Below are 57,671 nucleotides of genomic sequence, written 5' to 3' on the forward strand. Positions count from 1 at the left end.
GGTCGATTCGGGGCCGCCGTTCACCATGTAAATGCCGCGGGCAAAGCAATCACCCCAGTTCTTCAAATCACTTGCCGTATGGCCGACAACCGTTGCCTGGCCGGTCGTGCCCGACGAGGCGTGGATTCGTGCAACGTCGCGCTGCCCCACGGCGAACAACCCGAACGGATAGGCGTCGCGCATGTCCTGCTTGACCACGAACGGGAATTTCGCCAAATCGTCGAGCGATTTGAGGTCGCCCGGTTCGACGCCGGCCGCTTCGAAGGAGGCGCGGTAGAATTCGATGTTGTCGAAGGCGTGCTGGACCGACCACTGCATACGTGCAAGCTGAAGCTCGCGGAGCTGCTCGATCGGCATGGTCTCGATATCTGGCTGGTAATACACTGGTTCGTACCTTCTTTCGCTTCTATGCGTTCCCGTTGCTTTCGGCGCCGCCTTGTCCGGCGCTTGATTCACTCTGGTCGTTCTTTTCTTCCCCGGTTTGCTCCTTGACGGGCGGTCCCTCAATTTTTACTTCGTTTATCGGACTGTATGTCGAAGAGAAAAGATCCTCATGCAGTATTGTGCCATTTTTATCCTTGACCATGCGCACAATCGATATCTTTCGGCCGTCGGTCCCGACCGTTTTCACATAACTGGTACCCGGAGCGAGGTTCTCGTCGACTTTCGTCTTGGTTTTGAACTTCTCGCCTTCCTGCCATTCGCCGATGCTCGTTTCCACTTGGTATTCGGGATTGACGCCGTAGAGGGTCGCCGTCACGGTGGTATCGGTGTAGCTCATCGCAAGAAGCACATCCGAGGGACTGTCGTTCTTCCAGACGAGATCGAGGTCGGGGTAAGCTACTGCAGCATCACGCCCCGCCGGGTAGCTTGCAATGTAGAGGGAATGGTTGTGCCGGGTGACGACCGGAAACCCTGAATCGTACACGGCGTTGAACACGGTAGTTGCTACCTGGCAGATGCCACCGCCGATCGCATCGACGAACTCGTCGTCGAGAATGGCTCCCGCGCCCTGGAAACCTGCCTCCTCGTTATAGTCTCCCGACGTGTCGTTGAACGACCAGGTTCCTCCGTCTGCTTTGATGATTGAGTTGTTGAGCAGGTCGGCTCCAAGGTGGATGTTGTGCTGGCGCGAGGAGGGTTCGGCGGTGTATTCGGTCGTAAACGTGGCGATCGAGCTGATGACGCCGTTCTCGAGCGCCTCCGAAAGCGGCATGGTATCGGGCACCTTCTTCTCCCCCACCTCGATGATCGGCGCAGAGCCGGACTGCGCGGAATCGGAAGACGCATCGAACAACGCGCGTTCGAGGTCGCTGACCGCTTGGCCCGCAACGGGGATGGTCTCATCGGTTTCGGTATGCACGATCTGCTCGTCGCCCGCGATTTCGAACGTCACCTTGATAGCATCGCCGTCGAACGTCGATTTGAGGTGGTTGATCACGATGCCCTTGGCGATGCTCTGATCGAGGTAGGGCTCGAGCGCATACGCATTTTCTTCGCCGACAACACGCGTTTTCACCCATGATCCGATATCGCTTGCCGACGCTTCCCAAACAGTCCCTTTGTAGGAAAACGTTGCGCCCTCGGATATCGTTTTGTTCACGAGATCGCATACGCGCTGCGCCTCGTCACGCGATATCTGGATGGGGGCATACTCGGTGTGGGCCACAAAGACCGCCCGTTCACCCGCCTCGGATAAAAATGCATCGTTGAGCTCCGCTTCGAGCGCTTCTCTGTCGACCATGTTGCCGTCGCGCCCCTCGGTGATGCGCGCCACACCGTCGCTGACAAGAATATCGAAGTTCATGCGGACCTGCCCGATGGCGGCATCGATCTCCTCCGCAAGTCCGTCGATCGCCTGCCAGTCGAACGTTGCCGTTGGCTTAAGGTGCTCGCCGAACAGAAGCGCATCAATGCGCGCGACTACCCCGCCCTCCTCGCGTCCAACGGCCAACGCGCGGAAGGCCAGCCCCTCGGCATCGAAGGTAGCCGAAAGCGAAGCCGCATCGGCCGTCCAAAGCACCTTGTTCGCCTTCGCCTCGTCAACCGATTGCTGTTCGGCAAGCGCATTGTTCTCGGCTTTCGCGAGTGCAGCCTCGATGTCTTCGCTTGCTTCCTCGTTGGCGAATATAAGCACCTCTTTGTTGGCGAGACGGGGCGCATACGTCGACTCGAGCAGATCGCGCGCCTCTTCGACGGATTTACCGCTGAGATCGACCTCCCCTACCGTAACCCCGGGATACACCTTCCCCCAGTTCACAGCTAAATCGATACCGAAGGCCGTTCCGAAGAAAACGACGATTGCGACCGCGATGACGGCCGCTTTGCTTCGGGCGATAGTGTGGAACAGAAACCCGAAGAACCTGCCGAGTGCGGAAAACACCATGGCCGCTATGCCGCCGAGAGTCAAGAAGAACGTCTTGAGCGCACCCGCGAAGCCCGATGCGCCGGAATTCTTGTTCGGCTCTTTGGTCCAAAGCGTCGTTTGCCCGAGCGGGTTGTGCGATCCGGGCATCGCGCGGCGTGCGCCTTGCGTGCGCGAGGGCGCAGACCGCCGGCCCGATGGGCCCGCATCCCGCTTCGCCTTCGCAGACGACGCCCCGCGATGACGGGGTGCGGGATTAACGGATCCGCCAGGAGCCTTACGCCCGGCTTTACCGGAATTCGGTGTTCGCTTCTGAACCACAGGCTAGACCGCTTCGTCGTCTCGGGCAGCTTTCATCTTTTTGATGGCCGCAGATACGTAGTACACCGTGGTTGCCAGGCCGAGCACGAGGCCCGCGTACACGAACCAAATGCCCCACGATACCGCAGCCGCGTTCAGGCCGGGCAGCCATGCAACGTCGATGAGGCCCGCGCCGGGAATGAGCGGCCAGTTGAGCAGCAGGCCCGCGAATCCGACGAAGAGCAGTGTTGTCGCGACCTTGCCTGCGTAGATGACGGCGACCCTGATTTTGTACTTGCTGAGAAGAAACGCGCCCCCTGCGAGAAGCAGCAGATCGCGCGCCAGTACGACGACGATGATCCAGATCGGGAGCCTGCCTACCATAAGCAGGCCGAGCACGCCCGCGATCATGAGCAGCCGGTCCACTGCGGGATCGAGCAGCTGTCCGAGCTTCGATACCGTATGCGTTCGGCGCGCGATCTGGCCGTCGATCCAGTCGGTCCCCGCTGCGAGGGCGTAGATGAACGTCGCGAGGATGTCGTAGCCTTCCATGAGAAGCACGAAAAACACCGGGATCATGCACAGCCTGATTGCAGATATCACGTTCGGGACGGTGAATACCCTGTTAGAGACAGGCTCTCCAGAACCGTCTGCAATCTGCTTGTCCGTATCCTTCGCCATGCCTCTTCTTTCTCAAACGTAAAACCGGGCCCGCATTCCACGGGCCCGGTCCGATTACTGTTCGTATAACGTATCCGATGCATTCCGCTTATGGATGCTCGCGCTGGCTCGATGCCAACCGGCATTCATTCTAGCAGGTTTCTTCGGTTACTCGGTTTCCTTCGCAGTTTTTTCCGTTTCTGTTGCCGTAACTTTCGAAACGACGTCGACGTACTTCTCAGCAGCGGGCGGCGTGTACGACGGATCCATGGAAAGGCACGATTTCGGGCACTCGCGCACGCAGCTGCCGCACTGTACGCATCTGAAGCGGTTGATCGACCAGGTACCGGCCGGCTTGTCGACTTCGATCGCCCCGGTCGGGCATCGTTTCTGGCAGATTCCGCACAAGATGCACGCATCGATGTCGTTGACGATATGGCCTTTGAGTCCCGCAGGGGCGGGTTTCGTTTCCACCGGATACAGGATCGTCTCCGGCTTTTTGAACATCGAGCCGAACGTCATCTTTCCCAGTTTGAAGCTTCCCATGCTGCCCTACCTTTCCGTGCAGCTGATGCAAGGATCGATCGTAAGCACGATCATGTTCACATCAGCGAGGTCGCATCCTGCAAGCGCGGTCGTCATGCCCGCAAGGTTTTGGGAGGTGGGCGTTCTCATGCGCATGCGCTCGAGGTACTTCGTCCCGTTGCCGCGCGCATAGTAGTAGCACTCGCCGCGCGGCTGCTCGACGACGTTGGCGGCTTCCGCGCCCAAGACGGGCGAACCCTTCACGGGAACGTCGATGTCGCCTGCAGGGATCTTCGCGATCATCTCTTCGATGATGTCGATCGATTGGAGCACTTCGAGGGCGCGCACCTTCACGCGCGCGTAGCAATCGCCCTGCGTATCGAGGACCGGCTGGAAATCGGCGAGATCGCCGTAGCCGCCGTTTCCGATGCTGCGCACGTCGTTGTTGACGTTGGATGCGCGGGCGAACGGTCCGACCATGCACAGATCGCGCGCGTCCTGCTCGCTGATGTAGCCGACCCCGGCTGTGCGGTTCTTGACCGACGAATCCTTGAGAAACGCGTTGCATATCTGCGCATACTCGTCCTTGATGCCCTCGAGCGTCGATTTCATATGCTCGAACTGCGAGGCGTCGATGTCGCGCACCACGCCGCCCACTTTGACGACGGAGAATATGACGCGGCCGCCCGTAGTCTTCTCGAACACGTCGAGCACGCGCTCGCGCAGACGCCAGCAATGCATGAACAGGCTCTCGAAACCGAACGCGTCAGCGGCAAGCCCCATCCACAGCACATGGGAGTGGATACGGGAGAGTTCGTGCCAGATGACGCGCAGGTACTCGGCGCGCTTGGGGATCTCGATGCCCATGAGGCGCTCGACGGTTTCGGCGTAGCCCATGGAGTGGCCGAACGCGCAGATGCCGCAGATGCGCTCGGCAACGTAGATGAACTGGTTGTAGTCGCGCGTCTCGACGAGCTTCTCGAGGCCGCGGTGGATGAATCCGATCTGCGGGATCGCCTCGATGACCGTCTCATCCTCGACGACCAAATCGAGGTGGAGCGGCTCGGGCAGTACCGGGTGCTGGGGACCGAACGGGATGACGGTTGCCTTTCCCATGCTACTCACCTTCTTTCTGGTCGGCTGCGGCAGGCTCCGCAGCGGCTGAAGCTTCTTTCTTGGCCGCTTCGCGTGCGGCTTTGGCCTCCATGGCGGCTTTGACTTTCGCCGCTTTCTCGGGATCGAGGTTCGCGATCTTGTCGGCCTTGGCAGCCTCAGCCGCAGCCGCTACCTTCTTGGCCTTCGCCTCCATGGCGGCGCGTACCTTCGCGGCTTTTTCGGGATCCATGCCGGCGAGCTTTGCCTCCATGTCCTCGGCCTCGCCGCCCGAAGCGCCCTTTTCCTTTGCCGCTTTCGCCGCAGCCAGCTTGGCTGCCTTCTCGCGCGCCTCCTTCTGCGCAGGCGAGATGACCGTCATGGGTTCTGACATGGCCACGTGGTAGAACTTGCCGCCGAAGTCGATCGCGATGCCCTCGATCTCGGCACCGAACAGGTCGTGGACCTCGTTCTCGAACACGAACGCCTCGAGGTAGATATCGGTGATGGAAGGAACCTTCGTCCCCTTTTGGATGCCCTTGACGGTGTACATCTTCAGGTCGGAGCCGAGCATGTAGGCGTACTGCAAATCCAAGCCGTCGTCGGTGTTCACGGCGAGCATCTGCACGTAGCGGTAGCCGCGCTCCTTCATGTCGGCGGCTAGCTGCTTCACGTCGGCCAGCTCGAGGGGAAGGAACTCTGTCTGCAAAGCCATGTTAAGCTCCTTTCTTCTTCGCCTCGAGGGCCTTGGCCTTCTCGTCCAAGATGCCCAAGCCCTGCACCACGGCGTCGATGATCGCCTCGGGCCTCACCGCGCATCCTGGCGCGTACACATCGACCGGGATCGCCTGGTCGACGCCTCCGATAACGTTGTAGCAGTCGTGGAAGATGCCTGCCGAGCACGCGCAGATGCCGCAGGCGACAACTACCTTGGGCTCGACCATCTGGTTGTATATCTCCTGCACGACTTTGATGTTCTGCTCGTTCACACTACCGGTGACCAAGAAGATGTCGGCGTGCTTAGGATTGCCTGTGTTGATGATGCCGAAGCGCTCGACATCGAATCCGGGGCAGAGCGCCGCCAACACTTCGATGTCGCAGCCGTTGCAGCTCGATCCGTCGTAGTGGATGACCCACGGCGATTTTGTTGCGTAAGACATATGCATACCTCCTTTACAGATACGCGAGGACGGCTATGTTGATGCCGCCGGCGACGAGCGCCACGACCCATGCCGATTTGAGCATGGCCTGCCACTTGACGCGAGCGAAGTTGTTGTCGATCCAAATTTCCAAAAAGTAGATGACGATGACGGCGACGACGGCGAGCACGAGCGAGAGCGGGTTGCCCCACACGAAGAACAAGCCGGTCCATCCGAGGAACAGGATGTTCTCGCACCAGTGCATGATCTCGACCTTCGCAAGCGTCGGTCCGCTCATCTCGGTCGTGATGCCCTTGACAAGTTCCTGGTGGGCATGGTGCGAGTACGACAGGTCGAACGGCGACTTGCGCAGCTTGATCGTGAGGATGAACAGAAAACCCAAGAACACGAGCCAGATGTTCGTGATGATGGGAGCATCGAGCGTAAACACGCCTGCGGTGTCGAACGTGCCTGCGGCCATGAAGAACCCGACGGCCATGAAGAGCACCATGGGCTCGTACGCCATAACCTGCAGCGTCTCACGTCCGGCGCCGATTTCGGCATAGGGCGAGCGCGTGGAGTAGGCGGCCACGATGAAGAACAGAGCGGACAGCGTGATCACGAACACGCTCATGAGCAGGTTCCCGCCGCTGAAGAAGATACCGCCGGCGAGGATGGTGAACACGAGCGCGCATGTGATGTAGGCGCCCTCGGACGAGTTGACGCTTACGTTTTCCTTCGACAGGAGCTTGCGCACGTCGTAGTAGGGCTGGAGCAGCGGGGGTCCCACCCTGCCCTGCATGCGGGCGGATATCTTGCGGTCGAGACCGGCGAGCAGGCATCCGAGCACAGGGGCGATGACGGCGAAGGCTATGGTTGCGATGATAACGGCGATGATATTCATGTCAGCCTCCTTACAACAAGCCCGGTAGGCTGACAGCGGCGACGGCTGCAACCGCCAGAGCCGCGACGATCAGAAACGTGCACATGATCGTGCCGACCGGCGCGATGAGCTTTTCGCCGAAGATGGAATCGAGGTACATGTTGCGCGACGTGGCCTTCGTCTCCTGGGAGAGCGAGTTTTGGAACGTGCGCTCCTTGTTGTCGATGCTGACGCCCGAAAGGTACACGTCGACTTTGCGCGCCTTGCTCTTGCCGATGCCGGCGAACAGCACGATGACGATGAACACGACGGCGACGCTCGCAATCCAGAGGTTGTCGGCCGCAATGCCCATGGCGACGGTTCCGTAGACGCTGTAGATGTACGGTTCGACGATGGCCCATGAGATGGCGGGGATCGCGATGCAGCAGGCGATCACGAGCACGGCCATGAGCGCGATCGATACCCATTCCGAGCGGTGCACGGTCATTTCCACGTTCTCGGGTTCGGCGGCGATGCCAGAGAGCTTGCCGAGCCATTTGCCCCAGAACATGAACGTGGCTGCAGAACCGAACGCGAGCAGGATGATGAGCGCGATGTTGCCCGTGTCGACGAACGAAACGAGCGTGGCCCACTTGGCGATAAGCATGCCGAACGGCGCGATGAACATGCACATGATGCCGAGCATCATGAAGCGGGCGAGGCGCGGCATGCGCTCGAACATGAGGTCCATGTCCTCGATGTCGCGGCTGCCGATATGGTGCTCAGCCGTGCCAACGCAGAGGAACAGAAGCGATTTGGCGATCGCATGGAACAGGACGAGGAAGGTGGCGGCCCATACCGCTTCGGGGGTGCCAACGCCCGCGCAGGCCGTGATGAGGCCAAGGTTCGCGATCGTGGAGTACGCGAGCACGCGCTTGGCGTTGCTCTGCGAGATGGCCATGAACGAGCAGAGGGCGAACGTGATGCCGCCGACGAGCACGACCATGAGGCTCGGTATGGCGGTCATGAAGTTGCCTTGCGAGGATGCGGTTCCCGCGAAGAAGATGGGAGCGAGCTTGACGAGCATGAACACGCCCGCCTTCACCATCGTGGAGGAATGCAGAAGCGCGCTTGTGGGGGTCGGGGCGACCATGGCACCCAAAAGCCACGAATGGAACGGCATCTGCGCGGCTTTCGTGATGCCCGCGAACGCGAGGCAGGTAACCGGCAGGATGACGACGCCCGGATTCTGAATACCGAACACGATGAAATCGACGAACGAAAGCGTGCCTAAGCCGATGACCATGAAGTACAGGGCGGCGAGGAATCCCAGGCCACCGAGGATGTTCATGATGATCTGGCGGAAGGCGTTCTTGATCGCTTCGTCGGTCTTCGTGTAGCCGATGAGCAGAAACGAGCAGACCGTCGTGATTTCCCATGCGGCGAACAGCCACATCATGTTGTTGGAGAACACGATGCCGAACATGGCCGCGAGGAACAAAAACATGAGCGCGAAGAACGTCGGACGGCGGTCGGGCTCGTCTTCATGGTGCTTCTGGAAGTCTTCCATGTAGCCGATCGCATACACGCAGATGCCCGAGCCGACGATGCCGATGATGAGCGCCATCAGAAGCGACAATGAGTCGAGATAGAGCCCGTAGGCGACGGTTACATGGTGGGCGAACCCGAATTCGAGCACGAGCGTGCCGACTACCTGGATGACGGCGAGCACCGATGCAAGCACGTTTTTGTACTTGATACCGTAGGCGAGTATGACAACGGCTATCAGGATGCTAATGCCCGTGCAGACGTAGTCGATGATTGGCGAGGTGTACTCGAAGTACACGCCCCCCGCCCCAAGATAGGTTGCGACAAGCAGCACGGATGCGAGGCCGATTACGAGAGCCGAAACGCTGACAATCACTTTTCGCGCTTGATTGTTCTTGACGATAAGCAGTATCGCCGCAACAACCAGCGGGAAAAGGATTAAAAATCCAAGCATACCCACGTGGCTTCCCCCTTCGATGAAAAGTGCTTCCTTACAATAAAGGCGACTTACGCCGCCACCGCAACTCTAACAAAGAAGAAACCTCGGGCAATCACGATGCCCAAGACGTGGGGTTTTTAATCGGTCAACGGGATTTCGGCGGTAGCCTTTTCGTCTGGATCGGTCGATTATCGGAGGTGGACGGCGTTCGATCGGTCTTCCTAATAACCTAGAGTTATGCTAGGATATTGGTTTAGCTATTCTGGGATGAGATTATTTCAGTCAAGAAAGGATCTGCGATGGGAACCGTAAAGGCCGTATGCGTGAGCGATGTGAAGGGCGTGCAGAAAGAAAACGTCGGTTCGGCGATCGTCCAGGAGAACTTCGGTATCGTCGGCGACGCCCACGCCGGAGCCTGGCACCGACAGGTAAGCCTGCTGTCCTTCGAGAGCATCGAGGATTTCAAAGCGCGCGGGGCCGACGTGACTGACGGCTCGTTCGGCGAAAACCTCATCGTCGAGGGTATTGACGTGAAGACGCTGCCCGTCGGCTCGAAGCTTGCCTGCAACGACATCCTTTTGGAGATAACGCAGATCGGCAAACAATGTCACAGCCATTGCGCGATCTACCACACCATGGGCGACTGCATCATGCCCCGCGAAGGCGTATTCGCCAAAGTACTTGCAGGTGGAACCGTGCGCTCAGGCGATGCGATCGAAGTATGCGGGTAAGATAAACTTTCCCGTACCGCCTGCACCGCAATGGTGCCGCTCGATCCCGTGAAAAATCCCGTGAAAACAATGCTGCTGTCCTTTGGCCACCTCTCACAGCAGTCGCGTGGACATCTTGCAGAGCACCGCTTGTGTGACTTGAAGAGCAGCCCTTGGACTTGCAGAGCAGCCGCTTGGCCACCTTGAACAGCAGCCCTTGTGCGACTTGAAAAGCAGGCTTAGCCATCTTGAAGAAGTGTTCATCTCGTGTGGACCTGCGTCATTATCGCCGCGCTCCCCCGCTACACCGCAAAGGGGCGTAGACTCGTGTACGCGGCAAAGGGCCGCTTTTATCGGCAACGCGTTCAACATGGTTGCAAGCGTTACCAGCATTGCCCTGCGGGGTAGGAAGTTAGGTTTACATGTCAACAGGTACAGTCAAGTGGTTTAGCTCTGAAAAAGGTTACGGCTTCATCTCTCAGGAACAGGGCGAAGACCTCTTCGTTCATTTCAGCGAGATCCAGGGCGACGGCTTCAAAAATCTCGAAGAGCACGCGCAGGTCGAATTCGTGATCGCCAAGGGTTCCAACGGCAAGAACCAGGCAACCCAGGTTCGCACCATCTAAGCTCATTGAACATACTATAAAGAAAACGGCCCTTAAGGGCCGTTTTCTTTTGCCTATCTGTTCGGAAGGCACTGCCGAGAAGGGTTAAGCAGTGCGCCTTCCTGTGAACAGGTTGATGATCGCGATGAGGATGATCGATCCGATAAGCGCGACCACGAACGACCAGATGTTGAATCCAGTGAATCCGGTGGCGCCGAAGAAGCTCATGACGAACCCGCCTATCAAGGCCCCGATGATGCCCGTCACGATGTTCTTGACCAGTCCGCCGTCGCTCTTCATGATCATGTTGCCTACCCAGCCTGCGAGTCCGCCGATCACGATCCATACGATAATGCTCATGTTCTCGCTCCTTTCCGTTTGTCGGTTTGCTCAGTGCATACCTTATGGTAGTGCGGCGGCTGCAAGCGAATGAGCAGAAACGGCATTCGTACCTATCCCGTATGCGGCTCGTTTTCAGCTGAAAACCGAACGGCAATCGTCCCGTCATCATCGGGCGAGAAGCCCTTACGCCAGGTGTTCCGCACACCGGGCAGGGATAGCGGAAGCCGTACCACTGGACCGGTTATTCGAGACGTACGAACAAACCCCCTCGGTTAGCAACAATCGTGCCATATGGCACGATCTTGGAATCGGCTTTCAGAAGGTGCGAAAAGCCGTGAGCCTCTGACGTGGGGTTATCGAAAAAGCGAGCTTTCGGCTTACCTTCGCCCTGCCCTTTTCCGAGCAACAATCGTGCCATATGGCACGATCATCGGCATGCACCAGCGAACCGTGCACGAAAAAAGCCGCCCGAGAGCGTTTCTCGGGCGGCGGGAAAAATCCAGGTGGCGCAGCTGGGATCAGCTATTAGGCGCTGTGTTTGCGGCGAAGAGCTGCGGCACCTGCCAAGGCTACGACAGACATGCCAAGCGCACCTGCGAGAGGAGCTGCATCCAAGGGGTCGCCGGTCTCTGCAAGCTTGGCATCGTCGGCATCGCCACCGCCAATGCTCTTGGTTACGGTGAAGTCAAGAGAAGCCTCACGATCGCCCGTGTAAGCAAGCATGATCGTGTGCTTGCCTGAAGAAAGCGTATCCAAGTAGGCTGGTTTCAAAGTTATGATAGTGCTACCCGATTTCGCATCGTAGTTCTTCGGGTCAACAACCTTGCCGTCAACGAGCACCCGCAATAGATCCTCCAAGGGAAGCGAACACGTGAAGGTGAGAGCGCTGCCGCTGCCTACCTGATGGGTGCCGCTGCCATCGACCTTAATGTCATGCTTGGCAGAGTCGCTTTTATTGGCTTCGCCGGTCACCTTGATGGTGGCGTTGCCCGTGAAGCCGCTGACTAGGTACACGTAGGTGTTGTCGCCGTCCTTGCGCACGAACTTCCACTTCGCGCCGGTAACCTCGACGCTCGGCTCGGTGACGACTGTTTTATCGCCATCAAACACCACAGTGAGCAGGGACTCCGAGTCGGGGCCGAAGCCGTTGTCTGGATTCAGGTAGGCCTTGCCGCCCGTAAGGCCCGCGATGTCGAGTTTCGCGGTCCAGGCGTCCACGGCCTCGCCCTCGACCGTGACGACGGCGTCCTTCGTGAACTCAGAGATGGTGCCGATATAGGAGCCGTCCGGGAACTTCTGCAGCGCGTACTTGACGGTGGCACCATCCACGGTCATCGTCGGGGCGGCGTCGAAGCGCTTGTTCTTGTCCGGTTTGATGGTGACCTTCACGAGGTCGTCGGGCTGGATGTAGGCCTCCTTGTCGAGCTTGACGGTCGCGCCCTTGAGGTTATCGGTGCTGAGAGACGCGGTGTACGGGGCCGACGCAGTGCCGCCCGACACCGTGATGGTAACGTCGCCGGTAGGGTTCTTGTATTTGGCGAGATAGCAGTTGGCATCGGTTCCACTCACCCACATGGGAGCTATCTCTACGTCCTTCATCCCCGTTACGGTAATCTCCGGGGCATTCTCGAAGGGCTGGCCGTCGTCGGGGAAGATGTTGAGGGAGATCTCGCCCCCGAGTCTTACTGCGTCATTCGGGACAACATCCAGCTTGGCGCCGTGGAGGCCGCTCTTGTTGACCGTGATGTTGTACGTAGGCGCAACACCTGTAAGTTCGAGTCGCCATGATTCAGCGCCATCCTCGAAAAGGTTAGCCTTCCACCTGGTGTAGGTAACCTCATCTGCCTTGCTTTCTACAGTGTAAGGATAGCTAGCAGCTACGGTCTCGATTTCCTGTCCATTGTGATCTTGGTAGGTGACTTGGGTCAAAGGGCGATTGCCATTCACGAAAACGTCGCCCTCTACAACAGGCCGGTTGGCGATCCACGTGCCATTATCACCAGTTCCTGCCACTGGCCCGACTATATCGTAATTAGCTCCCCACGCCTTCGTTGCGGGGATCAGCGACAACACTAAAACCGCCGCTATGAACAGAGCACCCCCCCCCTTTGATCTTCTTAGTACGCGCCTTCGTCATGGTAACTCCTTCCTGTTGGCGAGTACCAGAAGCGGTTATCGTTGCCGCTACTGGTACTGCTCGCATTTGCTCAATATTTCACCAGACGCCATGGTAGCAAGCGCACTACACCAGCAGTACACCACGCAACCGCACGCTCGTTGCGAAAGGGTTTAGCGCTAACAAAAAAACCGCCCCGAACGGTTGTAAGGGCGGTTTTTCTCTCGAGCAAACTCATGCGGCTCGCGTATCCGCGCGCGTTGAGCAAGTAGCCAACAACGAAGCAGCAGACGGCTCCTAGCCGTTTTCCAAGTGATCGACGGTTATGCCACAGGCGGTGTCCCCTCGGCGTTTCCGAAGATCGCGTCGATTTGAACCAGGGCGCCGTACGGCAAAGCCGACGTGCCTACGACCCTGCGAGCGGGCGTGCCGTTCTGGAAGAACGTCCGGTACACGTCGTTCACCGCATCGAGGTCGCCGATGTTCGCAAGGAAGATGTTCACTTTGACCGCATCTTCCATGCGGTGGCCGACGCTTTCGATGATCGCCTTGATGTTTCTCAGACACTGCTCTGCCTGCTCTCCAACGCCACCCTCGACAAGCTCGCCGGTCTTCGGATCGAGGGGCAGCTGAGCCGAGACGTTGTTGTAGTGCGAGAAGGCTACCGATTGTGTTGCAAGCGGGTTTTTCGGCGCGTTGTCGGTGTTGTTCGCCTCGATGATCAGGCCGTGGCGGTCTTCTACGGCCTGCGGGGGCGTTCCGTCCCCGTGCGAGACGACCGCCTCGATCTGCACGAGCGCGTGCAGCGGCAGATCGGCTACCTCGACGACCGTGCGGGCAGGTACGTAGGCGACGGCGCGCGCGATACCCGAATCGGGGAAGAAGGTCGAATACACTTCGTCGACAGCTTCGAGATCGGAGATGTCCCGAACGAAGACGGTAACCTTGACGATATCGTCGAACGGTACGTCGATGCTGTTCAGAATCGCCTTCACGTTCTTCAAGCACTGAGCCGTCTGCTCTTTGATACCGCCTGGCACGATCTGCCCCGATTGCGGATCGATGGGCAGCTGAGCCGAAAGGTTGTTGTAATGGGAGAACGCTACCGTCTGCGAAGAGAGATCGCACAGCGGTGCCGCATCGGTGTTGTTGACGTACTTGACGAGATCGCCTGCCTGCGGCGCGTTCGGAATGGTGCCTTCCCCGTTGGAAACGAGGGCTTCGACCGCTACGGGCGCGTTCATGGGCAGGGCGGCAACGGCGACGACCGTACGGGCCGGTACATAGGTCGGGAAACATGCGCGGTATACATCGTCAACGACGTCGACGTCTTTGATGTCGGTTACGAACACGGTTATCCGCACGACGTCGGTCATGCGGTGGTCGATGCTTTCCACGATAGCCTGTATGTTCTCGAAGCACTGCTCGGCCTGCTCGCGAATGCCGCCCGCAACCAGAGCACCTGTGCTTGGATCCAAAGGCAATTGCATAGAAAGGTTGTTGTAGTGCGAGAAAGCCACGGTTTGCGAATACAAGGGGCTTACCGGCGCGTTCTCCGTGCTCCTTGCCAATACTACGTTGTCACCGCTCATGGTAGTGCCTCCTTCGAAATCGGTTGGCCGCCGCGTATCGGCGCACACGGCCCGTTTATCCGCATCGGACGTGCCAAAAAACTCGAACTGCTTCGCTGCCCGCACGTGCGGAAGGCTGCATTATCACTGATTTTGTTCAGGTGCACAATTCATTTCGGCAAAGTTTCTGACCAGCGGGAAAGAGCCTTTGCCGCCGCTCGCCGACGTTTTTGGAAGCCCTTCCGTTCTGCATGCAGAATTCTCCTGCCCCGATGACGTTTCATGCAGGATTTCTGTACCTACCGTTCACCGATTGGGTATCGAGGTCTTTCGTTGTCGGCACCTCGCACCGCTTGGATGGTACCATTGCGAAGGCAGGGTTTTGGGAGTGCTCGCACTGCGACCCGAAGGTCACATCTATAAACATGAACGGTCTTCGTTTTACTCCGATGGCGTATGATGCGAGCATATAAAAAGCCGTCCAAATGACGGCTTTCGAGTTTCTGGTCGGGTTGACAGGATTTGAACCTGCGACCCCTTGACCCCCAGTGCTGCATTTGAGCTGATAAGAAGGTGTTTCTAGGGTGATTACCATTTGCGGATACTAAAGTAAGCAAAAGTAAATTGAACAATATCGATGTGCATTTGCGGGTAATTTGCGGATGACATAGCAATCAGGTACTGCATGAAAGAGCGCGGTCATTCAATGATGCAACCGCTTTAGCTTGAAAGCAGTCTTTTCTTTTGTTGTGCGAATTCCTCCTGCGTCAAAACACCCGCATCCAGTAGATCCTTGAGTTTAGTCAGTTCGTCGGCAACGGATGCTTTGAGCGGTTGCCGATCATTGCATGAGAAAGAGTGCACATGTCTTCTTATTTCGTCCGCAATTCTTTCGTAATCAGCATTCATCTTCTTGTCCCCGAAATTGAAGCAATTTCGCGCTCCTACTATATCAGGGAGGCCAAGCGCGTGAAACAGGATATACCCATCGAAAGGAAACTTGTATGGTTTGAAGTCTATTGCAGTTATTTGGTGATATGGCAGAAACAGCGTTCCCATAGAGTCGCCTCCGAGCACCGTTAAGGCAATATTGACTCCATCTTGGGTACGAGTAATAGAAACTCCATCCTCGCTAACAACAAGTTCGCAAGAAACTCCTTGATATGTCCCTAGTATTGCTGGGTTCATTGAGTTCTCCTCATTCCTCATTTATTGATTCGGTATGAAGCGATAACTAAGAGCTTCATACCAGACGAATTCATTCAAGTCTTTAAACGACGGTGAAAGTGCCGGTATAAAGCAAACCGTCTTTATTCCAGTCTAGTGTTATGGATTTGTTTTCGTTGAAAGTCCCAGAGATAGACGTTGGTAAATTTGCAGCATCTTGGTTTGAATCAAGAGACACTTCAAAAGATCCTAAAGTTTTGTTGCTTTCGGTAATGGAAAATGTTCCAGTATAAGAACCTGTGGCTTCGGTCGTTTCTGGGTTATTGGCCATATCAAACATACGGCTAGTACCGCCCGTTGGTGATGAGGTATCTATGCTTTTAGCAGCCCAGGTGAAATTTATAGACACAGAACCACTTTTCTCGTCACCGTCTCCATGGCCGTCATTCTGCTCATTATTGAAATCCATGGCTGTGATCTGCATAAATCTCGAACCGTCCGAAAGCGTTTTATCTATTAGGGGTGACGTGTAATTGCTATCGCCACCTTCACTAGTGCGAACCCATCCATTGCCATTAAAAGAGTAGACTTGCCACCATAGGCCCTCATCCTTGCAAAGCCAGTCGCTTGGGTTATTTGCATCTACAAAATCCGTCCCATTCCAAACTTGCTCAACAACCGATGACGCAGAGTCGCTTACCTTGCATGTTTGGGTTTCCTCATCAAAATTGACTGTGGCATTGGGATAGATGTCAGATATCTTCACAAAGGATTTTTCGTTTTCCGTTATTGTTTCTATTGTCGTAATAGGAGAAATGGCTTTTGAGGATTTCTCACGGACAACATTCTCTGTGCATGTGTAGTTATTGCCGTCTCGTTTGAATGTCAATTTAAGGACGGCGTTAGTGCGAAAGCTGTCGTTTTTTACCGTTGCCTTGCACGTAAGGGACAATCCATTCTGTTCAACAAGCTCGTACTTTTCAACCACGTAGGGAGATTCTTCAACATTATCGTTTGATACTTTTTTGCCCAACACATCAACTACAGTGTTCTTCACGTCTTCTTCAGGCACCGTCTCTGCAGAACATCCAAATAGAAACAAAAAGCTAACCATCGTCACGCATGCAACGGCGGCTAAAACCGTGAATAGCTGTTTCCGTCCCACTATCATTAATTGCCTTCTTCCTCTTCTGTGCAGTCTCGTGCTCTTTTCTGTAGGGCGTCTGAAGCCTCGTCCATTCGAAGCCCATTCTGCGATTGGATACTGAGTATGAATTCTTCAATTTCTTCAAGTATTCGGGTACTGTCGATCTGATCGATCTCCGCCTTTAGCCTTTTCTGATAATCTCCCATTTTCATCTCCATATTGCGTATCGCATCAATATTCATAATCTTATTGTGCCTATGTCCCAACGTCAAGAAAAGAAATGGGAGCTGCAAGGTATTTGGCGTTGACCAAGGCACCAGTGGTGAAGTATTTTGATGTATGGAAGGAGTCATCGTGAACAAAGACAGCTGGACAGCGTTATTCAAAGAACTGGGTGTTTCTCAGCGGAAATTTGCCCAAAGCATCGCCATGGACGCTGCGTATATGTCGCGGGTGGTAAACGGAAAAGCAGCCCCCACCGAACGACTTTATTTGCTAGCAGAAAAGGTTTATGGAGTTAACGGCGATTGGTTACGCACGGGCAAAGGCGAAATGTTTCTGGATAGCTCATCCTCGGTCGGGAAGCGGCGTGTTAAAGCCCTCGCGGATGAATTGACCGATGAAGAGGCTCAGGCTGTGTTGGCGTTCGTTCGTTATCTTCGGGACGAGGAGATCACCTCAAACCCTGATTAAATAATCGAGTCAACTAGCGGCGGTGCGTGACTTTAGCCATTTACCGCCGCCGAACAACCTAAGTTTTAGGACGCGCATTAATAAGGTTTGCGCTATAGTCCTTTTGGATCGCTATTCGAACCTTCCGGCTCCACGAGAATAAGACCGAAGGCATCAGCTCCGTCCCTGGTAAACAGTTCCGGAGTGCTCTCTTCCGGTATGCCTTCAAGCATTAGCGCTGCTTTCGCTTGCGCAAAAGCCTTGCCGACCGAATAACCAAAGCCAAGCGTTGAGTACAGCTGCGCAGCAAAGACGCAAGCCGCATCATCGCCAATCGAAGTTTTCATACCTATTGAGGCCTCAATGCTCTCGGCAGCCCCTTTTGCCTGCACAGCCGAGAAGCAAGCGTTGAACACGACGAGTCGAATTTTGTCCGAGGCCGTTGCCATGGCCTGGGACATAGCTTTTTGGCTCACAAGTTTCGTCGTACCGTCGGGGTTCATAAGGGCAAGGTCGCCGTTCTCTGCCCCGTGTCCGCTGAAATGAACCACCGTGGGATCGGTTTCATTGATTGCTTGAAATATGTCGCTTGGTCTAACGGCCCATCTGGATTCAAATCTGATAGAGTCCCGATAGTCTGAGAGACGGATTCTCTTTTGTATCGACCTGGCCTCTTCATCAAGTCGAAGATGGCCCGCATCCGTTGGGCTTGCACCTATAAAAAGCACGGTAATCGTCGAGGGCAATGCCTTCATTTGCTCAACTTCCTCACGTAGCGCTGCATGCATTCTGCTCTGCTTCTCTAAAGAACTGTTAACTGACTGCATTTGACGTTCGGATTCCTGCTGGCGTTTTCTGTCCTCGTCGGCTTGCGCACGTTGGTAAGCTTTCTCGGCAGATGCTAAAGCTTTATCCGCTTTGCCGATTTTCGATTGGAGTTCCGCGCACTTTTTCTCAATAGCAGCGATAGACTTTTCCGCACGCTCAATATCCTTCAGCCGGGACTTGATTGTGCTTTCGCTTCTCGTTCTCTTAATTGTGGCATTGGCGGAAATAATCTTGCTGCGTAACGGAGTTTGCTTCGCCTGCTCCTTCGCTAGGTCTTGATTGAGCTTAGCTAGTTCTTCACGCTTCCTCGCAACCGCGTTTCTCTTCGTATCGAGCTGAGTCACGTTGACCTCCTAATAGAACATCCGTACTTATTAAAGTATAGGTGATTGTTGTATAGAGGAGGCTGCGAATTTTCCCATAATCCCACAATCATGTCCCTTTTTACAAATACGATCAAAAGTACACCTTAGAATTGCTCTCACGGGCTTAGAGAAGCGGTTCCATGCGCGCCCTAACCAGTGCATCCCGTCCTTACCATCGATCTCAACTCTTTGCCGTATGCAATCTTGACTAACCGTTTATCGAACTCTGTTACCAGCCCATATCGTTTTTGCGCAAAGGCAAATAAATCATCGGTATTAAGAAGCATATGAAAGGACTGCTTGTCATTCCTTTTCTGAGTCCAGATCCTTGTAGAGTAATCAGCGTCGGAATACCCAAGTAAACCAGCACGACGACTACCGCAAATTGAACATGGAACATCTGCGTACCAGCGGCGAGAGTCATTTTTGAGATTCACTCCATGTTCCAGGAAAGCCGCTCGAATCATATCGAACATATCGGTGTCCGGTAATTCATCGAACTGCGTACTGCAGCCAAAGGGTTGTGAGCGTACGCCGTCTGGCTTTTCGTTTTCCTCGTGCTTAGCATATGATCGAAAGCAGCTGCGGCTATTGTCTTTTGCCGGTTTAGTCGTATTGTAAAGAACACGATGTAGTTGATCAGTCGCCTCCGTTATCGAATGGACGTCAACAATGATCAGCGCAAGGGTATCGAAGTCCTTGTCGCAAGAGCCTTGTTGGATGCCTTGCTCGATACGGTTGAGTCGTGACGCAGATTCGCGAATCCAGAGGATTGCCGAATGGATGATGTTGTCTTGGTATCCGTCCGGCCCTTTCCTGTGTAGCCAATAGCTCAGTTTGTATGTTCGGAGGTATCGGGTGTAGCGTTCGGAAAAGTTCTCAATAATGCGTCCATCTAGCATATTGCTCCTTGAAAGTTTCACGGGTTTACCCGATATCTTACTGTTTGGACTTTCTGAGCGCATGATTGTTTGCCCATACAATACGAAAAGCCCAGCACTAAAAAGGCTGGGCCTTGTCGATTATTTAATCGGGCAGAGTGCTATTCGAGCCAACGTCGTTTCATCGCATCGACGGCAGTGGTCACAGGCTCTTCGGGAAAGCATGGTAAGCGCTCGTCAGACATTAGCGAAATCGTCGCCTTTCGAGCTTCTGGTTCAAGACGTACCAACAGCGTTTGAACTGGCTCCTCCAAGCTCTCCAACCACGACAGAGCTGCGGCAAGGGCCTCCTTGTAGGTGATGTGCCGCCTTGTGCTACCAAGGGCCTTCTCCCGAACCTTTGAGAAAGCAATGATTTCTGGTGCTCTCTCCCGTATATCGGATGACGTCCAGTCGCCTTTGCACGTCATCTCTACCCTCGTCAAAGGCGATAGAAGCTTTTCCTTTGCCTGTTTGTCGTACAGCCTGCTGAACCCCGGCTTCCCTCGACTTCCGAGAGCTTCCGATACCGCTCCGCAGCAGCGTACCCATTCATAGCTCTTGCGGTCTTTGCCCATCATTACCCGATCTCGTTCCATCGGAAAGTCGTGAGCGATGTCAAACCGTTGAATTCCAACCGACTTCGCTGCATCATGCAACATGCCGATGAGCGCTTGCAGCCCAGCATGCTCGCCTACCTTGTTCGGATTGAAGTCGACCCATATCGCGCTTTTCCACAACTCACCCGATGGCATCTCGTCCGATACTCCAAGCCAAAAAGACCCTTTGCCGACACGAGCTTTGAAAGAGGACTTTATCTTACCGCCCCAGTTGTTTCGATAGATCTTTGCCCAAGACCCATCTGCAAAGAACTTTGTAAGTAGGTGCTCGACGTACTGACTGCTGTCCCCGAAAGACATATCAACATCGTAGCGCAGCACGACGTTGTCTACACTCACCACGGAACCATCACTGCAATACACCGGATCGAAGTAGGGCAATAAACCTGTCGAATCCCGCCCATTGGAGGGAGCAGCTTCGGGTGTGCCTTCTATCGCTTCATGAAGACCGAGATACTCTATCGTCTCAGTGACTAACATGGTGTGCCCCCTCTTCTAAAAATTGGACGAAAAGCGTCTTGAAAACGAAGTATCTTCTCCCTATTTTGATAGCTGGAAGACGCTTCTGTCTGCACGCCGAACGAAGCGTCTGAGCCGACAAGTTAGTGATTTCTTGCAAGTCGGATATCGATAGCAAATCTCCGTACCCCTCCAGTGGAGCGCAATGAACAGGTGGTCGTTCGGAAGCGTAAATAATTCGACAAGTCTCTTGGGTAGAATTCCCCCATTCAGTAACGTTCATAACTGCTCTCCTCGACCTTGAACAAATCGTCCGGGTTACCTTCCCATCCGAGCGCCTCGGCGATTCGCTTCCCTCGGTACGGGAACGCGGGTTCAAGCCCTCGCTCCACTTTCGACATGCTGGTTTGGTTGATGCCAGCGGCGCGTGCAAGAGCGGCTTGGCTAAGACCCATCTTTCGACGTTCGACTACAACCCGTAGCACGGGCTTACTGCCAGTTCCTTCATCCATTTCGGGTGTCCTCTCTTTGATTTATACGTTCATGACCTGTTGACCTCGCGAAGTCATAGCGCTATTCTGGTCTTATTCGATGATTTAAAAAAGGGACAATTTTAAGGACACTATGGATAGCCAGATCAAACAACCAATTAATCCCAATCCAGAACGTGTTTCATTCGTCATAGTTGAAGGAACCGTGCAAGTTTTCTGGTATGAAGAACGAGGCTGGCGGAATTCTAAGGAGCGCACAATCGACCTTCACGGGTCTTGGAAGGCGATACTAAATACCACCACGTTGACTGCGGCAATAGATTTTGCACGTGCGTATGGGCCGCTGAGGTTGTGGGGGAGCCAACAAGCAGCTTTGCTTTTACCGAGCGAAAAGGAATCCGTACCAAGAAGCAGGGACGAGAAGTTGTCTGCACGACAGAGAACTTCTCAAGGCTACGTTGGGGAATTGATCATCAGGCAAGAGCTTGACTGCATTCTTAGTTCGCAACCCGCTAAACCTGAAGACCTAGCAAGGGCCTTCTACGGCCCGGCAGATTGCGGCCAGCCAGAAATCGAAGAGGCGGCACGCGTGTTGAAGCTCAATCCGATGCCAGACCCAAACGACGGAATTACCGTTCATGGATATTGCTCCTTGTCCATGTACCGTGACGCACGGTACATGATGGAGCTAGCCACATACTTGAAAGCCGTAAAAGATGATGAGCGAGAGCCGAAGGACACATTGAAGGAGGCTGGCTTCGTCTTCCTGTCACGCCTTGGTACATCAGCACAGATCGACCGCGATCTTCTGGCTGATATCGCACTGTCAGGGAAAGCCATAAAGGTATCGGATGTATCTTTCGCTTTCGATCCTTTGACTGGATATCAGAATCAAGGAACAGAATGCTTAAAAATCCTTGAGCTTAAGAGCAAGGAATACCAGCAGTTGCTTGCTGATTACCAAAAAGAGGTCGGCGGCGATCTTCTTTATCATTCAGGACGCTCTCATTGCATCATCTATGATCAAGATGCAGGGAAATACATGATCGGGCACGATTTAGACAAAACGCTCTCGAAGGATTCCTGCGTTTGCGCTAGTACACAGATGCTCGACACGCTCCTTAACATGCACCTTAGAGACATTGTAACCTTCGCCGAATCGGGAAAGCTCTCCATCGAAAGCAAGAGTTTACTTGGTGCTTTATGGTTTATCCATGCAGCTGCTATCGGAGGCCATCGAGTAGGCCTATGTGAAGTCTGCGGAACCCCCTATTACACGAAAAGCGACAAGCGCAGGCCGCGTCAATATTGCAGTCCTGCATGCAATAAAAAATCGCAGAGGATGAGAGCTTCGAAGTCAAAGCAAGAATTCGGAGATCGGGAGCAATAGGAGAGTAAATGGCAAAGGGAGACGGAAGCATCATCAGGCGTGGCCGCGATCAATACGAAGTTCAAATCAGCCTGGGATATGATCCGGTAGCAAAAAACTACCCCAAATTTTCGCGCATAGTACACGGAAGCAAAGCCGATGCGATGAAGGTTCGAGATCAGCTGAAAAGAGAGCGCGACCACGGTCTTTCTCTTGACAAGGCAAAGGTTACCACCGGGGAATATCTGATGGAATGGATTGGCAACCGCGAAGCCTCACGAGAGCTTGCGCAAGCTACAGTCGCCAATTACGAACGATATATTCGAGTATGGATAGTTCCTTACATCGGGAGTATCCCGTTAAAAGACCTTTCCTCCTACAGCATCAAATCTTGGCATCGCGAAGCGCGCAAGCAAAAGGCCAGCCCGCGTACGCTTCAAGCTGCTCACAAAGTACTAAAGCAGGCACTCAGGGATGCCTTGATCGATAATTTCATACTGTCGAATCCCTGTGATTCGGTCAAGACACCACGAGCAGATCAAGGGCAGCGGGGATATCTTGAACCTAACGAGCTAAAGCGAATGCTCATGGTGCTCGATTCGAAAGACGAATCCTCTTTCACCATCGCCGTTCGCCTTGGTATATCGACTGGCGCAAGAAGAGGAGAAATACTTGGTCTTTGCTGGAAACACGTTGATTTAGCTGACAAGAGCATTGAGATTCGGCAAAGCTTGGCTCAGGTAGATGGTGCCAAGAAGCTGGGAGAGAACGCGAAAGCCATCAAAGCGCCTAAAACAGCGAAAGGGAACCGACGCGTCTCTCTCGATGACGACGTTGTTCAACATCTAGGCAAATGGAAAGCGAAACAGGCGAGAGCATTGCTCAAACTCGGCATTGCGCAAAAACCAAGCACCCCGGTTTGCTGCTCCCTTTACGATGCCGAGACCAATGGGGAGCCTATATATGCCGGCGGCTTCCTCGATCCTCAAGGATTCAGCAGCAAGTTCTCTCGCTTCTGCGACGAATACTCATTTCGTTCTACAACAGGAAAGCGTCTCTGCTTCCACGAGCTGCGGCATACGCAGGCAACGTTGCTGCTCTCGAACGGTGAAGATGCGGGTTATAGGACAAAACGTGTGCCCCGAATCACCGTGTAATCGCTGATGCAAGAGTTGTTTTTGGTCGTGGAGTTGTCTCGGCGCAACTTCGAGGTCGGACGAAACGTGTGCCCCGAATCCGCTTGACAGCGCAGGTCGGAGCACTTAAGCCCCGCACTCGGGTCGCTTTTTGGTTCAATAGGGCGATGACTTCCCAAAGATGTCCTGTGTGCGGGGGCAATATGAAGCGCCATGGCAAGACCGCTGCCGGCTCCCAGAGGTGGCAGTGCATGTCCTGCAAGGCGACTAAAACGCGCAAGATAGACAGCGGCGCAAAGAAGCTCGACGCCTTTCTCGGGTGGCTCTTGTCTGCAAAGACCCAAGCCGGGATGCCGGGGCAGGGACGCAGCTTCAGAAGAGCGGCCGAAAGGTTCTGGAAGATATGGCCGATAGCCCCTGCGTGCGACGAGATCCACCACGTCGTATACGTAGACGGGATTTGGCTTGGCAGAAATGCCGTAGTGCTCATCGCCTGCACGAAAGACCACGTTATCGGATGGCATGCGGCAAGAAGCGAGAACTCAGGCGCATGGGCGGCCCTCATGGCCCGTATCGCTCCGCCCGATGTCGTAGCGACCGACGGGGGAAGCGGATTCGAGAAGGCGCGACGTGCGGTGTGGCCGCATACCCGCGTGCAGCGATGCACCTTCCATGCCTTTTGCCAGGTGAAACGGCAAACTACGACAAGACCGAAGCTTCAGGCGGGAGTCGAGCTCTACGGCGTCGCCAAGGGTCTTTTGCACGTTGCCGACGCCGACGGAGCCGCGGCATGGACGGCGGAGTTTGCCATGTGGTGCTCGCGGTGGGAGAGCTATCTCAAGCAGAAGACCATGGTTGAGGGGAGGATGCAGTACAGGCACGAAAGGCTCAGACGCGCCCGGAGAGGACTCGAGAAGCTTGTCCGTGCAAACGTCTTGTTCACCTACATCGATGAGAGCCTGCTCGAGCAAGGCGGCGTTCCTGCTACCACGAACCTGATCGAAGGCGGGGTGAATGCACAGCTGCGCGCGATGCTTCGATGCCACCGCGGCATGAAGATCGACAGACGTATCAAGGCCGTGTCGTGGTGGTGCCTCATGCATACCGAAAACCCGCCCTCGGCAGCGGCCATCTTGCAAGAGATGCCAACCGATGGCTCCATAGCCGATCTGTATCGCTCGCTTGAAGGATCAAACGACACCGAATCTGCAATCGCCCAATGGGGAACTGCTGTCGCATGGCACGAGCTTCATTCGAGTGGGGGTTATAAGATGGACTACGACTGATAAAGCTAGGGCACACGTTTTGTCCTATAAGCCGAAGATGCCACGAATGTAGCTGGGCGCTTGGGGCATGCCTCTCCGAGCATCACCACGGACATGTACGCCCATGCCATGCCGGAGAAGGACAGGGAATGCGCTAGCGTGATTGGAGAAATCACGAAGCGTGGCGAAGGAGAAAAAATCACCGCATTCGAGTCGCTTTCTGCCTGATTTGCGGGTGATTTGCGGATGATGCTCGTGAGAACTCTCAGAAAAACAAGCAGGTCATCGAACTAATTGTTCGATGACCTGCTGCAAGTTGCTGGTCGGGTTGACAGGATTTGAACCTGCGACCCCTTGACCCCCAGTCAAGTGCGCTACCAAACTGCGCCACAACCCGTTCATGCTTGCTTTCCGAATAAGCAGCAAAAGCAGCGTTGTTTATATTAGTGGTAATCGCATTCCGTTTCAAGGGTGCATTTTCGAAAATTGCTGAAAAGCAGCGGGTTTTCTTTCTTTTCTCATCACGCCATCGATGGCGAGCGCAAGGCACTTCGCGCTTCGAGCCCCGATGCACTGGCGCAGGACATTGCTTGCGACTTCAAGAAACCGCGCATAAAGCCGCATGGTCGGCCTGCCCGGTCTTAGAATGCTGAGCGCGCATCAATCCTCGAGCAGCCGCACCGCCCGATCGAGTACGATGTCGGCGATCTCGGTTTTAGCGAGTCGGGGCACGTCCTCAACCTCGTCGGCGCCGACGAGCCACACCTTGTTCTCCTCGGTGCCGAAACCGAGCTCTCCCGACACATCGTTCGCCACGATCATATCGGCATGCTTCCTCGCTAACTTCGCCTGGGCGTTTTCGAGCACGTCGTTCGTCTCGGCCGCAAACCCTACCACTACTTGAGATGTTTTCGCAGCGGCAAGCGTTGCAAGGACGTCGGGATTCTCGACAAGCTCGATGCTCGAAAGCGCCTCATCGGCTTCGCCCTTCTTAAGCTTGCGATCGGCAGGGTTCTTCGGCCTCATATCGCTGACCGCCGCGGCGAACACAGCGACATCGCAGATCTTGAACGCCTCCTCAGCTGCAGCGAGCATATCGCACGCGGTTCGCACGTCTACGACGTGCACCCCGAACGGCGCCTCGAGGGCAGTCGGTCCCGAAACAAGGGTGACCTCTGCTCCGCGACGGGCTGCGGCAGCGGCTATCGCGTAGCCGGTCTTGCCCGACGAATGGTTCGAGATGTAGCGAACGGGATCGATGGCCTCGACGGTGGGGCCTGCTGTCACGAGCACATGCCTTCCCGCAAGATCGCAACCGATACCGAGCACTTTAAGGGTTTCCGCAACGATGGCGTCCACGTCGGCCAGCCTGCCTTTACCCGTATCGCCGCAGGCAAGGTAGCCGTCGGCCGCTTCGACGAAATGCACGCCGCGCGTATGGAGCACGCCCATGTTCTTACGCGTCGCCGCATTCTCGTACATGTGCACGTTCATAGCGGGTGCGATGATCATCGGCGAGGTGAGGGCGAGCGCCGTGGTGGTAAGGAGATCGTCGGCGATGCCGCAGGCGAGTTTCGCGAGCACGTTCGCCGTACAGGGTGCGATGAGCATCGCATCGGCTTCCTGGGCAAGCGAAATATGGTGAATCGGATCGCCCGGTTCGTCGAACAACTTGACAGCAACCGGCTCGCGCGTGAGTGCACGGAACGTGGTGGGGCCTACGAACTCACAGGCATGCTCGGTCATGACCACCTTGACGCGTACGCCCGCCTTCTGCAGACCCCGCACGATCTCGGCCGATTTGTAGGCTGCAATGCAGCCCGTCACGCCCACAAGAACCGTCTTGCGGTTGCAGCCCGTCTCCTGCGCCGTTGCCTGTGTGCTATCCATCGATATGTTCCTTCACGTAGGGGCTCACCACGTCGAAGAGCACCTTCGCGTGCGCTTTGCTTCGGTCGAGGCACGGCACGTACACGAAATCGTCGTCGCCGACGGGTTTACCGGCTTCGCGCGCCTTCTCTTCGTAGAGGGGTCGAAGCTCCGATCCGACATCGTAGATGGTCTCGAGGCAATCCACCGCGAACCCCGCACACACGAAGAACACGCGGCCGACTCCCGCCTCAGCCCACCGGGCGAGCACCTCGGTCGTGTAGGGGGAAAGCCACTCGCGCCCCTTGTCGAAGCGACACTGGTAGCCGATGGTCCAACGCTTTCGATCGATGCCGAGCTCGCTTGCGATTTGCAGGCTCGATGCACCCGTTTGCAGCTCGTAGGTGTCCCCTGCCTCGATGTCTTTCAGGGGGATCGAATGAAACGAGAACAGAAGCAGGTCGTCGGAATCGGGCTCGAACCCAGCATGCCTGATCGAAGCGGCGAGTGCTTTTATATAGGTCGGGTTGTCGTGGTAGTTGTCGATGAAGTCGAACGTCCCCTTCCAGCCCGCCTTCTTCATGGCGCGCTCGATGCCGTCATGGACAGAACCGGTGGTGGAATGAGCACTTTGCGGATACAAGGGGAGCACGACCACGTGCGAGCAGCCGGCTTCCGCAAGCTCTTCGAGCGCCGAGTCGATGCTCGGCGAGCTGTAGCTCATCGCATGGCGCGCGACTACATCGTTGCCGAAGCCGGCTTCGTCGAACGCCGCTGCGAGTCCGTACGTGAGTTTTTCGTGGGCGATGGTAAAGGGAGATCCTTCATCAGTCCATATCTGCTCGTACTTCGCACCGCTCTTACGACCCCGTACGGGCAGGATGCACAGATGCACGATAAGCCACCAGCATGCCCGATTCATCGGCGCAATACGTTTATCCATGAGGAATTTCCCCAGATACTTGCGCACCGCCTTCGGTTTCGGGGAGGCGGGCGTTCCCGTGTTCACCAACAATACGCCGCATCGAGAGTGCGCCGGCATATACTCATCACCTTGCCTGTTCGGTACTTTGAAAAGAAACTGTCAATCAGGTTCACGAACAATCTAGTATACTCTAGCCTCATATCATGGCAAGAGGAGCGCAGCGTTGGGAAAGCAACCGAAAAAAACGGGTTCTCGCCAAATCACGGCGGACGATGAAACGGGTCTCGGGAGCGAACCCTCTGATTCGCTGCGCCCGGACGAACCCGTCGTTTCGGTGAGCACGCCCGAGAGCGCCGGCACCCCGGACAGACCCACCGCCTCGCCGAATTCCCACGAAGCCACCGCCTCGGGCGAGCTTGCTAGCCCCCCGAATCACCGTGAAGCCACCGGCGCTTCAGACGCCCCGAAGGAAAACCCGCTTCTGCAGTTCGCAACCGAACTCAAGGCGCAGATATTCCATAACGAAGGCTTTCTAAAAATCGATTATTTCACCATGTTCTGGCTGTTCGTTGCCGGTTCCACTATCGGACTCGGAGTTGAGACTGTCTACCATGCCATCGTGTTCGGTGGCTGGGAAAGCCGCGCGGGCCTTGTGTGGGGACCGTTCTCCCCCATTTACGGCTCGGGCGCGGTTTTGCTCACGCTGTTCCTCAACCGATACTACCATTCTCACAACCTCGTCATCTTCCTCGTATCGATGGTGGTCGGCTCGGCGCTCGAATACGTGACGAGCTGGGGTATGGAAACGTTCTGGGGTGCGATCGCGTGGGATTACACGGGTACATTCGGCAGCATCCAGGGAAGGACGAACTTCTTCTTCGGCATGATGTGGGGCGTACTCGGCCTCGTATGGGTGCGCATCATCATGCCTATCGTAAAGCGCGCGTTCTCGCATATCGATTCCAAGAGCACGCTCGCGCGCGTCCTCACCGTCATCATGTCGGTGTTCATGGCTGTGAACATCGTCTGCACGTGCCTTGCGCTTGACCGCGAAAGCCAGCGCATGGCGGGCATACCCGCAACAAACCCCATTCAGAAATTCTGCGACGACGTGTTCCCGAACAGCTACCTCCAAGAGCGCTTCCAGAACATGACCGTCACGGCGAAAAAATAAGCTTCCTTGCCCCCGTGCTCCCGTGCACCAAGGCACGGGATCCTGCGGTGCCAGCCATGCAGGGCCGCAGAGCAGCGGAGTCTCAGAGCCGCAAACGATCACACGCAGCCGTAAGCCTAAGCGCGGTTGAGCGCTTCGGCGAGCACCGTCTGCCCCGCTTCGGTTCTTCCCCGCGAACGATCGGCGATCGAGTCGAGCGCAGCCTGAAGATCGTCGGGCAAGCCGTCGACGAACCGAAGCGCCTCACCGGTAGCGGGATGCGTGAACGCAAGGCGGTACGAGTGGAGGAACTGGCGCGAAAGCCCGAGCTGGGCTGCCGGGGAGCCGCTTCCGTACGCCGGATCGCCCACGCACGCGTGCTTGATGTAGTTCATATGCACGCGGATTTGATGGGTTCTCCCCGTGAAGAGCTTGCAGTCCACGAGCGTGTACCCGTCGTCTTTCGGCCCGGCATCGAACCGCTCGAGCACGGTGAACGTCGTGATGGAATCGCGCGCCGATGCCGCATCGCTTACGGCCATGCGCGTGCGCTCGCGGTCGGCGCGGGCTATCGGGGCATCGATCATGCCTGTGTCGTGCGGGATCACGCCCTGCACGAGTGTGAGATAATGGCGATCGACCACGCGGTCGCGAATGTCGTCCATGAGCGCTTGGCCGACTTCGTCGGTCTTGGCGGCGAGCATGAGCCCGCTCGTATCGCGATCGAGCCGGTGCACGATGCCCAGGCGGTCGCGGTCGCCCTGCACGTTGCAGAGGTTTTCGGCTCCGCAATGGTAGATGAGCGCGTTGACGAGCGTTCCGTCGAAATGATCGGGAGAGGGATGACACACGAGCCCTACCTGCTTCGACAAGACCATGAGATAGTCGTCCTCGTAGCGTATATCGAGTTCGATGGGCTGGCCCACCAGATGCGTGCGCACCGCTTCTTCGACAACCTCGTACACGACCGTATCGCCCGCAGCCACGGTTGCCTTCTTCGCTACCGTTTCTCCGTTGACGAAGACGCGGCCTTCCTCGATGGCTTTGACGGCCGCCGATCTGCTCGGGTACAGCTCGCGAGCCGCCGCGAGCGCGTCGATGCGCATGCCGGCATCGGCAGCGCCGACGATATGGACGAGCGAACGCGTCATCGCGGACCGTTCGCTTCGGACGGGGCACTTGCCACAACCTCGACGCCGGCATCCGATTCGGCTTGATTCGGGTTTCTTTCGGCAGCCGGATCGGACACAGCGACCTCTTCGACAACCGGATCATCGAAAAAACCGTCGGCGACACTCTCGGAGGCCGCATCGCCTGACTCCGCAGCCTGCGCATCGTCTTTTCTCCATGCGTAGAGCATGCTTGCGATGAAGATCACGAACCCGCAGGTAACGCCGATATCGGCAACGTTGAACACCGGAAAGTCGATGAACGTGAAATCGATGAAATCGACCACGTAGCCGAGGGTGAAGCGGTCGATGGCGTTGCCGACTCCCCCGGCGAACACGACAGCGAGGCCGACGATCTGCCCCATGTTCATATGCTTTGCCCCGACCACCAGGTAGGCAAGCAAAAGCACGCACACGACGATCGACATGATGCCGAGCGCGAACGTCGAGTCGCCGAACATGCCCCATGCAGCACCCGTGTTGTGCACGAGCCTGAAGCGGAACAAACCCGCTATCGGCTCGGTGATCACATCGCCGGGGGCGAAGGAGCCGTTGAAAAAGCTCTTCGTCGCCATGTCGAGAGCGAGCCACAGGCCCGCAAGGCACCCGAACAGAACTACCGCACGCCCCCGCTTGCGCCCAAAGGCAGGTTTCGGGGATGCCGCGTCAGATCCTAAAGTCGTATCGTCCACGCGCTATTCCTTGTACCCGATAGCGTCGAGCGCATCCGCACAGCGCTCGCACACATCCGGATGGTTCGGGTTGCCGCCGAGTTCGCGGTAGTTCCAGCAGCGCGGGCACTTCTCGCCGCTCGCATGCCCGATCCGAACGCTGAGCTCATCGCCTTCGGAAAACGCGACCTGCGAGACGATGAACAGCTCTTCGAACACCTCGGGAGCAAACCGTTCGGTGTAGTCGAGCACCGAACGGGGGGCCGTGATCTCGATAGCCGCTTCTTGGCTCTTGTTGATTTCCTTGGCGCCGCGCGCCTCTTCGAGCGCTTTCATGACGACTTCGCGCACCCCGAGCACCACGCCGAACGCCTCGGAGATACTCTCAGAGCCGCCTTCCGGAACAACGGGGAGGAAATCTGAATCTTCGGGCCAGCCTGCAAGCTGCACGCTTTTCGGATGACCGCCCTCGTAGCGAAGCCCCTCGGGATAGGCCTCCCATACCTCGTCGGTTGTAAACGATAGGATGGGGGCGAGGATGCGTACGAGCACCTCAAGAATGTTCGCGAGCACGGTTTGGGCACCGCGGCGCAGAAGCGAATCGGAAGCCTCGGAATACAGGCGATCCTTGAGCGCGTCCATGTAGACGGCCGACAGGTCGCCGACGATGTACTCGTACACGGCACGGTACACCAAATGGTACTTGTAGGCATCGTAGGCCGCTTCGACGTCGTGCAGCAGATGCAGCACGCGCACAAGCGCCCATTGGTCGAGCGGAGAAAGATCGTCCCACGAGGAAACCGCATCGCATCGGAAGTCGAAATCGTCGAGGTTGCCGAGCAGGAACCGGAACGTGTTGCGGATACGGCGGTACGCCTCGCTCGTGCGCTCGAGAATCTCATCTCCGATGTTCACGTCCTGCGAGTAATCGACGCTCGAAACCCACAGGCGCAGCACGTCGGCACCGCTTTTCGCCATGACGTCAGCCGGATCGATGCCGTTGCCCGCAGACTTCGACATCTTCTTGCCCTCGGCGTCCATGGTAAAGCCGCAGTGCATGACCGACTTGTACGGGGCCACTCCGTACGCGCCCACGCTCGTAAGGATGGAAGACTGGAACCATCCGCGATGCTGATCGGAGCCTTCGAGGTACATGTCGGCCGGGAAGGTGAGTCCCTCGTCAGAGCGGTACTTGCACACGCTCGTGTGGCTCACGCCGCTCTCCCACCACACGTCGAGGATGTCCTTCTCGGGAACGAGCTCATGGGAACCGCACACCTCGCAGGCCACACCTTGAGGCAGGTACTCGCTCGGGTCCTTCGTGAACCACGCATCGGCACCCTCGGTACGGAAGAGCTCGATCACCGCATCGAAGGTTTCCTCGGTAGCCACAGTCGAGCCGCACTTCGCGCATTTGAATACCGGAATCGGCACGCCCCACGATCTCTGGCGCGAGATGCACCAGTCGGGGCGGTCGGCCACCATCGAACCGATACGGTTGACGGCCCATTCGGGAATCCATGTGACGTCGTTTTCGATGACGCGCATCGTGGTATCGCGCAGGTGCGTCTTATCCATCGAGACGAACCACTGGTCGGTCGCACGGAAAATGACGGGCTGGTGGCAGCGCCAGCAATGCGGGTAGCTGTGCGTGATCTTCTTCTCGGCCACAAGCGTACCCTGCTCGCGCAGCCATTCGATGATAACGGGGTTCGCCTCGTCGGTATCGAGGCCCGAGAACTGCCCGGCCTCGTCGGTGAAGCGTCCGTTGTCATCGACGGGCATGAGCAGCGGGATGTCGAATTCAAGCGACACGAGGTAGTCGTCCTGGCCATGGCCCGGAGCGGTGTGGACCGCTCCCGTGCCCGTGTCGAGCGTCACGTGGTCGCCGTAGATGACGGTTCCCTTGAGATCCTGGCGCACGGGGGCGGTATAGGTGAGCCCGTAGAGCTCGCGGCCCTTAAGCATGACGGGTTCACCATCGGCACCTTCAACAACAGTGTACGCTTCCCACCCGGCGGTTTCGGCGACCTGTTCGACAAGCTCTTTCGCCATGAGCAGGTAGCTTCCCTCAACCTCGACCATCACGTAATCGGCATCGGGAGCCAAGCTCACCGCGGTGTTCGCAGGCAGCGTCCAGGGCGTCGTCGTCCAGATGAGCACGAAGGCGTTGCCGTCGACACCGGCGGCTTCGAACACCCCCGGCACCGAATCGAGCTTGAACTTCACGTAGATCGACGGCGACGTCTCGTCGCTGTACTCGATCTCCGCCTCGGCGAGCGCGGTGTGGCAGCTCTTGCACCAATGGATGGGCTTGCGGCCGCGGTAGATCGCGCCGTCGAGGTACATCTTCTTGAATATCTCGACGTTGCCTGCCTCGTAGCCCGGCGTAAAGGTAAGGTACGGATGCTCCCAATCGGCGTTGACGCCGAGCCGTTTGAACCCGTCGCGCTGCACATCGACGTACTTCTCGGCCCATTCACGGCAAAGCCTGCGCAAGGTCGGCTGGTCGATGGCGGCCATCTTCTCGGGGCCGAGCGTGATCTCGACCATGTGCTCGATCGGCTGGCCGTGACAATCCCAACCGGGAATATAGGGCGTGTAGAATCCTCGCTGGGCATGACTTTTGATCACGAAGTCCTTGAGGATCTTGTTGAATGCGTGGCCGATGTGGATGGGACCGTTCGCATACGGGGGGCCGTCATGCAAAACGAAGGGCTTACCGTCCTTGTTCTTCTCAAGCACCTTCCAGTACAGCTTTTCGTCTTCCCATTTCGCAAGGCGCTTCGGCTCGTTCTCGGGCAGATTCGCGCGCATGGCGAAATCGGTCTTGGGCAGGTTCATCGTATTCTTGTAGCTGTTTCCCACGCCGTCTCCTCATATCTTTGGCTATCTATGGCTTCACGTAAGGCGTATCGCCCGGATAATCGCATCAAACTTGAACATTATAGGGTAATTTCCTCATTTCCCTGCACCCCAGCCGCACTTTTCAAAATTGTGACATACGAGGTTGGGCGATAATGTTTATACTGGCTCAGGACGCAATTAACGACAAACATGATTCGAGGTGACCTATGGGCTTTGAAATCGTTACCGATTCGAGCAGCAACCTTACCGAAGATATGATCGACGACTTCGGACTCCATATCCTTCCGCTCACGTTCATGGTGGACGGAGAGCAGTACCAAAGCTATCTTAAGGGCGAACATACCGATCTGAAGCAGTTCTACACCATGATGCGCGACGGCAAGGTTATCACGACTTCGCTGCCGAACCTCGCCGATTCCGAAAAGCTCTTCCGCGATCTGCTCGAAGACGGGCAAGATGTTTTGTATCTGGGCTTCTCCAGCGGGCTTTCCGGAACCTACGAGGCCATCGACCTCTTGCTCAAAGACCTCAAGAAAGAATTCCCCGAACGCACGATCCGCTCGATCGAAACGCTTGCCGCTTCGGGCGGCGAGGGATTGCTCGTCTACTATGCGGTTCAGAAGAAACGCGAGGGGGTCGGCATCGATGAAGTGGCCGAATGGGTGAAGGACAACCGCCTGAACCTCGCGCACTGGTTCACCGTGGACGACCTCATGTTCCTGTTCCGCGGCGGACGCGTGTCCAAAACGAGCGCGTGGGCGGGCACCATGCTCAACATCAAGCCAGTGCTCCACGTCGACGACGAGGGTCACCTGATCCCCATGGAGAAGGTTCGCGGCCGCAAGAAATCCCTGAACGCGCTGGTGGACCACATGCGCAAATCGGCTATTGCGCCTATATCCGAACAGGTGGTGTTCATAACGCACGGCGACTGCCTCGAAGACGCGGAATACATCGCCGGAAAAGTGCGCGAAGAATTCGGTGTGAGCGAAGTGCACATCAACTACGTCGATCCGGTCATCGGCGCCCATTCGGGACCCGGCACCCTCGCCCTGTTCTTCTTGGCGGATAAGCGGTAACGCCCGTTCTCGCAAAAATCGAAGCCCCCGGCCTACACGTTCACACGATGGCCGGGGGCTTTTTTCACAAGCGGGTTTTACGTGCCCTCAGCGGGCGCCGATGACGATCTCGCGCAACGCGGAAAGCAGCTTCTCGTTGTCTTCGCGCGAACGCACGCCCACGCAGAAGTATTTGCCGCCGACGATCCCCGGCATGCCCTCCAGCTTGCGTACGAGAAAGCCCGCGAGTTGGAGCCTCAGCACGAGCTCGGACGTGTTCGCAACCGCAAGGTTCATGGGTGCGGCGTAATCGAAAGCGCACATGACGAAGTTGGCCTCGGCAGGGAAAATCTGGATACCAGGAATGAGGTTGAGCATGCATTGCATCCACGGAATCTCGGTATCGAGGAACTCGCGCGTACGTTCGAGGTACTCGGTCGACTCGTTGTACACGTGCGCGCCCACCACCTCGGCGAACATGGACAGCCCCGTGTTATCGAAGAAGCGCTCGATTTGGGCGATCGTATCGGGATGGGCGATGCAGAAGCTGATCGGGATACCCGGCATCGCAAACGCCGAGCTGAGCGAGCGTATGATGATGAGGTTACGGTAGCGATCGATGAGAGGTATCATGCTCTCGCCGCCCAAGGTGAGCTCGATGAGGCTCTCGTCCACCACGACCCACGAACATGCCTCGAGGTAGTTCTCGAGCGTCTGCCGGGGAAGCAGACGGCTCGTAGGGTACGTGGGATTCGCAAGCACGGCCGCATCGAACGAAAGTCCCCTTTCGCGGGCCGTGTTCACATCGGGCACGACAAACGTATGGGGGCTTGCCAGCTCGACGACATCGTGGCCGGCATTGGCCACGGCGAGCATGAACTCGGGCGCTGCAGGCGACACGACTCCTACCGAACAGGGCTGGTAGGTCTGCGCGACCGACCTCACCATATCGCTTACCGACGTGCCGCAGAGAAAGGATTCGGGGGCGACGCCGTATTTGCGTGCGAGCGTAGCGCGAAACGTGTGGGCGCTGCGATCGGGCATATAGCTCAGCTCGCCGTCGACGAGCGCCGTGTGCATGGCGCGTATGAACGCTTTCGGCGTGCCGAGCGGATTGGCCGTTCCCGAGAAATCGAGCCAGTTCATCTCGGTCCTGAGCTCGTAAGGAAGCGAAAGCGGCTTTTCGGGCTGCACCGTTGCTGCGCTGCGAACGCTCGAGCGCGTATTGAACCCGAAGAGAGCCGACAACCTTCCACGTCCTTTCCGTATGCATCGTATTCTGAGACAGGGGAAACAATCCTAGCACAATTCGGGCACGTATAGCGCGACATGTTAGACTATCAGCACGATGGATCGCACTTACGGACATACCGAGCACGACGTACCCGCACAGCAGCACGGCCCTGCCTCTCAAGATGCGCGCTCAGAGAACACAATCGATACCCCAGAAGACGAGCCGACGGCTCTGCCCCCTTGGACCGGGCCCGCCATTCTGCTCGTGGACCTTGATGCGTTCTTCGCCTCGGTCGAACAGCTTGACCACCCCGGATGGCGCGGCAAACCCGTCATCGTCGGCGGCGATCCCGCAAAGCGCGGCGTGGTGTCCACCGCGTCGTACGAGGCGCGCCCGTACGGGGTGAGAAGCGCGATGCCGTCTTCGCAGGCTGCGCGCCTCTGTCCCGACGCCATATGGACGCACGGCCACTACGGCCGCTATCGCGAGATGTCCAAAACGATCATGGACATCTTGCTCGACGAGAGTCCCCGTATCCAACAAGTGAGCATCGACGAGGCGTTTCTCGACATCTCCCCCACCCCTCACGCCCCCGAGCACCCTATCCTCATCGCGCAGCGCATCCAGCGCAGAGTCGCCGAGCTCGGCGTCACCTGCTCGATCGGACTCGGCACCACGAAGACCATTGCAAAGATCGCCTCCGACATGGACAAGCCTCAAGGCCTCACCATCGTCTACCCCGGTCGCGAAAAGGATTTTCTCTCACCGCTTCCCATACGCACGATGAGCGGCATCGGGCCTGCGGCGGAGCGCGAGCTCATCGCGCACGGCATCCATACGCTCGGCGACTTGGCGAAGGCCGACGAATCGCTTATGCATCGCATCTTCGGAAAGAACGCGGAAATGATACTCGCGCGGGCCAACGGCGGCGATACGACGCCGGTTTCAGATGACGACCCGGTCAAATCGGTGTCGAACGAGATGTCATTCGCCGAAGACCTCTCGACCGATACCGAGGTGGACGGAGCTATCGCAACGATGGCCGCGAAAGTGGGCAGGCGGTTGCGCAAGAAGGGCATGCGCGGCCATACCGTGGGCCTTAAAATGAGGTTTTCGGACAGAAGCATCCGCAGCGTCCAGAAGCGGCTCGAGCGGGCTACCGACGATGATCTCGCGTTCACGCCGCTTCTGCGCCGCATGGCGCGCGAGATATGGGAACCGGGTATCCCGGTTCGCCTCATCGGGGTTGCCGTCACCGGGTTCGAAGACGACGAGCCGGAGCAGAAAACGTTGTTCGATGTGGCCGAAGAGGCTCCGAGCGGCGAAGACGTCAAACCTCTCATAGCAGACGACGCGAAACGCGGCGGCTTGCTCGAGGCGACCGACAGGGTGAAGGACCGCTTCGGCGAGAGTGCCGTACAGTTCGGACACGAGCTTTCCATGAAGAACCGTACGACGGGTTCGGGTTCCAAGAACGCATCTGACTACAAGTAGATCCCGCCGCCGATCAGGCCGGTCTCGAAGAAGGCGCGTGCACAAACGCGAATCCCGAGCCTACAGGCGCGCCTTGAGCCCGATCGACGCCTTGACGGCTGCCGATCGACGCTAGTTGAATTTGAATATCTTCTGAGCCATGCGGTAGCCCGTCAATCCGATCCTTCGCCCGAACTCGGTCGGCAGATTCGTGCCCATGTTGAGCACGCTGCGCCTCGTGCGCCGGTACAGCGCTTCGTTGCGGCGTTTGAGGTACATCCATATCTCCTCGCGCTTATCCTCCGACTCGTCGGTGTTCTGCATACGCAAGAAGATAGAGCAAATGCACATCATCATTGAAAGATAGTTCTCCATGTAGTGCTCAAGCTTCTTTTCGGCCACGTCGTCAGGAAGGCGCACCGAATCGATCATGATGCGCGTAACGCGCAGCTGCTGATCGATGCGGGACATCATGACGTTCTCGTTCACGCTCTGATCTTCGCGGCCGATGAAGTAACGGTACATGTCGACGTCGCGGTAGTAGATCGACTTCACGTGCGGCAGGGGCACGTACACGAAGATGTTGTCCACGTAGAAGGTGTGCTCGGGAAGCTTCAGATCGATGTCGCGCAAGAGCTCGGTTCGGTAGATCACGGAGTGCATGAGCAGATACTGGCTCTGCGAAAAGTGCCCGATTTCGCTCCAACCGAACTCGCGACCTTCCGGGAAAACGTTTCGGTAGTGCATGACGGTGCGCTTGGCTTCGTGCACTTTCTCATACACATAGTTGCCGATCACCATGTCGGTGGGGTCCGCGCGCTCGGTTTGCGTACGCAGATACGCCATGATCTCGCGCATGGCCGCCTCGTCGAGCCAGTCGTCGGAATCCACCACCTTGTAGTACAGTCCGCTCGCTTCGGCGAGCCCCGCGTTAACCGCCGATCCGTGCCCGCCGTTTTCTTTACGGATGGCTTTGATGATATCGGGGTGACGCGCCTGCCACGCTTCGGCCTTGGCCCCGGTGTCGTCCTTCGTCGAGCCGTCGTCGACGATGAGTATCTCTATATCGTCGCCGCACTTCAAAATCGACTCGATGCAGGCATCCATGTATTCAGCGGAGTTGTAGCAGGGTACGGCGAAGCTGATCGTCTTCATGCGCTGTCCCGACTATTCGGCGGCGACGAGCTCGTCGGCAAGCGCGAGAGCGCGGCCGATGATGACGTCCATGTTGTAGTAGCGGTACTCGGCGAGCCTGCCGAGCGGATGGAAGTTGCAAAGCCCGCTCGTCAGCTTGAGGTAGCGCTCGTAGTGGGCGTTGTTCTCATCGTTGATGATGGCATAGTACGGGATCTGCGTCTTCGGATCATCGTAGGGATGCGAGTACTCCTTCATGATGGTCGTCTTCGGGTGCTCTTGTCCCGTCAGGTACTTGAACTCGGTGATGCGGGTGTAGTCCTCCGTCACGGTAAAATTGACCGTACCGCAGGGCAGCACGTGCTCGGCATCGTGCGTTTCGTACGCGAAATCGAGACTACGGTACGGCAGCCTGCCGAAACGCGAGAGGAACAGCTCGTCGAGCGGTCCCGTATAGACGATGGGCCCCGTGAATTCGACGTCTTTGATGCAGATGGCGGTAAGCGGCGCGTCCTCTTCGTTGCTCTCGAACTCGAGATCGAAGATGCTTTCGGCTTCGGTCGAAAGGCAGATGTCGATGAGCTCGTGATCGAGCATGCTTTCGAACAGGGCGGTGTAACCATCCTGCGGCATGCCCTGGTACGCGTCTTGGAAGTATCGGTTGTCGCGCGAGACGAACACCGGAACGCGAGCCGTTACGCTCGGGTCCACTTCTTCGGGCGTGAGGCCCCACTGCTTTTGGGTGTAATACAGAAACACGTTCTTGTAGATGAAGTCCGCGATTTCCGAAAGCTCGGGATCGGCTTGCGCGCGCAGCTCATTGATGGTTACCTTGCGCTCGTCGCCGAACGTCTCGATGAGCTTATCGGTGAGATGCTGGGCCTTTTCTTCGCCGAACGCTATCTCCATGGAATTTTTGTTGAACGGAACGGGAAGGTAGGTGCCGTACCAGTCGGCGAGCACCTCGTGCTCGTAGGTGCGCCATGCGGTGAAGCGCTTGATGTAGTCGAACGCGCGCCGATCGTTCGTGTGGAAGATATGGGGCCCGTAGCGGTGCACGAGGATACCGGCCTCGTCGTACTCGTCGTACATGTTGCCCCCGATGTGCTCGCGCTTCTCGATGACCACCACGCGCATCCCTGCACGTTCGGCGAGCTCCCGTGCGACGACGGCGCCCGCAAAACCGCTCCCCACGACGATCGCATCGTAGTCGGCTATGTCGAGCTCCTTGAAACTGCGCACTTGTACACCCATGTGAACCCTTCCTGAGAAACCGTATAGAGATGCATCGCCCCGTCGCGTCGGTGCCCGGATGCGTGCAGCGGCTTATTTCCCGCATATTCTGCCGAGAAGCCATTTTACCGTGAGACCTTGCGCGTTGCCCCATTATCATATAATTTGGATAAATTCAGAAAGGACGGACTTACATTATGGGATCTTTCATCGACACTGTTCTCGCGAAAGCTGCGAGCGACAAGCAGACCATCGTGCTGCCCGAGGGCGACGACGAGCGAACCCTGAAAGCAGCTGAAGCGATTCTTGCCGATGATATCGCCGAACTCATCATCCTCGGCGACGCCGAAGCCATAAAAAGCAGCTCCTACGCGCTCGACGGTGCAACCATCATCGACCCGCGTACGGCAGACGAGCGCGAAGAGTTCGCCACCGCCCTCTTCGAACTGCGCCGCGCAAAGGGCATGACCGAGGATCAGGCACTCGAGCTCATGGACAACGTTTTGTACTTCGGCAACATGATGGTGAAACTCGGACGGGCAGACGGCATGGTGTGCGGGGCTTGCCATTCCACTTCCGACGTGCTGAGGGCATCGCTGCAGATCTTGAAAACCGCGCCCGGCGTGCGGCTCGTGAGTGCGTTTTTCATCATGATCGTGCCCGATTGCGAATACGGCGACAACGGCGTTTTTCTGTTCGCCGATTCGGGCCTTGAGATACAGCCCGATTCAGAGCGGCTTGCGAACATCGCCGTTAGCTCCGCCCAGTCGTGGAAGACCCTCATCGGAACCGAGCCCGTTGTGGCTATGCTTTCCCACTCCACTTACGGCTCAGCATCCGCCAACCCCGACCGCGACAAGGTGAAGGAAGCAACCGAGATCGCCCAGGAGCTCGCGCCCGGCGTGGCGATCGATGGAGAACTGCAGCTCGACGCCGCCATCGTGCCCTCCGTCGGAGCATCGAAAGCGCCCGACTCGCCCGTTGCGGGACGCGCCAACGTGCTCATCTTCCCCGACCTCGATGCGGGCAACATCGGCTACAAGCTCGTACAGCGTCTCGCGAAAGCAGAGGCATACGGACCGATCACTCAAGGACTGGCCGCTCCGGTGAACGATCTTTCCCGCGGTTGCTCGGCCGAAGACATCGTAGGCGTTATCGGCATAACCTGCGTGCAATCTCAAGCTAAGAAGGCGCAGGCGTAGGCTTTAGCCTCAAACGCCGGCGCACGCAAAGCGGCTCCTGTCGTATTTGACAGGAGCCGCGGTTTTTTTGCTGCGACGTGACCGGTTGCGGCGTATCGCGATCAGTGGCCCTACTCGTCTTCGACGAGCTGGCTTTTCGCGTACACGATGTCGTAGGTGTCGCGGGCGATCATGTACTCTTCGTTCGTGGGGATGATGATGATCTTAACGCGCGAATTGTCCGCCGAAATCTCGCGCTCGAAGCCGCGCTGGCGGTTCTTCTCCTCGTCAAGCACGATGCCGAGCGGCTGCAGACCCGTAAAGATCATGCGGCGCATCTTCTCGCAGTTCTCGCCCACACCCGCCGTGAGGACGATGGCGTCGACGCCGCCCATGACGGCGATGTACTGGCCGATGTACTTTTTGACCGAGTTCGAATACATATCGTAGGCGAGCTGCGCGCGCTCATGGCCGCTCTCCGAGGCCTCTTTCACGCTGCGCAGATCGTTGCTGATGCCCGAAATGCCCAAAAGGCCCGATTTCTTGTTCATAAGGTCGTTGACCTCGTCGGTCGAAAGACCCTCGTGATCCATGATGAACGGCACGATAGCCGGGTCGATGGCTCCGCAGCGGGTTCCCATCATAAGTCCATCAAGCGGCGTCAGGCCCATCGAGGTATCCACCGCAACGCCGTGGTCGATGGCGGAGGCGGAACAGCCGTTACCGAGATGGCAGGTGATCAGCTTGAGTTCGTCGAGCGGCTCGTCGAGCACGGCTGCCGCCCTCTCGGCGACATAGCGGTGCGACGTGCCGTGCGCGCCGTATTTGCGGATCGCATGTTTCTCGTACAGCTCATAGGGCAAGGGGTACATGTAGGCCTTCGGCGGCAACGTCTGGAAAAACGACGTGTCGAACACCGCGACCATCGGAACGCCCGGCATGAGCTCGCGGCAGGCGTTGATGCCCATGAGCGCCGCTTTATTGTGCAAAGGCGCAAGTTCGGCGAGCTCGTCGATCTTAGCGATAACGTCGTCGTCGATAAGCGCTGATTTGTCGAAGTACTTGCCGCCCTGCACGACGCGGTGTCCGATCGCATCGATTTCGTCGAGCGAATCGATCGCCTTCGTAGGCCCGTCGAGAAGCGCGTCGATGACGAGTGCCATCGCGGCGTTGTGATCCTTCAGTTCGGCATCGAGCACGTGCTCGTTTTCGTCGAGGCCGTGCTTGTGGAAAGCACCGCTCGATCCGACTCGCTCGCAAATGCCCTTCGCAAGGAGCTTATGCTGCTCAACGTTGACCAATTGGTACTTCAGCGACGATGATCCTGCGTTAACCACCAATACGTTCAAAACTCCGCCTCCTTGTGCTCGGTAAGGTGTTAATTTTAGGCGTTATACGGCGTTAAGCGAACGTGGATGGTCCAGGATGTCGGCAAGCGGCAGCGCGCTATAGAAACTACACACCTGCACGAGGGCAGGTGCAAGCCGTCGGTGCGCGGTCTGGCCGTAGTGTGTCGCTCCTTACGCGAGAGCGGGCGACCCCGTGTTCATGGGTGCGCCGCCGAGCACGTGAACGTGCAGATGGTGCACTGATTGCTGGGCGTCGTCTCCGGTGTTCACGATGACGCGGTAGCCCGAATCGGCGATGCCCTTGATCTCGGCCACCTTCTTAACCGTATTGAACACATACCCCAAAAGCTCGTCCGGGATACCGTCGCCAATGTTTGCGAAATGCTCTTTGGGGATGATGAGCGTATGCACGGGCATCTGGGGCGCCAGATCCTCGAACGCGAGCACGCGATCGTCTTCGTACACGACCGTTGCGGGAATCTCCCCTTTCGCTATCTTACAGAAAATGCAGTCGTCCATGCCGGTTCCTTTCGCCTGATCCCTTCGTTTGCCGCCGGTCCGAGTGACCGCGGCGCTTCCTGACACACCATCGCAACCGCCGGATCGATGATGCGGTTCGGTGCGGTCCATCCTACGACAACGTTGAATCGGTCGCCTCGTCGTCGATTCCCACCTCAAGCTCGCCCATAAGCACGTCGACTTTCTGCTGCGCCTCGTTCAGCCGCTTTTTCAGCGCCCCGAGAAGCGCAACGCCGCGCTCGTAGCTCTTCAGGCTGTCTTCGAGCTCGAGCGTGTTACCCTCGAGTACGCCCACGATGCCTTCGAGCTCCGCCATCGCCTCGCGAAACGTCATATCCTCAATCGATTTGAGCTTATCGTCCATCGCAGCCTCCAAACATAACGCTTTCCGTCGTTATCTTTTCTTTCCCGTTCACCGTACAGGCAAGCCCGCCGTCGGCAACTTCGATCCGAACCGATTCGCCGGTATCGACCGCATCGACGCTCTTGAGAACGGCACCACGCTCGTCTTTTGCGATCGCGTAGCCCCGCGAGAGGATCGTGAGCGGCGACAGGTCGTTCAGGCGCGCAGCGCCCATGGCCACCTGGTTTTCGAACCGGGGCAGCAGGCCGGCGCCAACAGCGCGGACGCGCTCTTCGAGGTGCGAAACCCTCACCGCGTCGCGCTCAATGTTCAAGGGAATCGCCCGTTCAAGACGGTCCTCGAACAAATCGATGCCCTGCGCTTCGACGGCGAACAGCATGTTCGGATCGGCGAACACGGGGCGCTCGGCCACGCGATCGAGCGCAAGGTGCGCCCGCTCTATCCTTCCGGCAAGCGCCCGATAGAGCGCATCGGTGCGCACCTTGAGGTCAGCGGCAAGGTTCGCGCAGGCGGAGCTTACCGTTTCGGCTGCTGCAGTGGGCGTAGACGCCCGCACGTCGGCCACCATGTCTACGATGCAGGTGTCGGGCTCGTGCCCGATGCCCGTAACGACCGGGACTGTAAGCGATGCGACCGCGCGCGCCAAGCCCTCGTCGTTGAACGGCATGAGATCCTCGAACGATCCGCCGCCGCGGACGAGCAGCACGACCTCGGCTCCCGCTTCACATACGGCCTGCAGAGCGGCGGCAAGCCCTGCCGGTGCGCGCTCGCCTTCGACTGTAACGCCTGCGAGCAGCACGGTCGCGAGCGGATGGCGCCGCCGAAGCGTTCTCAGCACGTCGTGCACCGCAGCCCCGCGCGGCGACGTGACGAGGCCTATGTGTTCGGGAAGGCGCGGCAGGGGTTTCTTGCGGTCGGCGCGCATGAGGCCCTCCGCTTCGAGCTTCTTGGCGAGGTTCGCCACTTTAAGGCGCAGGTTCCCCTCGCCTGCAAGCGAAAGCCCGAACACGTCGAAGTTCATGCGGCCCTTCGGCGCGTACAGGGTAAAGCGGCCGGTCAGCTCGACGAGCATACCTACGCGCAAATCGACCCCTGCACTCTGGTAGCGGTTCAGCCACATCATGCAGGGCATGCAGGCACCCGAGTCCTTGACCGTGAAGTACACGGCTTTGTACCCCGGTTTGTTGGAGACTTCGGAAACCTCGCCGATAAGCTTGATCGTGAACGACTCGAGCGACTTCTTCGCAAGCGCAAGCGCCGCCGATACGCTCAACGGCTCGTCGCTTTGCGCCCCGCTCCTTTCAACCATGCCCGCTTGCCTACTCGTTGCCGCGAAGCGAGAGCAGGTAGAGCAGCTGGAGGATCGAGGTGAGCGCCGCTGCCACGTACGTGAACGCGCAGGCGCGCAGCACCGAGAAGGCGCCTGTCTGCTCGCCTTGCGAGATGCCGGTCGAACCGAGGTAGGCCATGGCGCGGCGGCTCGCGTTGAACTCGACGGGCAGCGTGACTATCTGGAAGATGACCGCTGCGGCGTACATGATGATGGCGAGGTCGATGAGGCCCGCAAGGTTCATGAAGATACCGATCAACAGCAAAAACATCCATGCGTTCGATGCGAGGTTAACCACCGGCACAAGCGCGCTTCGAACCTTCATGGGCGAATACCCTTGGGCGAACTGCACGGCATGGCCCGCCTCGTGGCAAGCGGTTGCGATGGCGGTGATGCTCGTTCCGTTGTACTCGTCGGGACCGAGCGAGATCGAGTTGGTGCGCGGATCGAAATGGTCCTGCCCGGGCGCTCCCTGATGGACCGTCACGCCGCCTACACCGTGGGAGGCGAGCATGCGGCGCGCCATCTCGGCACCCGAGATGTTGAGGGCCGACGGAACCTTCTTGTACTTCTTCAGTTTCGAGTTAACGTAGTACGTCGCGAACCCGCCGATAGCGAGCGTGACGACGATTAATGCGATGTAGAGGGGGCTTATAACCATAGCTCTCTCAAGCTCCTTCGATATGCGTGCGGAACACCTCCGCACCTGCCTTCATGTGTCGTATCCATTATACGGGAATCGGTAATCTGTTCGAAAACCTCACAGGATTACTGTGAAGTTTCCGTAACCTTGAGCACACCTTTGTCGAGGCTGAGCGTGAGGTTGCCCGCAAGCAGTTCGAGCAGCTCCGCACCCACAAGCGCGCGCCTCCATCCGCGCAGAAGATCGATGCCCTCTGTGTAGCCGCGCGCCACCTTGGCCAGATCGTCGTGCGAGGCGAGCGTCGGGAACGCTACCCCGTTCTCCTTGGCTCTCAGGCGCACAAGCGCGCACATGAGATCGAGCTCCGCATCGACGTTTCTTTCGTTTCGGCTGTTCCGATCGGTTTCGGGCCAGGTTTCCTTCGGCGCATCGAGCCCCTTTGCAATGAGCGAGACGATGGTGCGCGCATCTTTCGTGCCGATCTTGTCGCCGATGCCGCGCACCATGAATAGCTCGTCGATCGTACGTGCCTCCCGTTTGCAGGCTTCGACGATCTGCTCGTCGGTAACGATCCACTTGCGGGGAAGATCGCGACGCTGCGCCTCGAGTTCGCGCCACGCCGCCACCTCGCGAGCGGCCGAGAGCTGCTTGCGCGAGAGCTGCGATACGCGCTTGAGCCTGCGATAGCGCTCACGCTCGTCCGTCTCGAAACGCTTTGGGTCTGAGAGGGCCTCGAAATCCTGATCGAGCCAATGGAGTCTTCCCTTCTCCTCAAGCGCCGCATGCATCGACGCGTATATCCTCGGCAGGTAGACCACATCATCGGCAGCGTATTCGAGCTGCGATTGCGAAAGCGGTCGGCGCGACCAATCGGTGAACGAATCGACCTTCTTAAGCTGCACGCCGCATTCCGCATACACGAGCGCAGCGTATCCGATCTGCTGGGTATGTCCGAGCAAGGCCGCTGCTATCTGCGTGTCGAAGATCGGTTTCGGCAGAATGCCGATCTCGCGGTAGAGTATCTCGAGATCCTGGCCGCCTGCATGGAACAGCTTCACAATCGACTCGTCTTCGAGCAGAGGTGCAAGCACGCTCAGATCGTCGATCGCGAACGGATCGACGATCACCGTCTCGGAATCGGTCGCTATCTGGAGCAGGCACAGCCGCGCATAATAAGTTTTCTCGCGGAGGAATTCGGTGTCGATGGCAAGTACGCTTGATTCTTTCGCACGCTTTGTAAACGATTCGAGTTCGTTTTGGTTTGCTATGTACAACGGACATCCTTCATGTTTTCTCATTCTTTATGATGTACTATCATAACAACAGAAAGGGAATCTGTGAAACTGCTTGTCATCAACAATCTTGCATCGGGCTTCGGCGAAGGCGCCATTTACGACTTCGTGCGCTCGTTCGCGGGCGATGGCGACGAGGTCTGCATCCGCTCGACCGACGGGACGACCGACCTCGCAAGCCTGCTTCGCGGTGCTTCTGATTACGACGCCGTCGTGGCAAGCGGCGGAGACGGAACAGTTGCAGCCGTGTGCTACGAGCTTCGGCATTCGGGTATCCCCGTCCTTCCCTTCCCCGCCGGGACCGCCAACATCCTTACGCTCAACCTCGCTTCGCCGATCGAACCCCATGCGCTTGCAAAACTCACGAAACACGGCCAGACACTCGATTTCGACCTCGGCGAGATAGAGGTTGCGGGCACGTCGTTCGGATTCGCCATCATGGCAGGTGCCGGCTACGATGCCGCCATCATGCACGACGCGAAGCCGAACAAGAGGCTTTTGGGGCCTATGGCCTACTTCTCGGCCGCCATCACCAACCCCCTGCCCGAGGTTTCAAAGTTCACGATCACCATCGACGGCGAAACCATCGAACGCGAGGGACTCGGAATCCTGCTCGTGAACTTCTCGAAAATCCAATTCGACATCTCGGTTACCCACGAAAACGAGCCCCGCGACGGCGAATTCGAAGTGGTCATCCTCAAGGCTGAAAACGCGTTCGGCCTCATCCCCGCGGTGGTTGCCGGCCTGCTCGACCGCGGAGGCGATTTCCCCGACCGCAGCGACGCCCTCGAAATCCACCGCGGCTCGAACATCGAGGTTTCGGCCGATCCGCCCATGCACGTGCAGTACGACGGCGAGGCGACCGAGCTGACGACGCCGTTTTCCGCACGCATCCTCAAAGGAGCCACTAAGCTCATCGTCTCCGACGAAGGCTACGAGCAGTTCTCGTAAGGCGATCGCCGCGCGCAAACGTTGGGCGGCTTAATCCCAATAGTGCGCTTTCGCGATATCGAGCCGTGCTCGCAATGCATGGTACGCCTGTAGTTGAGCAGGGGTTTGCGGTCGAAGCTTTTTTCCCATGCGACGGGCGATCTGCCGCGCGACCTTTCTCAGTTCTTCCGCATCGTTCATTTGAAGCTTTGTGACGCCAATGATCGTTACGCCTCTGAACACGAGGTCGTTTCGCCGCTTCGTATCGCTCGAGATGTTTTCGGATCCCGTATGGTGCTTGTCGCTGTCGTATTCGATGGCGAGCTTTTCTTCAGGCCAGTACAAGTCGCAATCGCGCCGGCTTCGTTTCGACATGGCCTGCGAACGGTTGTCGCGGTTGATCGAATAGTTGAGCCGAGGTTTCTTAAGTGCGAATCCACCCAAACTGCGCGACAGCGTAAGCAGCATGACAAGCGCAGTCTCACGCGGCGAAGCCGAACCATTAATGAGATACCGCAAAGCGCGAAGCGCCTTCTTTCGGCCGTGAGCGCCCTGCGCCCGTTCCAGAAACGCAGTCAGTTTCTCAACGGTGGTGAGCGGCCGACCGAGCTGAGAGGCGCGACCGCTTCCGGCGTCGATCGAATACCTGCCGCATAGTTCGAATCCGAACAGAATGAGACCGACGAGATCCAAATCGTTTGCCCGCTGAAGAAATACGAATTCTGGTGTGCTGACGAGAAACCCGTCTCCCGCTTCGACGAACGATCCCTCGGGAACCGGTCCCTTCCAAGAGCGGCTTACGATAGATGCGGTGGACGTCCGCGCGGACTCGCCGCCGACAAGCACGCAGAGCGGCAGCCTGCATCCACCTGGTCGTCGGCCGCCCTCAGAAAGCTGCGGTTTCTCGCGCGCCGCAAGAGAAGCGCGCGCTTTCCTCGTTGCAACTCGCCGCTGCTGCCATGTTCGCAGAAAAGCAGGGCCGACCGTGTTCCAGTACTCGCATGCCGACAGGTAGCCAACCAGTATGTAGGTAGCTCGCTTCTCCATGCCGACAGAATACCCCACATTGCACGATTATGCGCGATGTTTCCCGTTTCGCTGGTGTGTTTTTAAGGAAAGACGCTGCAAGGATCAAGCTTTCAGGAGCCATTTTGGCGGTGCCGAGCTATATAGGTGCAAAATCTGACGGTTTGGTAAATCGAACGGGATGCTTTTCGCAAACCGAAACAGTCAACCGGGTCGTTTCCCCAGATTGCGAATTGCGAAACGCCAGTGCAATCAATTCCGACGGCGGCTTAACCGTTGGCCCATTTACCAAACCGTCAAATTTTGCACCTACTTTGCCGACGAGCACCAAACCCCAAGGGAAAGGGCCGCTCGCGTTGGCGACCCTTCCGAATCGGCACGCGTACGGCGATTCGCTCTTGCCCGAGCGGCACGCGTAAACCATGCGTGCAATCTAGAGCCCAGCGAAGCGTCCTGAGCGGGGCGGGTATAAGTCCGGTTAGCTTTTCACTTCATTTCTCGAGGGTTCGGCAACGCGTCCCCTCGCTTTGCCCTCAGAACGCTATTCGCCGCGGGTCTTGTCATCCGCATCTGCAGATTCGTCTTCCCCGACAACGTCCTCGACTTCCACGGCTTCGGCCGGGATCTCGAGTGGGGCGCCAAACGCAGCATTTGCGTCAGACGAGGTTGCCATGAGCTCCTTGAACGATGCGGCGTCCTCGCCCGCCATCGGCATCATGACGTAGACGTTGTTGCCGATAATGACGGGCTGAATGCGATCGCGTGCAGGCTCTTTTTGAGCGCCGCCCGCAATCCCGGACTTTGCTGCAGCCTCGGCAGCGGCGCGTTCCTCGGCGATGCGTCCCTCCATTTCGGCGCGCACGGTTTCGATCTGGGCGGCCGTCTCGTTCTTCCAGCGATCCTTGCGCCAGCTGAGGAAGTTCTTGTTGTAGCGCATCTGGATGAGCTCGAGCACGATGCAAAACACCATGGCGAAATACACAATGAGCTTCTCAAGCGGCATATGCAGAAGCTCGATGCCGGTGTGAAAGCCCGCGCTGTCGATGACGAGCAGCCCGCCGATGGCGATGATGAACGTGAGCGCGAGCATTTTCATCTCGGGGTGGCCGTTGATGAAATTCGAGATGGGGTCGATGAAGATCATCATCATGAAGACGGCGAGCATGACGGCGATGATCATGATGATGAGGTGGTCTGCCATGCCGACGGCCGTGATGACCGAGTCGATAGAGAACACGAGGTCCATGACCATGATGGTTCCGACAGCTTGCGGCAGCGTGATCATATGGAGCGCTTTGTGCTCTTCGCAATGCTCGGCTTTGATTTCGGTGAGTTTGAGCATATCGCGCAGCTCGGCGATGCCCTTATATATAAGGTACACGCCACCGATGAGCAAAACGAGGTCGCGCACCGAGAACCCGTGGGAATACGCACCGAGGTCGAGCGTAAAGAGCGGTGTGGTCATATGGACAAGATACGAGGCGAAGCACAAAAAGATGATGCGCATGACAAGCGCGCCGGCCAGACCGAGTTTGCGGCCGATGTGCTGCTTTTCTTCGGGCAGGCGGTTCGTCGTGATCGAGATGAACACAAGGTTGTCGACGCCGAGGATGATTTCGAGGAAGATGAGCGTGATGAGGCTGATCCATGCCTCGGGCGTGGTAAAGATCGATAGATCCACAGGTTCTCCTTTTTCTCGTCTTGCCGCATCGGGTCGCACTCGGTCACAAAAAAGACTCATGGCACAGCTTCTCTACTGCGCCATGAGTCTCGTTATTTCAGACACGCCAGGTTTTACCCAGGATGTTGACGTGCCGCATAGGATGTATGCCAACTACTCCCTCACGGTGGGCTGTATCCTACCATGAGCTTATCTGCCGCGCAATGCTATAATGCCCGAAGTACAAAAAGGCCCCAGGAGATACGCCATGGCATTGCACGACCACAAGCCCGAATACGTCGACACCGACGACACCGTCCGCTACCTTGACGGAAGCTCCCTTTCGCGTCCGTTCGACCTACCCCGAAACCAATGGTTGATCGCGGCGGTGTTCTTGGTTGCGGCCATCGGCATCGGCGGTTATTTCGGCTTTCAGATCATCGACGAGGTGGTGAACGCCCCTGCCCGCGCCGCTGCGAGCCTCGAGGAAAACCTTAACCGCGACGTAGCCCTCGACCTCCCTTCACTGATCGAGCTTGTGAACTACAGTAACGAAGACATCCGCGCATCGTTCGACGAAGCGGGATATACGATATACGACAAGACCGATGAGGAAACAGCCGCCGCAGGAGTCGGATTCGATCTCATCAAGCTTCCGAGCGACGTGAGCCTCGAGGAAGCGGGTCTTCTGTACCTGCAAGGCGTTTCGAACCTCTCCGCCGCCGACGCAGCCAAGCTCCTCAACGGTTCGTGGGAGATAACGGTCGACCGCGCGAGTGGAACCGATTTCCGCGTCAGGTACGCCGACTTCGCCTCGGGCACCGTCGATGCGGCCATTCAAAACGCCATCATCGCCGAAGGGCTCAGCGACACGACGTTCGGCGACTCGGGCGTCGATGGATCGGGCAACACGTTTCAGGCGGGCACGGTCGCCATCGGCGACGCCACCTACACCTGGCAGGTTTCGGCATGTCCGCTTTCGGGCGTGTACGACAACGACGGCCTTCCCGAAAGCGCCGTGTACGTAGGCGTTCGCCTGTACCTCTGATCGATCGGCGGCAGACTCTCGCCGCGCCCGGGCGTGCGGCAATCATCGCAGGCCTCGTTTCGGACACGCAATAAAATTGTCGGGCTGAAAGCACGGTTTCGGCGCAAAAACCGTGCTTTCAGCCCGACAATGCGCCTACGCCGAGCAACAGCCGCAGCCGCCCGATGAAGACATGCGAGAGCCTTACTGTCTTTGCAGGTCAATTTTATTTCGATATCTGAATAGTAGAAATCCCTACCATCCAAGGGGTATTTCTCCTCAGAACGCCCGTAACTCCCCCGATTGCCGCTCTGCGCGTCTGGATGCACGATGTACCCAGACGAATTGGGGGCTCATGAGTATATCCGGGATCACAAAACTCTTACCGTACGCCGCAGCAGCCTTGCTCGGCGCACAGGCCGTCTCGTTCGCCGCTCGGCCGACAGATGATCTGCTGCGGCCTCCCGGGGCCCAAGACGAGAAGGACTTCGCATCGAAGTGCATCAAGTGCGGACGCTGCATCCAGGCATGCCCCTACGCGGCCCTTGTCCCCGCGGGTCCCAATACTGGCTCGGCCGTCGGTTCGCCGACGCTCGACGTACGCGAGCAGGCCTGCAGACTCTGCACCGACTTCCCCTGCATCGAAGCGTGTCCAACCGAAGCGCTTTGCGCCGTCGAGGCGATCGAAGACGTGAACATGGGATATGCCGTCATCGACGAGGAGCTCTGCATTGCGCTTGCGGGTATGCGCTGCGAGGTGTGCTATCGCGCCTGCCCGCTCATCGACCGTGCGATAACCATCGATTACCGACTGCGCGAAGGCGATTCTATTCATTCCATCTTCGCCCCCGTCATCGACCAGGAGGCGTGTGTCGGATGCGGGCTGTGCGTCGAGCGGTGCGTGGTAAGCGAGCCGGAGGTTGCCATCAAGATTGTGCGGCAAGACCCCGAACGCTCTTAGTGCATGCACTGCCTGCAAGACAGTGTAGCTATAGCAATGTAAAGGATTTGGGAGGAAACGGTATGGACATTTCCAGACGAAAGTTCGTGAAGGCGACCGCTGTCGCCCTCGCAACCGCAGCGGCCGGGGGATCGCTCTCCATGCTCGTAGCTTGTTCGGGCCAAGGAGCTACCGCTGAAGCTGGAGGCGAGACTCAGAAGTTCAGCTCGGTGTGCCGCTTCTGCGGGTGCGGGTGCGGCGTTATCTGCGAAGTCAACGAAAGTGGACGCCTCATCTCGGTCACGGGCGACCCCGACAACCAATCGAACAAAGGCCTCAACTGCGTCAAGGGATACTACCTTGCCAAGGTGCTCTACGGCGAAGACCGCCTGACCACCCCGCTTATCCGTGACGACGCCTCCACGAAGGGCACCGAGGGGGGCTTGCGGGAAGCAAGCTGGGACGAAGCGCTCGATCTCGTGGCGACGAAGCTCAAAGAAACCTGGAAGAACGACAAGTCGCGCCTTGCGTTTTGGGGATCGGGCCAGCAGCCCATCACCGAGGGATACGTGACGGCGAAGTTCTGGAAGGCGGGCCTGCTCTCCAACAACATCGACCCGAACGCGCGTTTGTGCATGGCGAGCGCCGTCGTCGGATTCATGAACGTGTTTCAGACCGACGAGCCCGCCGGCTGCTACACCGATCTCGACTACGCAGACGTGTTCGTCACCTGGGGCGCCAACATGGCAGAAGCCCATCCGGTGCTCTACTCGCGCCTGACGGCCCGCAAGCTTAACGATCCGGGCGTCAAGCACTACGATCTCGGAACATTGCGGACGCGCACCTCGGCGAGCGCGGATAAGACGCTCGTGTTCCATCCGGGAACCGATCTGGCCATCGCGAACTGCATCGCGAACTACCTTGTCGAAAACGAACTTTACGACGCCGACTTCGTTGAAGACCACCTGCAGTTCAAGGCCGGTACCGAAAACATCGGGAACGCCTACGAAGACACGTACGACGCAAGCGACGTGGGTCAGTCGGTCGATAAGGTGTGGAACATCGAATTCGCCGAATACGCGGAGATGCTCAAGCCCTACACGTTCGAATACACCTCCCAGCTCTCGGGCGTGCCCGCAGAAGACCTCAAAGAACTCGCCGAGGTGTTCGCCGACCCCGATAAGAACGTCATGTCGTTGTGGACCATGGGCGTGAACCAGCACAACCGCGGCACCTGGATGAATCACAATATCTACAACATACACCTCCTTTCGGGCAAGATCGCCCAGCCGGGGTGCGGCCCGTTCTCCCTCACGGGCCAGCCCACGGCCTGCGGTACGGCGCGCGAGGTCGGCACCTTCTCGCACCGCCTTCCCGCCGACCTCCTCGTCGCCAACCCGCAGCACCGCCGTTACTCCGAAGCCATCTGGGATCTGCCGGACGGCTACCTCGACGAGATACAGAAACCCGGGTTCCATACGGTCAAGATATTCCGCGAGCTGTCGAAGGGCAACATCGACTTTCTGTGGTCGGCCCACAACAACTGGGCCCAATCGATGCCGAACCTCACCCGCTTCCTCGGCCGCGGCGATCAGAAAGGCATATTCGACGCGTTCATCGTCGTAAACGAGGTCTATCCCACCCTCTCCACCCAATACGCCGACGTCGTGCTTCCTGCAGCCATGTGGGTCGAGCGCGAAGGCCAGTTCGGAAACGCCGAGCGCCGCACGGCCATCTTCGAGAAGGCCGTGGATCCTCCGGGAGATGCGAAATGGGATCTCTGGATCATCCTGCAGGTTGCAAGCCGCGTGCTCGAGGGCGAGAAGATCGGCTCCGAGGATGCCTTCGACAAGCTGTTCGGGTTCATCTGGGACAAATCGGCAGGCGACTTCACGGGCGATTCGCGCCAAACCAACATCGACATCTGGGAAGAGTACCGCGTGTTCTCGAACCCGTCGATGAATGAGAAGGCGAAAGCCATCAACGACAACGCCTCAGGCGAGTTCGACGGCAAGCTCAAGATGGAAGCCAAGCAGCTCGCGCCCTACGAGGAGTACCTGACAAACCACGGCCTCACGTGGCCCGTGCGCGAAGTCGACGGGAAATGGCTTCCTACGTTGTGGCGTTTCGCGAACGGCTCGCAAGAAGAGGGCTTCGACGAGGTCGGTATCGCCCAGTACGGCGAAGAAGGCCTCGCAGGCGGCATCAGCTTCTACAAGACCGCAAAGGGAAAGCCGTCGGTGGTGTTTCGCCCGTACGAGCCCCCCGCCGAAGAACCCGACGACGAGTACCCCTTCTGGTTCTGCACCGGGCGCTTGCTCGAACACTGGCACACCGGCACGATGACCCGCCGCATCCCCGAACTCGACCGCGCATTGCCCGAAGCGCAGCTCAACGTGCATCCGGACGACTGCGCGAAGCTCGGTGTGACCGACGGCGATCTCGTCCGCGTGAAATCCCGCCACGGAGAATTCGAGATTCACGTTTCGACTTCGGGCCGCACCGAGCCGGCTCCGGGTGTCGTGTTCGCGCCGTTCTTCGCGCAAGAAACACTCGTGAACCTGGCTGTGCACGACTACTACTGCCCGCTTTCCAAAGAGCCGGATTACAAAAAGACCTGCGTGTCGATCGAGAAGGTGTAAGGAGCTTATCATGAAGAAGCGCATCATCACGGCATGTCTGTGCCTGGCCGTCGCCGGTTCGCTCGGCGTGTTCGCCGGATGCTCCGAAGCGCCCGCAGGCGCAAGCGGCGCCGAAGCGGTAGCGGCCGAGGGAGCGCCGGCGCTCCAGCCCACCGACCATGCCGGCAAGTTCGAGCGCGGCGGAGCCAACATGTGCTACGGGTGCCACGGTAACGGTTCGCTTGCGAACCCTCAACTCAAGGGTGCCGTTATCATCCCCGAGGACCATTACGCGGATGGAAGCTACGATTCCAAAGAACTCGATCCTTTGCGCGCGGAATGCATCACCTGCCATCCGGTTGCCTAAGCTTCCAGAAAGGACATCTCATGGTTATCTCAAGCCTTGTCGTCGATGCTGTACCCGGAAAAGAGCACGCGATCGCCGATCAGCTCGTCCAGATCGACGGCGTCGAAGTACACAGCATGGAGGAGAACCGCATCGTCGTGACCATCGAAGCCGAAACGGTCGACGATTCCCATGCTATTGCTTCGGGGTTCATCAACATCGAAGGCGTCATGAACATCAACCTCGTCTACGCGAACTTCGAAGACGATCCGAGCATCCGAAAGGCTTAGAGGCGAAGCTATGAGCATCGAAGCTGTGAACAGATCCCCCCGGAAGCGCTGGCTCGCATGCCGCAGAATTGTGCAAATCGGCTTTCTGCTGGCCTTCATCGCACCCGTCATTGCAGCCGGGTGGGGTCTGTTCGGACTTACCCAAGGCGGCGATGACCGCATGGCGACTCCCGCCGAGATGCCGCTGTTCGGTACGCTGTCCTCCTCTGACGTGCTCGGAGTCAACCTGCTCGACCCGTTCGCCGCACTCGAGATAACCGCTGCATCGAAGAGCTTCGCATTCGACTGGCTTTTGTTCGCCCTGCCCGTACTCGTCGTATACGCACTGGTGCGCGGCAGGGCGTTTTGCGGCTGGATATGCCCGGTGAACCTTCTGCTCGAAGGCATCGATTGGCTGCGGAAAAAGCTGGGGATACAGGTAGCTGAAAGGACGGTGCCCCGCCACGCGAAGCTTTGGGTCGCGCTTGGCGTCATCACCCTTTCCCTTATCACCTCGATACCTGTGTTCGAAGCCTTCTCGCCCATCAGCGCCGTCAACAAGGGCATCCTCCTCGGCAGCCTCGCCGGTATCTGGACGCTTGTCGGTATCGTGGTGCTCGAGCTGTTCTGGAGCCACCGCGTGTGGTGCCGATCGCTGTGCCCTGTCGGCGGCTTCTACGAAAGCATCGGCAGGATCGGACTCGTCAACGTGCGCATCGACCATGAAGCCTGCATTCACTGCGACGCATGCAAACACGCATGCCTGGCCGATCCCGAAATACTCGATCCGGCCCTTTCCGAACAGGAAGATTTCGTACGCGCGGGCGACTGCATGGCATGCGGCAATTGCATCGACTCCTGCCCCACCAAAGCGCTTTCCCTGCACGTCGGACTCGATCACTACCGCAAGGCCTGATTTAGGGTTTCCCACCTGCACCGCCGTTTCGGCGGTGCAGCGCGCTTGCTCGCGTGCTCAAGGGCAACGCGCTCAGATGTCGAGGAGTTTATGCGCCATGGCGTACGCGACGAGATCAGCACGGGTCTTCAACCCGAGCTTCGCGTAGATCTTGCTCCGATGGGCCTCGACGGTCTTGACCGAGAGGAAGATGAGTTCCGATATCTCCTTGTTCGTATACCCCTTCGCGAGCAGCTGCAGTATCTCGAGCTCGCGGGTCGAGAGCTTCTTGTACGACGCATCGGCCTCGCTTCCATCACCTGTGAACAGCTGCTTGGTCAAACTTGCAGCCATTTTGGGATGGATGTAGGTGCCTCCACCGACAACCGATTTGACCGCACCCAGCAGTTCCTCCGAGCTCGAATTCTTGAGCACGTAGCCCGACGCGCCGCCCCTGAGCGTGAAGTAGAGGTACTCGGGTTCAGCGAACATCGTGACGATGATGATGCGCGTATGGGGATGGTCTTTCGCGATACGCTCGCATGCCACAAGGCCGCTTTGCCCAGGCGGCATCGAGATATCCATAAGCAGCACGTCGGGCTTCTCCTTGGCGACGACCTCGTAGGCTTGCATGCCGTCGGCCGCCTCGCCCACCACCGCCATCTCGGGATCCTGCTCGATGAGCATCCTGAAGCCCGAGCGTACGATCTCGTGATCGTCTGCCAACACGATGCGTATCATGCCGCCCCCTCGTCGGTTCTCATGGGCGCCACAAGCGTTACCGTCGTGCCGCCTTCGCCTGATTCAATCGAGAGCGTTGCGCCGATCAGGTTTGCGCGCTCTTTCATACCGGGAAGGCCGCAGCCGCTCCCCTTCACCTCGGGGTTCGAAACATCGAACCCGCGGCCCTCATCGGAAATCTCCACGCTCAGCCAGCCGCCCGCCTCTTCGATCGATACGGTTATGCGGTCGGAGTCCGAATACTTGCACGCATTGAGGATAGCCTCCTGGCAGATGCGGTACGCCTGCGTTTCGAGCGCTTGGGGAAAGCGCTCGCTTGCCAGGCCGCCTTCGAACACGATCTCCGCACCGTACGTCTTCTCGAAAATGACGGCCTGAGAACGCAGCGCCGATGCGAAGCCCAGATGGTCGAGCGCCGAGGGGCGCAGCTCGACGGTGATGTTGTGGAGTTCGTCGAGAATGCGCTCGATGTTGCTGCCCGCCTCATCGATGATCGCTCGCTCCTCTTCCCCGAGCCCCATCTCGCGCAGACGCTTAAGCGAGAACGACACCGACCAGAGCTCTTGCGCGATGCCGTCGTGCAGTTCGCGCGAAATGCGCTTGCGCTCGTCTTCCTGCGCTCCGATGATCCGGGTAATCTCCGAATGGGACACCGGCCCGTCCGATGCAGCAGGACGCTTCTCCTCGACGATCTTCTCGAAGTTCATGAACCCTTCCGAGACGACCTGCAAATCGCACAGCACGCCGTCGAGGTCGTCGATCATGCGCTGGTAGATTGCCACTTGGCCTTCGCGAACGGTCCTGAACGCCGCCAAAAGCGACCCCACCACGCGCCCGTTCTTCGTAAGCGGCAGCGCGCAGAAGCTTCGAAGGTCCTCGGCGAACACGATAGGATACGACGAGTACTCCTGCGGGTCGATTTCCTCGTCGATGTCGGTGAAGAGCATGGGCTTGCCCGATTTGATCACGATGCCGCCGATGCCGTGGCCCGGTGCGAGCACGATGCGCTTATGGCGCTCGCCGGTGGCACCTGCGCTG

55 protein-coding genes and 1 tRNA gene (2 of these 56 cut by a window edge) are annotated in these 57,671 nt (G+C 57.8%); 17 read left to right on the top strand and 39 right to left on the bottom strand.

The features are described 5' to 3' along the window. The 9 genes from FJE54_RS12240 to FJE54_RS12280 all read right to left on the bottom strand — a co-directional run. Positions 1–384, bottom strand: the 5' portion of a protein-coding gene (locus tag FJE54_RS12240; protein ID WP_139653048.1) for a phenylacetate--CoA ligase family protein. 927 nt of this gene lie to the left of the window's left edge; 384 of the gene's 1,311 nt are visible here — the first part of the coding sequence; its start codon is at positions 382–384; the stop codon falls past the left edge of the window. A 22-nt stretch (positions 385–406) separates the two neighbouring features. After that, complete coding sequence (locus FJE54_RS12245; RefSeq protein ID WP_139653050.1) at positions 407–2,515, bottom strand: VanW family protein; 2,109 nt, start codon at positions 2,513–2,515, stop codon at positions 407–409. A 174-nt stretch (positions 2,516–2,689) separates the two neighbouring features. Continuing rightward, complete coding sequence (locus tag FJE54_RS12250; RefSeq protein ID WP_139653051.1) at positions 2,690–3,346, bottom strand: CDP-alcohol phosphatidyltransferase family protein; 657 nt, start codon at positions 3,344–3,346, stop codon at positions 2,690–2,692. A gap of 147 nt (positions 3,347–3,493) precedes the next feature. Continuing rightward, positions 3,494–3,871 carry a 4Fe-4S dicluster domain-containing protein gene (locus tag FJE54_RS12255; protein ID WP_139653053.1) on the bottom strand — a complete coding sequence of 126 codons (378 nt, stop codon included), beginning with the start codon at positions 3,869–3,871 and terminating at the stop codon, positions 3,494–3,496. Between the two features lie 6 nt (positions 3,872–3,877). Beyond that, a complete protein-coding gene (locus FJE54_RS12260) occupies positions 3,878–4,966 on the bottom strand; it encodes a hydrogenase large subunit (RefSeq protein ID WP_139653055.1) in 1,089 nt (362 codons plus the stop codon). A gap of 1 nt (position 4,967) precedes the next feature. Beyond that, positions 4,968–5,657, bottom strand: coding sequence for an NADH-quinone oxidoreductase subunit C (locus tag FJE54_RS12265; RefSeq protein ID WP_139653057.1), 690 nt, complete (start codon positions 5,655–5,657; stop codon positions 4,968–4,970). Between the two features lies 1 nt (position 5,658). Next, positions 5,659–6,102 (bottom strand): NADH-quinone oxidoreductase subunit B family protein, encoded by a 444-nt coding sequence (locus tag FJE54_RS12270; RefSeq protein ID WP_139653058.1) that lies wholly within the window; start codon positions 6,100–6,102, stop codon positions 5,659–5,661. Between the two features lie 13 nt (positions 6,103–6,115). After that, complete coding sequence (locus tag FJE54_RS12275) at positions 6,116–6,985, bottom strand: complex I subunit 1 family protein (protein ID WP_139653060.1); 870 nt, start codon at positions 6,983–6,985, stop codon at positions 6,116–6,118. 10 nt (positions 6,986–6,995) lie between these two features. After that, positions 6,996–8,945, bottom strand: a complete 1,950-nt coding sequence (locus FJE54_RS12280) for an NADH-quinone oxidoreductase subunit 5 family protein (protein ID WP_180326805.1) — start codon at positions 8,943–8,945, stop codon at positions 6,996–6,998. Positions 8,946–9,229: 284 nt separating this feature from the next. On the opposite strand from FJE54_RS12280, the gene FJE54_RS12285 reads away from it, so the two are divergent. Both FJE54_RS12285 and FJE54_RS12290 read left to right on the top strand, forming a co-directional pair. Beyond that, positions 9,230–9,661 carry an MOSC domain-containing protein gene (locus FJE54_RS12285; RefSeq protein ID WP_139653064.1) on the top strand — a complete coding sequence of 144 codons (432 nt, stop codon included), beginning with the start codon at positions 9,230–9,232 and terminating at the stop codon, positions 9,659–9,661. A gap of 401 nt (positions 9,662–10,062) precedes the next feature. Beyond that, positions 10,063–10,266 (top strand): cold-shock protein, encoded by a 204-nt coding sequence (locus FJE54_RS12290; protein WP_139653066.1) that lies wholly within the window; start codon positions 10,063–10,065, stop codon positions 10,264–10,266. Positions 10,267–10,350: 84 nt separating this feature from the next. Here FJE54_RS12290 and FJE54_RS12295 read toward each other — a convergent pair whose 3' ends face one another. The 6 genes from FJE54_RS12295 to FJE54_RS12320 form a co-directional block, all read right to left on the bottom strand. After that, positions 10,351–10,605 carry a GlsB/YeaQ/YmgE family stress response membrane protein gene (locus FJE54_RS12295; protein WP_139653067.1) on the bottom strand — a complete coding sequence of 85 codons (255 nt, stop codon included), beginning with the start codon at positions 10,603–10,605 and terminating at the stop codon, positions 10,351–10,353. A 507-nt stretch (positions 10,606–11,112) separates the two neighbouring features. Beyond that, positions 11,113–12,534, bottom strand: coding sequence for a hypothetical protein (locus FJE54_RS12300; protein ID WP_139653069.1), 1,422 nt, complete (start codon positions 12,532–12,534; stop codon positions 11,113–11,115). 492 nt (positions 12,535–13,026) lie between these two features. Next, positions 13,027–14,295: a RidA family protein gene (locus FJE54_RS12305; protein WP_139653071.1), complete on the bottom strand. Its 1,269-nt coding sequence runs from the start codon at positions 14,293–14,295 to the stop codon at positions 13,027–13,029. A 699-nt stretch (positions 14,296–14,994) separates the two neighbouring features. Further along, on the bottom strand, positions 14,995–15,462 hold the full coding sequence (locus FJE54_RS12310; protein WP_139653072.1) for an SHOCT domain-containing protein: 468 nt from the start codon (positions 15,460–15,462) through the stop codon (positions 14,995–14,997). Between the two features lie 82 nt (positions 15,463–15,544). Then, on the bottom strand, positions 15,545–16,612 hold the full coding sequence (locus FJE54_RS12315; RefSeq protein ID WP_139653074.1) for a hypothetical protein: 1,068 nt from the start codon (positions 16,610–16,612) through the stop codon (positions 15,545–15,547). Further along, complete coding sequence (locus FJE54_RS12320; RefSeq protein WP_180326727.1) at positions 16,612–16,830, bottom strand: hypothetical protein; 219 nt, start codon at positions 16,828–16,830, stop codon at positions 16,612–16,614. The genes FJE54_RS12315 and FJE54_RS12320 overlap by 1 nt, the downstream gene beginning before the upstream one ends. 112 nt (positions 16,831–16,942) lie before the next feature. Here FJE54_RS12320 and FJE54_RS12325 point away from each other — a divergent pair, with 112 nt between their 5' ends. Further along, complete coding sequence (locus FJE54_RS12325) at positions 16,943–17,281, top strand: helix-turn-helix domain-containing protein (RefSeq protein ID WP_180326728.1); 339 nt, start codon at positions 16,943–16,945, stop codon at positions 17,279–17,281. Positions 17,282–17,373: 92 nt separating this feature from the next. Here FJE54_RS12325 and FJE54_RS12330 read toward each other — a convergent pair whose 3' ends face one another. From FJE54_RS12330 to FJE54_RS12350, 5 genes are all read right to left on the bottom strand, one after another. Beyond that, on the bottom strand, positions 17,374–18,432 hold the full coding sequence (locus FJE54_RS12330) for a CHAT domain-containing protein (RefSeq protein WP_139653078.1): 1,059 nt from the start codon (positions 18,430–18,432) through the stop codon (positions 17,374–17,376). A 170-nt stretch (positions 18,433–18,602) separates the two neighbouring features. Continuing rightward, a complete protein-coding gene (locus FJE54_RS12335; RefSeq protein ID WP_139653079.1) occupies positions 18,603–19,355 on the bottom strand; it encodes a hypothetical protein in 753 nt (250 codons plus the stop codon). A gap of 140 nt (positions 19,356–19,495) precedes the next feature. Next, entirely contained in the window at positions 19,496–20,473 is a 978-nt protein-coding gene (locus FJE54_RS12340) for a hypothetical protein (protein WP_139653081.1), read from the bottom strand. Continuing rightward, positions 20,460–20,735, bottom strand: a complete 276-nt coding sequence (locus tag FJE54_RS16470) for a helix-turn-helix domain-containing protein (RefSeq protein WP_139653083.1) — start codon at positions 20,733–20,735, stop codon at positions 20,460–20,462. The genes FJE54_RS12340 and FJE54_RS16470 overlap by 14 nt, the downstream gene beginning before the upstream one ends. Next, entirely contained in the window at positions 20,722–20,964 is a 243-nt protein-coding gene (locus tag FJE54_RS12350; RefSeq protein WP_255467417.1) for a helix-turn-helix domain-containing protein, read from the bottom strand. Before FJE54_RS12350 ends, FJE54_RS16470 begins: the two co-directional genes overlap by 14 nt. Positions 20,965–21,076: 112 nt before the next feature. Here FJE54_RS12350 and FJE54_RS12355 point away from each other — a divergent pair, with 112 nt between their 5' ends. The 3 genes from FJE54_RS12355 to FJE54_RS12365 all read left to right on the top strand — a co-directional run bounded on the left by FJE54_RS12355 (position 21,077) and on the right by FJE54_RS12365 (position 24,734). Further along, complete coding sequence (locus FJE54_RS12355) at positions 21,077–22,333, top strand: hypothetical protein (RefSeq protein WP_139653084.1); 1,257 nt, start codon at positions 21,077–21,079, stop codon at positions 22,331–22,333. An 8-nt stretch (positions 22,334–22,341) separates the two neighbouring features. Next, entirely contained in the window at positions 22,342–23,469 is a 1,128-nt protein-coding gene (locus FJE54_RS12360) for a tyrosine-type recombinase/integrase (RefSeq protein WP_139653086.1), read from the top strand. A 146-nt stretch (positions 23,470–23,615) separates the two neighbouring features. Continuing rightward, positions 23,616–24,734, top strand: a complete 1,119-nt coding sequence (locus tag FJE54_RS12365; RefSeq protein WP_139651764.1) for an IS1249 family transposase — start codon at positions 23,616–23,618, stop codon at positions 24,732–24,734. Between the two features lie 299 nt (positions 24,735–25,033). Here the strand turns inward: FJE54_RS12365 and FJE54_RS12370 are convergent. From FJE54_RS12370 to hemH, 3 genes are all read right to left on the bottom strand, one after another. Next, positions 25,034–25,110, bottom strand: a tRNA-Pro gene (locus FJE54_RS12370). A 263-nt stretch (positions 25,111–25,373) separates the two neighbouring features. Next, entirely contained in the window at positions 25,374–26,603 is a 1,230-nt protein-coding gene (gene coaBC / locus FJE54_RS12375; RefSeq protein WP_139653087.1) for a bifunctional phosphopantothenoylcysteine decarboxylase/phosphopantothenate--cysteine ligase CoaBC, read from the bottom strand. Further along, positions 26,596–27,624 (bottom strand): ferrochelatase, encoded by a 1,029-nt coding sequence (gene hemH, locus FJE54_RS12380; RefSeq protein ID WP_139653089.1) that lies wholly within the window; start codon positions 27,622–27,624, stop codon positions 26,596–26,598. The genes coaBC and hemH overlap by 8 nt, the downstream gene beginning before the upstream one ends. Positions 27,625–27,730: 106 nt before the next feature. Between hemH and FJE54_RS12385 the strand changes: the two genes are divergently transcribed. After that, entirely contained in the window at positions 27,731–28,681 is a 951-nt protein-coding gene (locus FJE54_RS12385; protein WP_255467418.1) for a putative ABC transporter permease, read from the top strand. Between the two features lie 116 nt (positions 28,682–28,797). Here the strand turns inward: FJE54_RS12385 and FJE54_RS12390 are convergent, their stop codons facing one another. From FJE54_RS12390 to ileS, 3 genes are read right to left on the bottom strand one after another with little or no spacing between them, the layout of a single operon-like run. Further along, positions 28,798–29,811 (bottom strand): RluA family pseudouridine synthase, encoded by a 1,014-nt coding sequence (locus FJE54_RS12390; protein WP_139653091.1) that lies wholly within the window; start codon positions 29,809–29,811, stop codon positions 28,798–28,800. Then, positions 29,808–30,521 carry a signal peptidase II gene (gene lspA, locus FJE54_RS12395; protein WP_255467419.1) on the bottom strand — a complete coding sequence of 238 codons (714 nt, stop codon included), beginning with the start codon at positions 30,519–30,521 and terminating at the stop codon, positions 29,808–29,810. Before lspA ends, FJE54_RS12390 begins: the two co-directional genes overlap by 4 nt. A gap of 3 nt (positions 30,522–30,524) precedes the next feature. Next, positions 30,525–33,368 carry an isoleucine--tRNA ligase gene (gene ileS, locus FJE54_RS12400; protein WP_139653093.1) on the bottom strand — a complete coding sequence of 948 codons (2,844 nt, stop codon included), beginning with the start codon at positions 33,366–33,368 and terminating at the stop codon, positions 30,525–30,527. 206 nt (positions 33,369–33,574) lie between these two features. Between ileS and FJE54_RS12405 the strand changes: the two genes are divergently transcribed. Continuing rightward, positions 33,575–34,447, top strand: coding sequence for a DegV family protein (locus FJE54_RS12405; protein ID WP_139653095.1), 873 nt, complete (start codon positions 33,575–33,577; stop codon positions 34,445–34,447). A gap of 87 nt (positions 34,448–34,534) precedes the next feature. On the opposite strand, the gene FJE54_RS12410 is transcribed toward FJE54_RS12405, so the two are convergent. Continuing rightward, positions 34,535–35,674: a pyridoxal phosphate-dependent aminotransferase gene (locus FJE54_RS12410; RefSeq protein WP_255467420.1), complete on the bottom strand. Its 1,140-nt coding sequence runs from the start codon at positions 35,672–35,674 to the stop codon at positions 34,535–34,537. 100 nt (positions 35,675–35,774) lie between these two features. Here FJE54_RS12410 and dinB point away from each other — a divergent pair, with 100 nt between their 5' ends. Continuing rightward, complete coding sequence (gene dinB, locus FJE54_RS12415; RefSeq protein WP_139653096.1) at positions 35,775–37,154, top strand: DNA polymerase IV; 1,380 nt, start codon at positions 35,775–35,777, stop codon at positions 37,152–37,154. A gap of 111 nt (positions 37,155–37,265) precedes the next feature. Here the strand turns inward: dinB and FJE54_RS12420 are convergent, their stop codons facing one another. Together FJE54_RS12420 and glf are read right to left on the bottom strand one after the other, a co-directional pair. Beyond that, entirely contained in the window at positions 37,266–38,288 is a 1,023-nt protein-coding gene (locus FJE54_RS12420) for a glycosyltransferase family 2 protein (protein ID WP_139653098.1), read from the bottom strand. Positions 38,289–38,300: 12 nt separating this feature from the next. Further along, positions 38,301–39,521 carry a UDP-galactopyranose mutase gene (gene glf, locus FJE54_RS12425; protein WP_139653099.1) on the bottom strand — a complete coding sequence of 407 codons (1,221 nt, stop codon included), beginning with the start codon at positions 39,519–39,521 and terminating at the stop codon, positions 38,301–38,303. 176 nt (positions 39,522–39,697) lie between these two features. On the opposite strand from glf, the gene pta reads away from it, so the two are divergent. After that, the gene (gene pta, locus FJE54_RS12430; RefSeq protein WP_139653101.1) at positions 39,698–40,702 is read left to right on the top strand and encodes a phosphate acetyltransferase; all 1,005 of its coding nucleotides are present in this window, start codon (positions 39,698–39,700) and stop codon (positions 40,700–40,702) included. A gap of 110 nt (positions 40,703–40,812) precedes the next feature. Here pta and FJE54_RS12435 read toward each other — a convergent pair whose 3' ends face one another. From FJE54_RS12435 to rnd, 6 genes are all read right to left on the bottom strand, one after another. Continuing rightward, complete coding sequence (locus tag FJE54_RS12435; protein WP_139653103.1) at positions 40,813–42,030, bottom strand: acetate/propionate family kinase; 1,218 nt, start codon at positions 42,028–42,030, stop codon at positions 40,813–40,815. A 171-nt stretch (positions 42,031–42,201) separates the two neighbouring features. Continuing rightward, on the bottom strand, positions 42,202–42,549 hold the full coding sequence (locus tag FJE54_RS12440; RefSeq protein WP_139653105.1) for a histidine triad nucleotide-binding protein: 348 nt from the start codon (positions 42,547–42,549) through the stop codon (positions 42,202–42,204). A gap of 112 nt (positions 42,550–42,661) precedes the next feature. Further along, on the bottom strand, positions 42,662–42,913 hold the full coding sequence (xseB, locus tag FJE54_RS12445) for an exodeoxyribonuclease VII small subunit (RefSeq protein ID WP_139653107.1): 252 nt from the start codon (positions 42,911–42,913) through the stop codon (positions 42,662–42,664). Next, a complete protein-coding gene (xseA, locus tag FJE54_RS12450; RefSeq protein WP_139653108.1) occupies positions 42,903–44,222 on the bottom strand; it encodes an exodeoxyribonuclease VII large subunit in 1,320 nt (439 codons plus the stop codon). The genes xseB and xseA overlap by 11 nt, the downstream gene beginning before the upstream one ends. 10 nt (positions 44,223–44,232) lie before the next feature. Then, complete coding sequence (locus tag FJE54_RS12455; protein WP_139653110.1) at positions 44,233–44,904, bottom strand: zinc metallopeptidase; 672 nt, start codon at positions 44,902–44,904, stop codon at positions 44,233–44,235. A 107-nt stretch (positions 44,905–45,011) separates the two neighbouring features. Next, the gene (gene rnd, locus FJE54_RS12460) at positions 45,012–46,160 is read right to left on the bottom strand and encodes a ribonuclease D (protein WP_139653111.1); all 1,149 of its coding nucleotides are present in this window, start codon (positions 46,158–46,160) and stop codon (positions 45,012–45,014) included. A 63-nt stretch (positions 46,161–46,223) separates the two neighbouring features. Here rnd and FJE54_RS12465 point away from each other — a divergent pair, with 63 nt between their 5' ends. Next, positions 46,224–47,129 carry a diacylglycerol/lipid kinase family protein gene (locus FJE54_RS12465; protein WP_139653112.1) on the top strand — a complete coding sequence of 302 codons (906 nt, stop codon included), beginning with the start codon at positions 46,224–46,226 and terminating at the stop codon, positions 47,127–47,129. Positions 47,130–47,159: 30 nt separating this feature from the next. On the opposite strand, the gene FJE54_RS12470 is transcribed toward FJE54_RS12465, so the two are convergent. Further along, positions 47,160–48,155: a putative endonuclease domain-containing protein gene (locus tag FJE54_RS12470; RefSeq protein ID WP_139653113.1), complete on the bottom strand. Its 996-nt coding sequence runs from the start codon at positions 48,153–48,155 to the stop codon at positions 47,160–47,162. 520 nt (positions 48,156–48,675) lie between these two features. Further along, positions 48,676–49,815 carry a TerC family protein gene (locus tag FJE54_RS12475; protein WP_139653115.1) on the bottom strand — a complete coding sequence of 380 codons (1,140 nt, stop codon included), beginning with the start codon at positions 49,813–49,815 and terminating at the stop codon, positions 48,676–48,678. Between the two features lie 247 nt (positions 49,816–50,062). Here FJE54_RS12475 and FJE54_RS12480 point away from each other — a divergent pair, with 247 nt between their 5' ends. The 6 genes from FJE54_RS12480 to FJE54_RS12505 all read left to right on the top strand — a co-directional run bounded on the left by FJE54_RS12480 (position 50,063) and on the right by FJE54_RS12505 (position 55,913). Beyond that, a complete protein-coding gene (locus FJE54_RS12480) occupies positions 50,063–50,842 on the top strand; it encodes a teichoic acid transporter (protein ID WP_139653116.1) in 780 nt (259 codons plus the stop codon). Positions 50,843–51,176: 334 nt separating this feature from the next. After that, entirely contained in the window at positions 51,177–51,782 is a 606-nt protein-coding gene (locus FJE54_RS12485) for a 4Fe-4S dicluster domain-containing protein (RefSeq protein ID WP_139653118.1), read from the top strand. Between the two features lie 62 nt (positions 51,783–51,844). Beyond that, positions 51,845–54,403 (top strand): nitrate reductase catalytic subunit NapA, encoded by a 2,559-nt coding sequence (napA, locus tag FJE54_RS12490; RefSeq protein WP_139653120.1) that lies wholly within the window; start codon positions 51,845–51,847, stop codon positions 54,401–54,403. A 10-nt stretch (positions 54,404–54,413) separates the two neighbouring features. Next, the gene (locus FJE54_RS12495) at positions 54,414–54,749 is read left to right on the top strand and encodes a hypothetical protein (protein WP_139653121.1); all 336 of its coding nucleotides are present in this window, start codon (positions 54,414–54,416) and stop codon (positions 54,747–54,749) included. Positions 54,750–54,769: 20 nt separating this feature from the next. After that, positions 54,770–55,018, top strand: a complete 249-nt coding sequence (locus FJE54_RS12500) for a chaperone NapD (RefSeq protein WP_139653123.1) — start codon at positions 54,770–54,772, stop codon at positions 55,016–55,018. Between the two features lie 10 nt (positions 55,019–55,028). Beyond that, positions 55,029–55,913, top strand: coding sequence for a NapH/MauN family ferredoxin-type protein (locus FJE54_RS12505; RefSeq protein WP_139653125.1), 885 nt, complete (start codon positions 55,029–55,031; stop codon positions 55,911–55,913). Positions 55,914–55,985: 72 nt separating this feature from the next. Here FJE54_RS12505 and FJE54_RS12510 read toward each other — a convergent pair whose 3' ends face one another. Both FJE54_RS12510 and FJE54_RS12515 read right to left on the bottom strand, forming a co-directional pair. After that, positions 55,986–56,633 carry a response regulator transcription factor gene (locus FJE54_RS12510; RefSeq protein WP_139653127.1) on the bottom strand — a complete coding sequence of 216 codons (648 nt, stop codon included), beginning with the start codon at positions 56,631–56,633 and terminating at the stop codon, positions 55,986–55,988. Continuing rightward, positions 56,630–57,671: the 3' portion of a GAF domain-containing sensor histidine kinase gene (locus FJE54_RS12515; protein WP_139653128.1), read on the bottom strand. 149 nt of this gene lie beyond the right edge of the window; only the last 1,042 of its 1,191 coding nucleotides appear in the window; the start codon falls outside the window, past its right edge — the gene reads right to left on this strand; it ends in the stop codon at positions 56,630–56,632. The genes FJE54_RS12510 and FJE54_RS12515 overlap by 4 nt, the downstream gene beginning before the upstream one ends.

Origin of the sequence: Raoultibacter phocaeensis, assembly GCF_901411515.1 — a bacterium.
Classification (GTDB): Bacteria; Actinomycetota; Coriobacteriia; order Coriobacteriales; family Eggerthellaceae; genus Raoultibacter; species Raoultibacter phocaeensis.

Coding starts and splice junctions, on each gene's coding strand:
- FJE54_RS12245 (WP_139653050.1), bottom strand. CDS start 2,515: ATGCCCGGATCGCACAACCCGCTCGGGCAAACGACGCTTTGGACCAAA.
- FJE54_RS12250 (WP_139653051.1), bottom strand. CDS start 3,346: ATGGCGAAGGATACGGACAAGCAGATTGCAGACGGTTCTGGAGAGCCT.
- FJE54_RS12255 (WP_139653053.1), bottom strand. CDS start 3,871: ATGGGAAGCTTCAAACTGGGAAAGATGACGTTCGGCTCGATGTTCAAA.
- FJE54_RS12260 (WP_139653055.1), bottom strand. CDS start 4,966: ATGGGAAAGGCAACCGTCATCCCGTTCGGTCCCCAGCACCCGGTACTG.
- FJE54_RS12265 (WP_139653057.1), bottom strand. CDS start 5,657: ATGGCTTTGCAGACAGAGTTCCTTCCCCTCGAGCTGGCCGACGTGAAG.
- FJE54_RS12270 (WP_139653058.1), bottom strand. CDS start 6,102: ATGTCTTACGCAACAAAATCGCCGTGGGTCATCCACTACGACGGATCG.
- FJE54_RS12275 (WP_139653060.1), bottom strand. CDS start 6,985: ATGAATATCATCGCCGTTATCATCGCAACCATAGCCTTCGCCGTCATC.
- FJE54_RS12280 (WP_180326805.1), bottom strand. CDS start 8,945: ATGCTTGGATTTTTAATCCTTTTCCCGCTGGTTGTTGCGGCGATACTG.
- FJE54_RS12285 (WP_139653064.1), top strand. CDS start 9,230: ATGGGAACCGTAAAGGCCGTATGCGTGAGCGATGTGAAGGGCGTGCAG.
- FJE54_RS12290 (WP_139653066.1), top strand. CDS start 10,063: ATGTCAACAGGTACAGTCAAGTGGTTTAGCTCTGAAAAAGGTTACGGC.
- FJE54_RS12295 (WP_139653067.1), bottom strand. CDS start 10,605: ATGAGCATTATCGTATGGATCGTGATCGGCGGACTCGCAGGCTGGGTA.
- FJE54_RS12305 (WP_139653071.1), bottom strand. CDS start 14,295: ATGAGCGGTGACAACGTAGTATTGGCAAGGAGCACGGAGAACGCGCCG.
- FJE54_RS12310 (WP_139653072.1), bottom strand. CDS start 15,462: ATGAACCCAGCAATACTAGGGACATATCAAGGAGTTTCTTGCGAACTT.
- FJE54_RS12315 (WP_139653074.1), bottom strand. CDS start 16,612: ATGATAGTGGGACGGAAACAGCTATTCACGGTTTTAGCCGCCGTTGCA.
- FJE54_RS12320 (WP_180326727.1), bottom strand. CDS start 16,830: ATGAATATTGATGCGATACGCAATATGGAGATGAAAATGGGAGATTAT.
- FJE54_RS12335 (WP_139653079.1), bottom strand. CDS start 19,355: ATGCTAGATGGACGCATTATTGAGAACTTTTCCGAACGCTACACCCGA.
- FJE54_RS12340 (WP_139653081.1), bottom strand. CDS start 20,473: ATGTTAGTCACTGAGACGATAGAGTATCTCGGTCTTCATGAAGCGATA.
- FJE54_RS16470 (WP_139653083.1), bottom strand. CDS start 20,735: ATGAACGTTACTGAATGGGGGAATTCTACCCAAGAGACTTGTCGAATT.
- FJE54_RS12350 (WP_255467417.1), bottom strand. CDS start 20,964: ATGGATGAAGGAACTGGCAGTAAGCCCGTGCTACGGGTTGTAGTCGAA.
- FJE54_RS12355 (WP_139653084.1), top strand. CDS start 21,077: ATGGATAGCCAGATCAAACAACCAATTAATCCCAATCCAGAACGTGTT.
- FJE54_RS12360 (WP_139653086.1), top strand. CDS start 22,342: ATGGCAAAGGGAGACGGAAGCATCATCAGGCGTGGCCGCGATCAATAC.
- FJE54_RS12365 (WP_139651764.1), top strand. CDS start 23,616: ATGACTTCCCAAAGATGTCCTGTGTGCGGGGGCAATATGAAGCGCCAT.
- coaBC (WP_139653087.1), bottom strand. CDS start 26,603: ATGGATAGCACACAGGCAACGGCGCAGGAGACGGGCTGCAACCGCAAG.
- hemH (WP_139653089.1), bottom strand. CDS start 27,624: ATGCCGGCGCACTCTCGATGCGGCGTATTGTTGGTGAACACGGGAACG.
- FJE54_RS12390 (WP_139653091.1), bottom strand. CDS start 29,811: ATGACGCGTTCGCTCGTCCATATCGTCGGCGCTGCCGATGCCGGCATG.
- FJE54_RS12405 (WP_139653095.1), top strand. CDS start 33,575: ATGGGCTTTGAAATCGTTACCGATTCGAGCAGCAACCTTACCGAAGAT.
- dinB (WP_139653096.1), top strand. CDS start 35,775: ATGGATCGCACTTACGGACATACCGAGCACGACGTACCCGCACAGCAG.
- FJE54_RS12420 (WP_139653098.1), bottom strand. CDS start 38,288: ATGAAGACGATCAGCTTCGCCGTACCCTGCTACAACTCCGCTGAATAC.
- glf (WP_139653099.1), bottom strand. CDS start 39,521: ATGGGTGTACAAGTGCGCAGTTTCAAGGAGCTCGACATAGCCGACTAC.
- pta (WP_139653101.1), top strand. CDS start 39,698: ATGGGATCTTTCATCGACACTGTTCTCGCGAAAGCTGCGAGCGACAAG.
- FJE54_RS12440 (WP_139653105.1), bottom strand. CDS start 42,549: ATGGACGACTGCATTTTCTGTAAGATAGCGAAAGGGGAGATTCCCGCA.
- xseB (WP_139653107.1), bottom strand. CDS start 42,913: ATGGACGATAAGCTCAAATCGATTGAGGATATGACGTTTCGCGAGGCG.
- xseA (WP_139653108.1), bottom strand. CDS start 44,222: ATGGTTGAAAGGAGCGGGGCGCAAAGCGACGAGCCGTTGAGCGTATCG.
- FJE54_RS12455 (WP_139653110.1), bottom strand. CDS start 44,904: ATGGTTATAAGCCCCCTCTACATCGCATTAATCGTCGTCACGCTCGCT.
- FJE54_RS12470 (WP_139653113.1), bottom strand. CDS start 48,155: ATGGAGAAGCGAGCTACCTACATACTGGTTGGCTACCTGTCGGCATGC.
- FJE54_RS12480 (WP_139653116.1), top strand. CDS start 50,063: ATGGCATTGCACGACCACAAGCCCGAATACGTCGACACCGACGACACC.
- FJE54_RS12485 (WP_139653118.1), top strand. CDS start 51,177: ATGAGTATATCCGGGATCACAAAACTCTTACCGTACGCCGCAGCAGCC.
- napA (WP_139653120.1), top strand. CDS start 51,845: ATGGACATTTCCAGACGAAAGTTCGTGAAGGCGACCGCTGTCGCCCTC.
- FJE54_RS12495 (WP_139653121.1), top strand. CDS start 54,414: ATGAAGAAGCGCATCATCACGGCATGTCTGTGCCTGGCCGTCGCCGGT.
- FJE54_RS12500 (WP_139653123.1), top strand. CDS start 54,770: ATGGTTATCTCAAGCCTTGTCGTCGATGCTGTACCCGGAAAAGAGCAC.
- FJE54_RS12505 (WP_139653125.1), top strand. CDS start 55,029: ATGAGCATCGAAGCTGTGAACAGATCCCCCCGGAAGCGCTGGCTCGCA.
- FJE54_RS12510 (WP_139653127.1), bottom strand. CDS start 56,633: ATGATACGCATCGTGTTGGCAGACGATCACGAGATCGTACGCTCGGGC.